The organism is Trinickia violacea (assembly GCF_005280735.1).
GTDB classification, from domain to species: domain Bacteria; phylum Pseudomonadota; class Gammaproteobacteria; order Burkholderiales; family Burkholderiaceae; genus Trinickia_A; species Trinickia_A violacea.
Map to the genome: position 1 here is coordinate 3,313,719 of NZ_CP040078.1, position 57,507 is coordinate 3,371,225.

General features: G+C 59.1%; 55 protein-coding genes and 5 pseudogenes (2 of these 60 running past the window's edge). 16 read left to right on the forward strand and 44 right to left on the reverse strand.

All coding sequences use genetic code 11. The annotated features are described in order from the left end of the window. From FAZ95_RS36960 to FAZ95_RS36975, 4 genes and pseudogenes are all read left to right on the forward strand, one after another. On the forward strand, positions 1–1,029 hold the 3' end of the coding sequence (locus FAZ95_RS36960) for an error-prone DNA polymerase (RefSeq protein ID WP_137337251.1). It extends 2,118 nt beyond the left edge of the window; 1,029 of the gene's 3,147 nt are visible here — the last part of the coding sequence; its start codon lies off the left edge, out of view; the stop codon is at positions 1,027–1,029. A gap of 28 nt (positions 1,030–1,057) precedes the next feature. Beyond that, positions 1,058–1,969, forward strand: a complete 912-nt coding sequence (locus FAZ95_RS36965; RefSeq protein WP_137337252.1) for a DUF72 domain-containing protein — start codon at positions 1,058–1,060, stop codon at positions 1,967–1,969. Then, a pseudogene (dinB, locus tag FAZ95_RS36970) lies at positions 1,969–3,133 on the forward strand (DNA polymerase IV). Before FAZ95_RS36965 ends, dinB begins: the two are co-directional and overlap by 1 nt. 177 nt (positions 3,134–3,310) lie before the next feature. Further along, complete coding sequence (locus FAZ95_RS36975; protein WP_254700186.1) at positions 3,311–3,604, forward strand: hypothetical protein; 294 nt, start codon at positions 3,311–3,313, stop codon at positions 3,602–3,604. 232 nt (positions 3,605–3,836) lie between these two features. Here the strand turns inward: FAZ95_RS36975 and FAZ95_RS36980 are convergent, their stop codons facing one another. The 20 genes and pseudogenes from FAZ95_RS36980 to FAZ95_RS37080 all read right to left on the reverse strand — a co-directional run bounded on the left by FAZ95_RS36980 (position 3,837) and on the right by FAZ95_RS37080 (position 20,611). After that, positions 3,837–4,370 carry a hypothetical protein gene (locus tag FAZ95_RS36980; RefSeq protein ID WP_137337254.1) on the reverse strand — a complete coding sequence of 178 codons (534 nt, stop codon included), beginning with the start codon at positions 4,368–4,370 and terminating at the stop codon, positions 3,837–3,839. Positions 4,371–4,443: 73 nt separating this feature from the next. Continuing rightward, positions 4,444–4,746: a hypothetical protein gene (locus FAZ95_RS36985; RefSeq protein WP_217497458.1), complete on the reverse strand. Its 303-nt coding sequence runs from the start codon at positions 4,744–4,746 to the stop codon at positions 4,444–4,446. A 38-nt stretch (positions 4,747–4,784) separates the two neighbouring features. Beyond that, entirely contained in the window at positions 4,785–7,190 is a 2,406-nt protein-coding gene (locus FAZ95_RS36990; RefSeq protein ID WP_175425868.1) for a S8 family peptidase, read from the reverse strand. Positions 7,191–7,404: 214 nt separating this feature from the next. Beyond that, complete coding sequence (locus tag FAZ95_RS36995; protein WP_137337256.1) at positions 7,405–8,379, reverse strand: AAA family ATPase; 975 nt, start codon at positions 8,377–8,379, stop codon at positions 7,405–7,407. 48 nt (positions 8,380–8,427) lie between these two features. Next, positions 8,428–8,748 carry a helix-turn-helix domain-containing protein gene (locus FAZ95_RS37000; RefSeq protein WP_137337257.1) on the reverse strand — a complete coding sequence of 107 codons (321 nt, stop codon included), beginning with the start codon at positions 8,746–8,748 and terminating at the stop codon, positions 8,428–8,430. Between the two features lie 623 nt (positions 8,749–9,371). Beyond that, entirely contained in the window at positions 9,372–9,812 is a 441-nt protein-coding gene (locus FAZ95_RS37005; RefSeq protein WP_137337258.1) for a hypothetical protein, read from the reverse strand. Between the two features lie 379 nt (positions 9,813–10,191). Further along, a complete protein-coding gene (locus FAZ95_RS37010; RefSeq protein ID WP_137337259.1) occupies positions 10,192–10,758 on the reverse strand; it encodes a hypothetical protein in 567 nt (188 codons plus the stop codon). 80 nt (positions 10,759–10,838) lie between these two features. Further along, entirely contained in the window at positions 10,839–11,318 is a 480-nt protein-coding gene (locus FAZ95_RS40420) for a hypothetical protein (protein WP_254700188.1), read from the reverse strand. A 457-nt stretch (positions 11,319–11,775) separates the two neighbouring features. Further along, on the reverse strand, positions 11,776–12,420 hold the full coding sequence (locus FAZ95_RS37020) for a hypothetical protein (RefSeq protein WP_137337261.1): 645 nt from the start codon (positions 12,418–12,420) through the stop codon (positions 11,776–11,778). 119 nt (positions 12,421–12,539) lie between these two features. Next, positions 12,540–13,253 (reverse strand): HNH endonuclease, encoded by a 714-nt coding sequence (locus FAZ95_RS37025; RefSeq protein ID WP_137337262.1) that lies wholly within the window; start codon positions 13,251–13,253, stop codon positions 12,540–12,542. A gap of 47 nt (positions 13,254–13,300) precedes the next feature. Then, complete coding sequence (locus tag FAZ95_RS37030) at positions 13,301–15,175, reverse strand: site-specific integrase (RefSeq protein WP_137337263.1); 1,875 nt, start codon at positions 15,173–15,175, stop codon at positions 13,301–13,303. A gap of 25 nt (positions 15,176–15,200) precedes the next feature. Continuing rightward, positions 15,201–15,647: a hypothetical protein gene (locus FAZ95_RS37035; protein ID WP_137337264.1), complete on the reverse strand. Its 447-nt coding sequence runs from the start codon at positions 15,645–15,647 to the stop codon at positions 15,201–15,203. Between the two features lie 213 nt (positions 15,648–15,860). Next, positions 15,861–16,715, reverse strand: coding sequence for a hypothetical protein (locus FAZ95_RS37040; RefSeq protein WP_254700190.1), 855 nt, complete (start codon positions 16,713–16,715; stop codon positions 15,861–15,863). Between the two features lie 20 nt (positions 16,716–16,735). Further along, the gene (locus tag FAZ95_RS37045; RefSeq protein ID WP_137337265.1) at positions 16,736–17,071 is read right to left on the reverse strand and encodes a hypothetical protein; all 336 of its coding nucleotides are present in this window, start codon (positions 17,069–17,071) and stop codon (positions 16,736–16,738) included. 549 nt (positions 17,072–17,620) lie between these two features. Then, positions 17,621–17,869: a hypothetical protein gene (locus FAZ95_RS37055; protein WP_137337266.1), complete on the reverse strand. Its 249-nt coding sequence runs from the start codon at positions 17,867–17,869 to the stop codon at positions 17,621–17,623. Positions 17,870–18,143: 274 nt separating this feature from the next. Then, a pseudogene (locus FAZ95_RS40425) lies at positions 18,144–18,424 on the reverse strand (N-acetyltransferase); the annotation flags it as partial. Positions 18,425–18,494: 70 nt separating this feature from the next. After that, complete coding sequence (locus tag FAZ95_RS37065; RefSeq protein ID WP_137337267.1) at positions 18,495–18,836, reverse strand: hypothetical protein; 342 nt, start codon at positions 18,834–18,836, stop codon at positions 18,495–18,497. Between the two features lie 44 nt (positions 18,837–18,880). Continuing rightward, complete coding sequence (locus FAZ95_RS37070) at positions 18,881–19,180, reverse strand: type II toxin-antitoxin system RelE/ParE family toxin (protein WP_137337268.1); 300 nt, start codon at positions 19,178–19,180, stop codon at positions 18,881–18,883. Then, on the reverse strand, positions 19,170–19,415 hold the full coding sequence (locus FAZ95_RS37075) for a type II toxin-antitoxin system ParD family antitoxin (RefSeq protein WP_137337269.1): 246 nt from the start codon (positions 19,413–19,415) through the stop codon (positions 19,170–19,172). Before FAZ95_RS37075 ends, FAZ95_RS37070 begins: the two co-directional genes overlap by 11 nt. A gap of 275 nt (positions 19,416–19,690) precedes the next feature. After that, a complete protein-coding gene (locus tag FAZ95_RS37080) occupies positions 19,691–20,611 on the reverse strand; it encodes a hypothetical protein (protein WP_137337270.1) in 921 nt (306 codons plus the stop codon). Between the two features lie 591 nt (positions 20,612–21,202). Between FAZ95_RS37080 and FAZ95_RS37085 the strand changes: the two genes are divergently transcribed. After that, positions 21,203–21,355: a PAAR domain-containing protein gene (locus tag FAZ95_RS37085; protein ID WP_254700191.1), complete on the forward strand. Its 153-nt coding sequence runs from the start codon at positions 21,203–21,205 to the stop codon at positions 21,353–21,355. A gap of 74 nt (positions 21,356–21,429) precedes the next feature. On the opposite strand, the gene FAZ95_RS37090 is transcribed toward FAZ95_RS37085, so the two are convergent. Then, positions 21,430–22,545, reverse strand: a complete 1,116-nt coding sequence (locus tag FAZ95_RS37090) for a terpene synthase family protein (protein ID WP_217497459.1) — start codon at positions 22,543–22,545, stop codon at positions 21,430–21,432. A 60-nt stretch (positions 22,546–22,605) separates the two neighbouring features. After that, the gene (locus FAZ95_RS37095; protein WP_137337795.1) at positions 22,606–23,505 is read right to left on the reverse strand and encodes an SAM-dependent methyltransferase; all 900 of its coding nucleotides are present in this window, start codon (positions 23,503–23,505) and stop codon (positions 22,606–22,608) included. 958 nt (positions 23,506–24,463) lie between these two features. Here FAZ95_RS37095 and FAZ95_RS37105 point away from each other — a divergent pair. The 6 genes and pseudogenes from FAZ95_RS37105 (at position 24,464) to FAZ95_RS37130 (ending at position 30,279) form a co-directional block, all read left to right on the forward strand. Beyond that, positions 24,464–25,787, forward strand: a pseudogene (locus tag FAZ95_RS37105) (IS5 family transposase). A 295-nt stretch (positions 25,788–26,082) separates the two neighbouring features. After that, on the forward strand, positions 26,083–26,529 hold the full coding sequence (locus FAZ95_RS40820) for a transposase (RefSeq protein ID WP_137337271.1): 447 nt from the start codon (positions 26,083–26,085) through the stop codon (positions 26,527–26,529). Positions 26,530–27,364: 835 nt separating this feature from the next. Beyond that, on the forward strand, positions 27,365–28,096 hold the full coding sequence (locus FAZ95_RS37115; RefSeq protein WP_137337272.1) for an IS6 family transposase: 732 nt from the start codon (positions 27,365–27,367) through the stop codon (positions 28,094–28,096). A 79-nt stretch (positions 28,097–28,175) separates the two neighbouring features. Continuing rightward, positions 28,176–28,355: a hypothetical protein gene (locus FAZ95_RS37120; protein WP_137337273.1), complete on the forward strand. Its 180-nt coding sequence runs from the start codon at positions 28,176–28,178 to the stop codon at positions 28,353–28,355. A gap of 1,086 nt (positions 28,356–29,441) precedes the next feature. Beyond that, positions 29,442–29,660, forward strand: a complete 219-nt coding sequence (locus FAZ95_RS37125; protein WP_137337274.1) for a zinc-ribbon domain-containing protein — start codon at positions 29,442–29,444, stop codon at positions 29,658–29,660. 79 nt (positions 29,661–29,739) lie between these two features. Continuing rightward, a complete protein-coding gene (locus tag FAZ95_RS37130) occupies positions 29,740–30,279 on the forward strand; it encodes an outer membrane protein assembly factor BamE (protein WP_137337796.1) in 540 nt (179 codons plus the stop codon). A 254-nt stretch (positions 30,280–30,533) separates the two neighbouring features. On the opposite strand, the gene FAZ95_RS37135 is transcribed toward FAZ95_RS37130, so the two are convergent. The 18 genes from FAZ95_RS37135 to FAZ95_RS40435 form a co-directional block, all read right to left on the reverse strand. After that, positions 30,534–31,265, reverse strand: a complete 732-nt coding sequence (locus FAZ95_RS37135; protein WP_137337272.1) for an IS6 family transposase — start codon at positions 31,263–31,265, stop codon at positions 30,534–30,536. 1,344 nt (positions 31,266–32,609) lie between these two features. After that, positions 32,610–33,128 carry a lipocalin-like domain-containing protein gene (locus FAZ95_RS37140; protein ID WP_137337275.1) on the reverse strand — a complete coding sequence of 173 codons (519 nt, stop codon included), beginning with the start codon at positions 33,126–33,128 and terminating at the stop codon, positions 32,610–32,612. An 82-nt stretch (positions 33,129–33,210) separates the two neighbouring features. After that, positions 33,211–34,359 (reverse strand): alpha/beta fold hydrolase, encoded by a 1,149-nt coding sequence (locus tag FAZ95_RS37145; protein ID WP_175425869.1) that lies wholly within the window; start codon positions 34,357–34,359, stop codon positions 33,211–33,213. 65 nt (positions 34,360–34,424) lie between these two features. Continuing rightward, complete coding sequence (locus FAZ95_RS37150; RefSeq protein WP_137337277.1) at positions 34,425–35,144, reverse strand: LuxR family transcriptional regulator; 720 nt, start codon at positions 35,142–35,144, stop codon at positions 34,425–34,427. Positions 35,145–36,159: 1,015 nt separating this feature from the next. Next, positions 36,160–37,401, reverse strand: a complete 1,242-nt coding sequence (locus FAZ95_RS37160; RefSeq protein ID WP_175425870.1) for an MFS transporter — start codon at positions 37,399–37,401, stop codon at positions 36,160–36,162. Further along, the gene (locus tag FAZ95_RS37165; protein ID WP_137337280.1) at positions 37,382–38,464 is read right to left on the reverse strand and encodes an LLM class flavin-dependent oxidoreductase; all 1,083 of its coding nucleotides are present in this window, start codon (positions 38,462–38,464) and stop codon (positions 37,382–37,384) included. The genes FAZ95_RS37160 and FAZ95_RS37165 overlap by 20 nt, the downstream gene beginning before the upstream one ends. Positions 38,465–38,478: 14 nt before the next feature. Next, a complete protein-coding gene (ssuE, locus tag FAZ95_RS37170) occupies positions 38,479–39,087 on the reverse strand; it encodes an NADPH-dependent FMN reductase (protein ID WP_137337281.1) in 609 nt (202 codons plus the stop codon). A 93-nt stretch (positions 39,088–39,180) separates the two neighbouring features. Continuing rightward, complete coding sequence (locus FAZ95_RS37175; RefSeq protein WP_137337282.1) at positions 39,181–39,462, reverse strand: 2Fe-2S iron-sulfur cluster-binding protein; 282 nt, start codon at positions 39,460–39,462, stop codon at positions 39,181–39,183. A gap of 68 nt (positions 39,463–39,530) precedes the next feature. Beyond that, a complete protein-coding gene (locus tag FAZ95_RS40825) occupies positions 39,531–41,648 on the reverse strand; it encodes an ATP-grasp domain-containing protein (RefSeq protein ID WP_367873052.1) in 2,118 nt (705 codons plus the stop codon). Between the two features lie 12 nt (positions 41,649–41,660). After that, positions 41,661–42,905 (reverse strand): ATP-grasp domain-containing protein, encoded by a 1,245-nt coding sequence (locus tag FAZ95_RS37190; protein ID WP_137337283.1) that lies wholly within the window; start codon positions 42,903–42,905, stop codon positions 41,661–41,663. Continuing rightward, on the reverse strand, positions 42,902–44,026 hold the full coding sequence (locus FAZ95_RS37195) for a pyridoxal phosphate-dependent aminotransferase (RefSeq protein ID WP_137337284.1): 1,125 nt from the start codon (positions 44,024–44,026) through the stop codon (positions 42,902–42,904). Before FAZ95_RS37195 ends, FAZ95_RS37190 begins: the two co-directional genes overlap by 4 nt. 28 nt (positions 44,027–44,054) lie before the next feature. Continuing rightward, the gene (locus FAZ95_RS37200; protein ID WP_137337285.1) at positions 44,055–44,915 is read right to left on the reverse strand and encodes a phytanoyl-CoA dioxygenase family protein; all 861 of its coding nucleotides are present in this window, start codon (positions 44,913–44,915) and stop codon (positions 44,055–44,057) included. Positions 44,916–45,079: 164 nt separating this feature from the next. After that, the gene (aroA, locus tag FAZ95_RS37205) at positions 45,080–46,456 is read right to left on the reverse strand and encodes a 3-phosphoshikimate 1-carboxyvinyltransferase (RefSeq protein WP_137337286.1); all 1,377 of its coding nucleotides are present in this window, start codon (positions 46,454–46,456) and stop codon (positions 45,080–45,082) included. Positions 46,457–46,528: 72 nt separating this feature from the next. Then, complete coding sequence (locus FAZ95_RS37210) at positions 46,529–47,641, reverse strand: N-acetyltransferase DgcN family protein (RefSeq protein WP_137337287.1); 1,113 nt, start codon at positions 47,639–47,641, stop codon at positions 46,529–46,531. Between the two features lie 685 nt (positions 47,642–48,326). Continuing rightward, positions 48,327–48,470: a hypothetical protein gene (locus FAZ95_RS39685; RefSeq protein WP_175425871.1), complete on the reverse strand. Its 144-nt coding sequence runs from the start codon at positions 48,468–48,470 to the stop codon at positions 48,327–48,329. Positions 48,471–48,631: 161 nt separating this feature from the next. Further along, positions 48,632–49,060 carry a hypothetical protein gene (locus tag FAZ95_RS37215; protein WP_137337288.1) on the reverse strand — a complete coding sequence of 143 codons (429 nt, stop codon included), beginning with the start codon at positions 49,058–49,060 and terminating at the stop codon, positions 48,632–48,634. Between the two features lie 87 nt (positions 49,061–49,147). Then, on the reverse strand, positions 49,148–49,426 hold the full coding sequence (locus FAZ95_RS37220; RefSeq protein ID WP_137337289.1) for a hypothetical protein: 279 nt from the start codon (positions 49,424–49,426) through the stop codon (positions 49,148–49,150). Between the two features lie 54 nt (positions 49,427–49,480). Beyond that, positions 49,481–50,110 (reverse strand): hypothetical protein, encoded by a 630-nt coding sequence (locus tag FAZ95_RS40435; RefSeq protein WP_254700193.1) that lies wholly within the window; start codon positions 50,108–50,110, stop codon positions 49,481–49,483. Positions 50,111–50,312: 202 nt separating this feature from the next. On the opposite strand from FAZ95_RS40435, the gene FAZ95_RS40440 reads away from it, so the two are divergent. Then, a complete protein-coding gene (locus FAZ95_RS40440; RefSeq protein ID WP_137337290.1) occupies positions 50,313–50,615 on the forward strand; it encodes a CppA family protein in 303 nt (100 codons plus the stop codon). Positions 50,616–51,104: 489 nt separating this feature from the next. Here FAZ95_RS40440 and FAZ95_RS37235 read toward each other — a convergent pair whose 3' ends face one another. Then, the gene (locus FAZ95_RS37235) at positions 51,105–51,824 is read right to left on the reverse strand and encodes a hypothetical protein (RefSeq protein ID WP_137337291.1); all 720 of its coding nucleotides are present in this window, start codon (positions 51,822–51,824) and stop codon (positions 51,105–51,107) included. Between the two features lie 225 nt (positions 51,825–52,049). Between FAZ95_RS37235 and FAZ95_RS37240 the strand changes: the two genes are divergently transcribed. Continuing rightward, positions 52,050–53,170 (forward strand): IS3 family transposase gene (locus FAZ95_RS37240; RefSeq protein WP_437437768.1). Its coding sequence is split into 2 segments (ribosomal slippage): positions 52,050–52,302 and positions 52,302–53,170, totalling 1,122 coding nucleotides; the frame shifts between segments, so codons are not numbered across the junction. Positions 53,171–53,472: 302 nt separating this feature from the next. Here FAZ95_RS37240 and FAZ95_RS37245 read toward each other — a convergent pair. After that, a pseudogene (locus tag FAZ95_RS37245) lies at positions 53,473–53,942 on the reverse strand (YjjA family protein). A 233-nt stretch (positions 53,943–54,175) separates the two neighbouring features. After that, entirely contained in the window at positions 54,176–54,442 is a 267-nt protein-coding gene (locus FAZ95_RS37250; protein WP_254700195.1) for a hypothetical protein, read from the reverse strand. Between the two features lie 693 nt (positions 54,443–55,135). On the opposite strand from FAZ95_RS37250, the gene FAZ95_RS37260 reads away from it, so the two are divergent. Further along, positions 55,136–55,360 (forward strand): hypothetical protein, encoded by a 225-nt coding sequence (locus FAZ95_RS37260; protein WP_137337294.1) that lies wholly within the window; start codon positions 55,136–55,138, stop codon positions 55,358–55,360. A 479-nt stretch (positions 55,361–55,839) separates the two neighbouring features. Beyond that, positions 55,840–56,463, forward strand: coding sequence for a LysE family translocator (locus tag FAZ95_RS37265; protein ID WP_137337295.1), 624 nt, complete (start codon positions 55,840–55,842; stop codon positions 56,461–56,463). Between the two features lie 56 nt (positions 56,464–56,519). On the opposite strand, the pseudogene tnpC reads toward FAZ95_RS37265, so the two are convergent. Next, a pseudogene (gene tnpC / locus FAZ95_RS37270) lies at positions 56,520–57,243 on the reverse strand (IS66 family transposase); the annotation flags it as partial. Here tnpC and FAZ95_RS40985 point away from each other — a divergent pair. Then, positions 57,219–57,507, forward strand: partial view of an IS66 family transposase gene (locus FAZ95_RS40985; protein WP_437437769.1) — the 5' portion only. 20 nt of this gene lie beyond the right edge of the window; the window shows 289 of its 309 coding nt (coding positions 1–289); the start codon lies at positions 57,219–57,221; the stop codon falls past the right edge of the window. The pseudogene tnpC and the gene FAZ95_RS40985 sit on opposite strands and share 25 nt — an antisense overlap.

Sequence of the window (57,507 nt, forward strand, 5' to 3'; positions counted from 1 at the left end):
CACGAGCGTATCGTCTCCGGAATGCTTGAGCGTGGGTACGACCGCGCGTTCGCCGAGGCGATCTTCGCGCAGATCCAGGGATTTGGTGAGTACGGCTTTCCAGAGAGTCACGCAGCGAGTTTCGCCCTGCTGGTGTATGCGAGCGCATGGCTTAAGCGCCACGAGCCCACGGCGTTTGCGTGCGCGATGCTGAACAGCCAGCCGATGGGTTTCTACTCGCCTTCGCAACTCGTGCAGGATGCAAAACGGCACGGCGTGCGGATTCTGCCGGTCGACGTCACCGTTAGCAATTGGGATACGACGATCGAGGGCGACGGTACGGATTCCCCTCTCCGGCTGGGTCTATCGCTTATTCGTGGGCTGAAGGAGGACGCGGCCGCGCGTATCGAATGCGCGCGGGCCGTGCGAGCCTTTCGCGACGTACACGATTTGGCGCGCCGCGCGCAGCTCGATCGCAAGGATCTGCAGGCGCTGGCTGCGGCGAACGCGTTGCGCCAGCTCGCCGGCGAACGGCGCGCGGCATTGTGGCAGGCGGTTGCCGCCGTGCCTGATCGCGACTTACTACGCGGTGCCGTCGATGATGACGCAACGCCGGATCTCCCGGCCATGACAGAGGGCCAGGAGATCGTGAGCGATTATCGCTCGCTAGGTCTCACGCTCGGCCGCCATCCTCTCGCGCTACTGCGCCCTCGCCTCGAGAAAATGCGACTCATCTCATCGGAGGCGCTCATGCGCTATCGTAACGGGCAGCTGGCAAGGGCGTGTGGGATCGTCACCGTGAGGCAACGACCCGGGACCGCGAAGGGGGTGATGTTTATGACCCTCGAGGACGAAACAGGCGTGATCAATATCATCGTCTGGGAGTCGGTACTGGAAAAGTTTCGGCGCGAAGCATTGGGCTCGTCGCTGCTCGCCGTGTACGGCGTGTGGCAACGAGAAGGCGAGGTTCGTCACCTGGTTGCTCGTCGGCTCGTTGATGTCACTCGCCTGCTGGGTGACTTGCCCACAGTCGGACGGAACTTCCGCTGATCCATAACGAACGCATCGGAGGCGCAACATGAACATTCGTGTAGGCACGGCGTCGTGGACGGACCCGACACTGATCGCCAGCAAGCGCTTTTATCCGCCGGGCTGCACGAGCGCGGAGGCGCGCCTGCGCTTCTATGCGACCCAGTTTCCGATTGTCGAGGTCGACTCCAGCTACTACGCGATGCCGAGCGGACAAAACTCCGTGTTGTGGGCTCAGCGTACGCCCTCCGACTTTGTGTTCAACATCAAGGCGTTTCGGCTATTTACGGGACATCAGACCGAACGCGCGAAGCTGCCAAAAGACATTCAGGCTGCGCTACCGCCCAGCGACAAGAAGAACCTGTACTACAAAGACACGCCGGACGAGGTTGTCGAAGAACTATGGCGTCGATATCGGGAAGCGATCGAGCCGCTACACGAGGCGGGAAAGCTCGGCGCCGTGCATTTTCAGTTCGCACCTTGGATCGTGAACAATCCCGACGGCCGTGCTCATGTGGAGCGCTGTGCCGACGCGATGGCAGGCTTTACGCTGGCCACGGAGTTTCGGCATCGCTCGTGGTTCACGGAAAAATCTACGGCGTCGACGCTCGCGTTAGAGCGCGAGCATGGCTTAATCAACGTGATCGTCGACGAGCCGCAGGGGCCGACAAACAGCATTCCCGCGGTGTGGGAAGTCACGAACGAGGCGCTCGCTGTGATTCGTCTGCACGGGCGAAATCACGCGACCTGGAACGTGAAAGATGCGAAATCAGCGAGCGACCGGTTCAATTACGATTACGGTGACGACGAACTTGGCGAGCTGGCCGAGAGGATTCGCGCGATCGCCGCGCACGTTGCGCGAACGCACGTGATTTTCAACAACAACTATGAGGACCAGGGACAACGCAACGCGCGCACGCTGATTGGGCTCCTCGGTGGTTCGGTTGTAAAGACGACGTGATGAGTGATCGGCCGCGGCGGATTGCCCACCTCGATATGGACGCGTTTTACGCATCCGTCGAGTTGTTGCGCTATCCCGAGCTGCGCGGACAGCCTATCGTGATCGGCGGCGGCCGCAACGCGATGCCGGAGACCTTGCCTGACGGGACGCGCCGGTTTGCGCGACTTCGCGACTATGTCGGCCGCGGTGTCGTCACAACCTCCACCTATGAAGCACGCGCGCTTGGCGTTTTCTCCGCGATGGGCATGATGAAGGCCGCGCAACTCGCGCCGGACGCCATCCTGCTACCCACAGACTTCGATTCCTACCGACACTATTCCCGGCTGTTCAAGGACGCGGTGCGCACGTTCACAGACCAGATCGAGGACCGCGGCATCGACGAGATCTACATCGATCTCACAGACGTCGGTGGCGAATCCCGCGAGATTGGCAGCCAGATCAAGGCGGCAGTGCGGGCGGCGACAGGACTTACCTGCTCCATCGCGGTCGCGCCGAACAAGTTGCTGGCGAAGATCGGGTCCGAACTCGACAAACCAGACGGACTGACGATTCTGACGATGGACGACCTGGCATCACGTATCTGGCCACTGGCCGCGAAAAAGGTGAACGGCATCGGGCCACGGGCCACGGGCCAGCGAGCGCTTGGCCGGCATCGGCATCCACACGGTCGGTGAGCTCGCAGCGGCGGACCTGGGACTGTTGCAGGAGCACTTCGGGCGCACGTACGCAGCGTGGCTAACAAGGATTGCCAGAGGCCTCGACGAGCGCACAGTCGTGGTCTCGTCCGAGCCGAAGTCGATGAGCCGCGAAACCACCTTCGAGCGCGACATGCATGTGCGCACGGACCGCGCTATCCTCACGCCAACACTGACGTCGCTTTGCGAGCGCGTCGCGGGTGACCTTATGCGCAAGGGCTATAGTGGACGCACGGTCGGAGTGAAGATCAAGTTTGCGGACTTCAAGGTCGTGACGCGTGACCTATCGTTACCGGAAGCAGTGATGGACTCCGCGGCAATTCGGCGTGCCGTGGGCGAATGCTTGAAGCGCGTGCTTCTCGACCGTCGAATCCGGCTGATCGGTGTGCGCGTCAGCGCCCTCGAACGTCGCGACGTAACAGAATCATCCAGGACGCCGATTCAGGGTATGTTGCCGTTCGAGTGCTAACTTAGCGAGTATATTGGGTTCAGACAATCACGCGGTGGTTGATGAAGACCAGGGGCAACGAAACACTCGCCCTCCAGCATCGATGCTGAACGCTCACGCACCTCGTGGCATGAACGTGTAAGACGAAGCGCGATGCACCTAGCCAAGCCCGCAGCTCCACGGAACACGGAGGTCAACGTGACGCCTCTCGACTTTCAATCAAACCTCGCCATGCTGTTGCGCGACCTTCCGCGTGGCATGACGGCAGACTTGGACGACGGCGTCGTCGCCTATTGGGATGGCCACAAACTCGTGTTTGCCTTCCTACGCGATAACGGAAGTGGTTTGATCGAAGAGGAGTTCGACCTCGCTGACTTTCTGTGGTCGGAATGGGCAGCGTCATGCGCGGCATGGCTGGCCGCGCCGCATTTCAGCGTCCGCGATGAAGTCTCATTGTGGCTGAAGGATGCACCACCGCACGATGCGGGCTGATGCAATCTCCGTCTATTTCGATAGCGAGCGGTTATAACTTGCCATTTGGTGTGCGCGGCCTGAGTTTCTGAATCAGCGTCGACGTCAGCCACACCGCGATCAGCGCAACGACAAAGCTCAGGAACAGCATTGTGCTGGTCACAATGCGTCCCTGGCCGCGGATACCGATCGCACTGAGCGCCGTCGTTACTGGTCCGGGGTAGTGACAGAATTAATGCGGTCTACGCGTTTGCTAGCCATCGAAGGTGTCCTTCCACGCGATGCCAGTTCCAATCAAGTGCAATCGCTGCCAAAAATCCGCTATCGCTTCGACCTGCGTGCTGACATCAAAGCTGTCGAAACCGTCAAAGGGATTACCTTTGTTATCGGACGGGTACCGGAATCTTTGATCATGCGTTCTATGAAACTGCTCAACTGTCTCAGGAAACATATCGTCCGTTAGAAACACCTGTTCCGGAAAGGGAAACGCAAAATGATAGTCGCGAGACGGATACAAGGACTTATATTGTTGAAATAACGTCGCTAGCCGATGTGTACCCCGTGGGACGCTGCCCGTGCTTCGACCGATCGCCCCCTTCAGGAACAGCTCAAGAGCGTGTCGACAAAGATGAAGAATCACTCGCACGTTTGCGTGATGCTGGCCGAAGCCGTCCGCGGCCATCGATTCCGCCAGAACTTTGGCGGCGTCAGCGTAGGCCGACGCTAGCCACAGCATTTGGCTTGCCTCAGACTTACCGGGTAGGTCAGGTTCAATGTTCACGCTCATATCAGATCGCCTTGCCCGTAGTCCAGGCCCTTCGGTCACCAACGATATCTGTGGTCACGGCCGCAAGGACACGTCAACGTATCGGCTTGCCAACTGACGCGACCGAGACTTCCACCTCCTTTGCCTCAACATGCGTTGCAATCTCCGAGTACAGATCGACCGCGTGCCCGGGAGCCGACGGCGAGATAGCGAGTGCATATCGCGCTTTGTCGGTGATGCGCTTTTGTCCCGCGCGCGACTTCCACCATCCATCTATTGGATAGACAGCGATGGAGTCGTGACCAGCAAGGTCGATCGCTCTTCCGCGCCATAGGTCGCAATGCAGAGAGCCCGCTTGGATCGCCTTGGGGGCGTTCGAGAGTGTCACGGACGCCATGCAATTGCTCCTTGGTGGCAGTTCAACAGGCAATCCCACTACACGGGCTGGATGCCAATAGCCGGCATTATGCGAGCACGGATTTCCTGATAGACAGCGATTCCTGAGCCCACGCCAACCTCGAGCGAGACGCACAGGGCAAACTTCACCTTGCCGGCCAGCTCGCCAGCGTCTGCAGCACAGTTCACCTTGCAGACGAACCGGTCGCCATCGACAAATGCCACGGCGTCTTCGCCTTCCAGAATCTCGTGCTGTACCGTGCCGCGCATAACTGTCTGTTCGTGGGCGCTATTGAGGCGTTTGATGCGCAACTGCTCCTGCGGCGGTGTTACCCATAGCTTGGCACGGCGATAGCTTTGATGCGCAAAGTTGATCGGAGACATCCAGGCCAGAGTGAGCGTCAACCGCCGCCATGCCCTTTTCCCAGCAAGGCTGGGTGGCAGCGGCGCAGAGAAGACAAACGCTTCGTCGGCGCCCAATTCACCGACACCAAGCAGCGTCGCTCGTTCAGCCGTGCAGGTCACGGCTCGATCCACATCGACCACGCCATACCCGAGCCAACGGGTGACGAAGTCTTTCTCGGCTATCCGCCTCGCACTTGCATTCTGATTTTGCTGGAAGTCCGGGCGTTGGGCGAGGAGGCGGTTTGACCATTCGCCCCATTGCGCACCATGTACCAGCAAGGCCTTGAGTAAGACCGCATCGTACTTGGCGGCTGGCGCATCGGTGACTTGCACGCGCAGCGATTCGATCACGTCGTACGCGTGCGCCGCAGCGCGGCTGGCCAGCGCCGCGGCGTTGCTGGTACCGCGACTATAGGCTGTCTCGTTGAGAGTTTGCCCGGGTAGTGGCGGTACGGCTGCACGATGACCAGGTGCGGTGCTAGCCGTAATCGCATCGAGCACGCTTACAGGCGCACCCGCCACCATACGTTCTCGATGAAGCACGCGGCCGCCGGGCATCAGGATGTCGGGTTTGACCGAACGTCGATAGCCGTGACCCACACGAGACAGCGGGCTAATCCCTCCGAGGGCGAACAAATCGAAGCGGCCTGGGACCACAGGAGGCTGCGCGTGATCTGCATGCAGGGCGCCGACAGTCAGCACATTCATGGCCTCCGCCGGCGCGATGAGTCGGCGGTCCATACTCTCGGCGGTCAGCGCCGTGAAGGCCAAGCCCGCACGGTCATCCGGCGTCATGCCGGGCAAGGTGTTGCTAGGAGTTTGCAGTGCAAGTGGGCGCACGTCATTGCCGGCGCTGACAATGAACAGTAGGGAATACCGAAAAGCGAGCCAATCGAGCAGGCGCGCCCAAGGAGATATCTCGCGCACAAACAATCGAGTGTCGTCGCCGACGGAAAGATTGACGATCCTTACCGTCGGTGCCACTGCTTCCTGGCCAGCTTCCCCTTCGCAAATCCGTCTGACCGCACGATGGATCAGATCGATCAGCAGTTCATCGTCCGGCGTGTGCTCGCGACGGCGCGGGTTGAAGGTGTCCAGAGGGTCCGGCCGCAGAATAGGACGGACATACAGTTTCCGATCCAGCGGCGCGAGAGCTCCATCCAGCTCACCGTGCAGGATCAATGATGCCATCGACGTGCCATGCACGCGGTCCTTGGCTTCGTATTCGGCCTCCCAGCCATCCGGATCATCGACCATAAGGCGGCCTGCCAACAAGGCGTGATTGCTGAGTGGCAAGCCATCCAACAGAGCGATCAACGGAGCCTTGTCTGCCCCGGCCGGGATCTCTGCCTGCTTGATGAGTTGAGCCTCGCTCACACCGTCGGTGACCGACTGCGCCTTAGGCCGGAAGAACATGATGCGGTCCGATAGCACAAGTTCCGGTGTCTCTCCCGCCAGGATGGTCGAAACAGCTGCCGCAGGCAGCTCAACCAGAAACCCGTGGTAAGCAATTTCGGGGATCAACGCACGGCTTAGAACACGACCATTCAGCCGCTGGACCAGCGCCTCTACCTCGACGCTCGCTGTCTCATTTTTCTGCGGTACGCTGAAGTGCCAGGCTTCAATCTCGAACCGTATTGCAGCCATGCCATTGTCGATGCCATCCTGCCAGTAACGTCGCATATCGGCATCGACGCGATCGGCGACGCTCCAATGACGAATGGTGCGCAACTGCTCAAAGGCGTGCTTGAATGGTGCCAAGCCTCGCGCGAACGGCTCATCGGGATTCTGCTGGTAGCGATTCCACAGCGCCAACAGTTGGGTCAGCGCTTCCTGATTGGTTCCGAGCAGGAAAAGACGTCCGGCGTAAGGCTTATGTTGTTGCTCCCTGCTTTCGGCATAGAAATCTTCGTCGGCTTCGATCTGCTCCTCGGCCCATTCGAGCAGCCAATCGAGGCCAGGTATCTTGCTGACGGCATTGGCAAAGTTCTGTACCGTGCCTGCAACTTCCAGCACGAGGACCAGCTCGGGGTTCTCCATCGGCGCGGCGTGCTGCAGCCTGAGGCGCTTCGCGTCGAAGGCTTGTTGCAGTACTGCCAGTTGTGGCGCTATCCGCACTCTCTGACGTCCAATTCCAGGGAAGTGAACTGAACTACCACCCCCACCTAGCGAGTTCCGACCAGCTTCAGTTGGCGCGGAGAAAAAAAGAAGTGGATAATTTTCATTCGCCATAAGTGAGCGTTGCCCGTTCTTGTTATTGGTCGATCGTGAATCGCGTCTGCCACTGTTTGAGGCGTTCAACAATGATGCGTTTAAGATTGGCAGCAGGAAGCGCCAGAACGTAGCGGCGCTGTATGTCTTCGCAGAACTGCTCCAGGTCGGAGAAGCTTGACGCCTTGAGCTTCGAGGCCAAGGTCTTCGGCGTTATGCCGAGCGGGGCGTCCAGTCGCTTTTGCAGACGCACGAACCATTCTTCTTTTTGCGCCACGGTGGGCTCCGGCAGCGCGAGGCGCAACTGGAAACGGCGCCACACCGCACGATCCAGCAGTTCAGCGTGGTTCGTTGCGGTCACCACGACGACATGGCTGGGCAGTGCATCGATCTGGAGCAGTAGAGAGCTGACAACGCGCTTGATCTCGCCGGTTTCGTGCGTATCCCCTCGCTCCTTGCCAAGGGTATCGAACTCGTCGAAGAACAGCACACACTGGTGCGTGCGCACGAAGTCAAAGAGCCGCTTCAAGCGGCCGCTAGTCTCGCCAAGGAAGCTGCCGATCACTGCCTCGTAGCGCACGACGAACAACGGCACCATCAGTTCGGCGGCAAGCGCTTCAGCCAACGAAGTCTTGCCGTTACCCGGCGCGCCAGACAACAGTACTCGATGCCGAGGCTCTACTCCGTAGGAGCGCAGCAAGTCCTTGCGATGCTGCTCCTCGACCAGCTCGCGACATGCAGTGAGTACGGTTTCATTGAGCAATAGCGAATCCAAGGTTCTCCTTGGGTCAACTTCGTACAGCAGGCCGCCGTGTCCGCCATCGAAGGAGCGCACAACCTCGACCGAGCGTGGGCTCGACTTGGCCGATCCCAGGTTCTGGACCAGCCTGTCGGCCAGTTGATGGTGATGCTTGGCGCGCTCTTCAGCCGCCATGGCTTCGACGGTCGTGCGCAGCAGTTGCTGGTCGCCCTGGCTTCCTGCCTTGACTAGGCTTACGAGTAGGTCTGCTCGCGACATATGCTTACCTTGCCCAATATCAGTTTCATGTGTGTACTACGGGTCCGTCTAAGCTGCAACAGTGATGGAAGCGCGGCTGGTCTTCCTTGCAGGCCTGACGACAATCTCAACATGCTGACCGAGCGATACCAGCGCTTGCATCAGGCGTTCGAGCGAAATGTTCTGCAGCTTATAACGACGAACCTGCGATATCTTCGGTTGCGTCATCCCAGTAATTTCGGCGACTTGCATCTGGCTGAGGCCGCGTTCTTCAATCAACGCGTTCAACTTAATAGCAAGGATGGTCTTTGCCGACAGATCCCCCGCATCGTTAAAACCGGGGGTAGTTAGCACATTGTCTGTGCCGCCGTGCGTCTCTATGCGTTGCATCGTCATCTCCCGCCTAGTCGTACCGCGCCGTCAACGACATTTTTTGCTCCCGTGTTTCGGGGGAGAGCTAGCGGCATTTGCCCGGATTATATCCGTTCATATATAAAAGGCAACCGACAACAGGAGCAGCGCCCGTGGTCTAACGTCACAAGGGGCCTGGTAAGGGAGCACTGCTTTGCAAAACCACGCGCTCTTGTCTGGCCTATGACACGCCCGCTCCAGTGGGTTGTGCGCCTGTTTGTCGATAGTCGGGGCTCCAGAAGCACGCGCGGCGGTGGATTCGAACGCGCGAACACGGCATCCGCCTAGATAGTCGGCTGTCCGGCGGTGCCGCTCATCACGAGCCGCCATAGTTCGCAAACCGCCAGATCGTCCGTGAACGTGCGTTCGAATCCACCGCCGCGCGATCGGCAAAGGTGCCGGCACCGAGGCTCTCGTCGAGGCGCGCGCCCCAGCCTTGATTTGCAAAGAGCGTTTCGAAGGTGGCCGCCACATACCGGAGAAGGCAGCGGATCCGCTACCGCGCGCGCGACGCGGTACGCCCTTGCCTTCCGGCAGTTTCGCATGCGAAAAATCCGCCTTTCCGTCCACCGCCCAATCGCTACACCTGATAACTGCCCTAATCACGAGCGGTGATTTGGATTGCCCGATCGCTTGTCGCTCTGTGAAGCGGCGAGCGAGCGCAGGTACTGGTCGTTGTCGATCTGAAGATGCCGGTTTTGCTCGCGCAATTGCTCGACCTTGCGGCGCAGGCTGTCGGCTTCGGCTGTCGCCTGCTGGCGTATGGCATCGTTCTGCGCATCGAGGAATCGCTCGGTACCCTCCAGGCGCTTCGCCGTCTGGGCGAGAGCCTCGGCGCCGGCAGCCGAGGCTGCGATCGTGCGCTGGAGTTCGTCAACCAGCGTCGTAACTCGTGTCTCGGCCATCACCGCACGCGCCTCGGTCTGGCCCAACTCGCGCCGAAGCCGCCCGTTCTCTTTCTCGAGGCGCCGTACGCGCGTACGCGCCTCGTCGAGCGAGGTCTGCACGCGCTGTAGATGAAGTTCGTGTTCGGTAGCGGGCAAGCTTGTCCTGGCCGGAGTTCTTTCCGGCATTGACTGGCGCAGCTGCGCCAGTCTGCAGCAGCGCCACCGCTTCACGCACCGCGGGCTCGACCGCGCGACGCAGGGTGCGCGCATCGAGCGCAAGCCCATACGCACCGGCCGCACCGGCGACGAGGATTGTTGTCCCGCGGAAAATCGCGATCGCCCTGCTCGATGCCGGTCATGATGAGCCGCAGCTCGGCATCCGGCCATTCCAGTTTCTTGCGCCCCACGGCCTACTCCAGATCGGCGCCACTGGCATCGAAGGTCGGGGGCGCGTAGGCCGCCTCGAGCAGTCCTTCATAGATCAGCGAAGTCATATGCATGTTTCGTTCCTCTAAGAACTGGCGATGGTCACACGTCAGTGAGAATGAAAAGTCGCCGACGCGTCGAGAGTGGTCGATTCTCCCAGTAGCTCACGCAACTCGCGCTCAAGCGCCTCCAGCGGCTTGTGGACTTCGCCGACCCGGTCGAAATGAAGCGCGGCGCGCTCCGCCAGCGGCGTATTGAGCACTTCAATGTGGTACTGCCATGAGCCGGCGATTGACGCGAGTTCGCCGAGTAGTGCGTCGCAGCGCCGTACCAGCTCAGCGGGCAGGTCCATCCGGTGCTTCTCGAGGGCGTCCTTGCAGACCCCTGCACATGTCCTAAGTTCGTCGAGGTCCCGATGCACGGCGGTCGGACTCGTGTCCGCAAATGACGTTGTCGCGTCGAGCGCAGCGATATAGAGGGCGCGCAGCGCAATGTAACAGGTCGACACGGCATCGAAACGGCGCTGCATACGCAACGCCGCAGCCGTTTGATGCTCGGCGACCTCGCGCGCCAGCCCCGCCTTGACGCGCTCGAGTGCGGCGTCGCTGTCACGCTTGAGGTTGCTTTTCCACGTCTCGAGTTCGCGCTCGTACTCGGCGCGAATCGACGCGCGCATGCGCTCGCTAATCCAGGTGCGTAACGCAAAGGTGACTAGGCCGGATGCGCCGACCGAGGTACCGATGATGACCAATATGTTCATTCTGGCTCGCCTGCGTCGGAGAGTTGGCCGGTCTTCAGGAGCGTGGCCGAGCGGCGATCGAGGTCGTTCGGAAACAGCCGCATGCGGCACCAATGCCATACGTTCGGCCACCGACTGAAGATCAGTCTGTCGAGAAAATATGCGCCGAATTCGGCGTGCGCCGCACAATACGCCCAGCCGTGCAGCGCGCGTCCCGCATAGTAGTCGAGCATCGCGAACAGATGCGGGTGTTCCTCGTCAAAGGCCTGGCCAGGCTTCTCCCCCGTGCGCAATGCTTGCGCGCGACGCTTTTCGCGCTCGCGAAACACACGGTCATGCTGCTCGAAAGAGGCCAGTGCCTGCTCGAACGCGCGATGTGTCATTTGACACTGGAACAAGTGGCTATAAAGGCGCGGGTCGATGTCGGCTAGCTGCCCGATCATTGGCGTATAGAGCGCTGTCACCTCGGGCCGCTGCTCGACCAGTTGCCGACACATCGCAAGGTTTCGCTCCGTCCCCTCTGTGAGAGCCCACTTGTCGAGGTATCTCGATAGGCCTAATTGGGCGGCCGTGAGCTGCTGCACTTCCGGCAATACCATCGATGCCGCTATACGCCGCTCGCGTCTCGCGGCCATCCAGGCAACGATTAATGCCGCTAACACAGCAAAGAGGCCACCGAACATAGCGCCGACCAACGTCTGCCAGTGATCGATCACATCAAGCAGACTTTCGGGTGCTGCGGTCGCCACTACGGGTGAGCAAACCTGTGCCGCTGTCGCGGTTAGCTGGTACACGAGGCTGCTCATTGGTGCTCCGCTCGGCCGACCGCTTCGCGTGGGCGCTGCGTCGCAAGATCCGCCAGCAACTCGACCCACCCGTGCGTCAGTGTCGGATCAACGGTCAGGAAAAGCGGCTGCTCGGCCCATCTGCTCACCGTGTTCACGTTGCCCCCGTTCAAAGACCGGTCTTCAATTCTTCGATCGTGTTTTGCAAGCCCATGATCGCAAACCGCTCCCGACAAATGAGCCAGAAGCATTCGAGCGTGCACACACCTGTCTGCGCGGCGGTCTTGAGCGTGGCGATCACGGGCAACAGATCGTCATTCAGATACTTCGTGCGCAGCTCAAGTCGACCGTCTTCCCGTTTCGCCAGCTCGAGGCGCCCGAAGATGCCGGTTTCGTTCGGATGCGCGCCCATATCGATCGATAACTCGTACAGGTGCTCGGCCCGCGCACCGATTGCCTGGTTCAAGGCACGTACGCCGGTGAGCAGATCTCGGGTCTGGAAGGCATTGCGCACGGCGCGCCGCTGCTTTAGCCCCTCGCCGCGACGTGCCCATACCTCGAACAGTTCTGGCTTGCGATGGAAATGCACCGCGTAGAGTGCACCCTCCAGGCACCGGCGCAGCAAGGGATAGGCCTCGCAGGTGCGCGTCTGCAACGCGAGTTCCGCGGCGGCACGAAAGGCCGCATGGGCGTTCACCAGCATCAGCGGCTCGCCAAAGTGCTCGGGCGTGGCGTTCATCAGGCCAATCGCATCGAGAAACGCTCGGTCGATGGCGCGCAGCTTTTCGAACCACGGCCGCGTCGCCTGCTGCACAAAGCTCCCGTAACCGTTGTGCGCGGCCTGGCGGAAAAAGTCCGTCAGGGCATCGGCGCCCCAGCCTAGCGGCGCAGCCGGTAACGCGGCGGGAGCGATGGGATTAGCCATGAGCACAATCAGGGCGCTGGATCGACCGGCGCGGGATTCGATAGCCCAAACACGGCATCGGCTCTCACGTGTGGCTGACCGGGTACGCCGCCCAAGATCGCACCGTAGATAGAAAACCGCCAAATCGTGCGCGACGGTGCGTTTGGATCCTGAGCGGCGCGGTAAGTGACGGTGCCCGCGCCAAGTGTGACGTCGAGCCGCCGACCCCAGCGCGGATTCGCAAACAGCGTCTCGAAGCTCGCCGCGCCGGCGGGACTGAAGAACTCGGCGCGTACTTGATTCGGCGGCGCAAGATCGGCCTGCCAGTGATGCCAGGCGAGTCCGATCATGATGTATTCGCACAGCCGTGTCATGAGCGCGCTGTCGAGCGGCAGCATGATGTTCTGCGCCCAGCGCGGCGCATAGTCGCCGCGCCGCTGGCGAGCCCATGCCTCGCTGAGCTGGCGGTGCAGTGGCGGGTTCTTTTCGAGCCGGGGCGGCACAAGTTCAACGAGCGTGCGGCTAGCTGCGGCGTGCCGTGCGCCGAAAGGCAAGACCGTGAGCAGGTGATGCTCCAGCCGCGACTTTTCGTTATTGCACTTCGTGCAGGCCGGAACCTTTGGCAGGTCCGCGCGCTCGGAAGGCAGATAGAACCCTCGCGCGATCACATGATCTCCCGTCTCGGACGCGCCGTCTCGCCCGCAGTAAACACACCGCTTGCCCTTGAAACGCTTGCTGGCCATGTTTTTGGCTCCGTTCCGGTGGAAGCAAAATTTTCGGGAGACTTGCCTCAACTCGCCTCGCTCAACCGGCGGCCCAAGCGCGCGTGATATTTGGCGACTTCACGTCGCATGCGCCGCAGCTCCGCGGTGACGTAGGTGGAGGTGGTTTGCAGCGAGGCGTGCCCGAGCAGCTGCTGCACCACATCGAGCGGCACGTCGGCCGCCACCGACTGCGTGCCGAACGTGTGCCGAAACGCGTGCGGCGAGGTCCGGGCGAGCTGCCGACGCTCGGACTCGCTCAAATCGGGCAAGTGCTCGAGCAGCTGTCGGATGGCCCAGCCGGTCAGCCCGCGTGCGCCCCGCACCGAATAGCCGCCGGCCGTCTGCGCCACCTCGCCAGCCCCTTCATCCAGTCCGAACTTCTTTCTAGCGTGAGGCGTGAGCGGGATCACGAGCGGCGCCACCAGTGGCAGGTCTTCGGTTGCGGTGTCAAAGTCCAGCCCGCGATCGGCCCAGTGTGCCCGAAGTGCGTCGATCCCCTCCTCGCTCAAGGTCACAAAGCGCTCCTTGTCGCCCTTGCCCACCACCTCGAGCTGCCACGTGGCAGGCGTATCGTGCTTAGTGTCGTACTCGGCCGGATGCCATTGCAGCGCCGTGCGCGCACTGGCCGCCGCCTCGGCGACTCGCAGCCCCGCGTCGCCCATCAGGAGCAGCAGCGCGCGTGCGGCGCGCCAACGCGCCCCATCCGGGCCCGCGCTCTCGCTACGGTCGGCCAGAAACGCCCGCACCCGGGTCCACAGGCCGATCGGCAAGGCGCGCTCGATCTTCATCTTCTTCACGCGCTTGACGGTCTTGGGGTCTTTCACGGCACGCCACGGATTGCCGGCCAGGTACCGCACATCGACCAGCCAGTCGAACGCCGCGCGAATCGCGCGCACCGCGTAGCGCTGGCTGTCGGGCGAGAGGCCGCCGGGCGCGAACGGGCGCCAGCGGCCCGATTTGCGCGGCGCCGGGGGCCCGGTAAAGGCCTCCGCGGGTACGGCGAGAAACGCCTTGTACGCCTCGCAATCCTCGACCGTCAGCGACGACAGCGCCACGCCCCGCTGAGTGATCGACCACAGCAGCAGGCGCTCGAGCTCGCGGGTGTACGCGCGCTGCGTAGCCTCCTGGCCGGTGTAGCCATTCAGATAGGCCCGGATCGCATCGAGGTCGTGCCGCGCACGGACATACGGAAACGCCAGCGAGCGGTTCGTCCCGCGCTCGCCGGACAGGGCGTGCGGCACCGCGACCCGTTCGAGCGGCGCGAGGTGCCGGCCCGCGGGCTCGATCACGACGGTGTCGGTAGCGTCACTCCGCGCCGCGAGCGGATCGGCGAGCTCGACGTCCGCGGCGACCGTGGCCCCCAGCGTGTCGGCGTGCCGGCGAAGCCAGGCGACGATCACGCGCGCGCGATGCGCGCCGATGCGCGGCACAGAGCGCCACCAGCTGCCACCGCGCCGGTTGCAGAACGTGAGGAGCTCGCCCAGCGTGGCGAGGTGCGCGTGCGCAAGCCGCTCGGCGATCAGCGGCCGGAACCAGCGGCTCACCGAATGATTGGCCTCGGGCCTGGCCATCGCCCACTTCCCTGCCGACTCCTCGATCAGCTGCAGGGACACCGGCGTCAAGCGCGGCTCGCCGGTTTTCTCGATCGACTGTTTCAGGTAGCCGATAAGCACCGGCGAGCCTTCGCGAAGCGCGAGCGAGACCAGGTCGTCGCGCATCGTGCGCAGAAAACGCTCGAGCTCAGACGGAGCGTCCGCGTAGGGGCTCGTATCCGGATCGAAATACAGGCGCGCGATGGTCGCGATGGACACGCCCTTGACGCGGGCACGCAGCGCCGTGAACTCGGTCCGGCTGTAGGTCCTCGGCGCAGGCAATTCGAGCTGCTGTGGATGGTTCGCCATCAGGATTCCTCATTAGGATTCCGCATTAGGATGCCTCAGCTGCCGGGATCGGCGAGCGGCCACCGCTGCGGGTGACCTGGTCGACGCGCGCCCACGCGTCGAGCAAGCGGTGCCGCGGCACGCTGGCCAGCTGCGCATCATGGAGATTCACCAGTTGCTCGAGCACTGGACGTTCGTCCTCGGTCAGTGTGAACTTCCCGCCCTGCTCGCCGCGCATGACGCAGGCCTCGAGCGCCGCCTCCGCGCGCTGGAACAGCGCCAGCTCGGCCAGCTCAATGGCAGCGGCATCGCGCAGGAAGTATGCGAAATACAGCACGTTCATCAGCGGGGTCAGCATCGCGTCATCCGCCTGCCCGGCTCGCAGCGCGGCCAGCGCGAGGTGGTTCTTGAGCGAGAGGCGCGACACGTCGGCGGGCGGCAGCGGCAGCAGCTCGCTTTTCGTGAGCGGACGACGGGGCTTTCCGTTACGCATCCGGGCCGTCCGGTAGTTGAAACTGCAAGCCCGACAACGGCGAGGCAATCCGCGTGATGGTCTTCGCCGGACCCACAATCATGCGCGCTCGCGACGCGGTCAATTCCGTCCGGCTATAGGTATGCGGTGGAGGCAGCTCAAGCTGCCGTGGGTGGTTCGCCATGGCAATTAGATCAGTCCGATAGAGGCTTTTCGCATAACGGCGTGGATTCATCAGGCAGGTTGCTCGGTGTAACGAGGCTGATCCAGTTGTGCGCGCAACCAATCGTCGTCGGCGAGCGCACCGATCAGCGTTGGCGACACCGGCTGCCAGGCCAGGCCGACGTCGACGCGGGCCGGGCGACCGGCGCGGCGGCGGAGCGCATCAAGCCAGCCACCGGGCACCATGACGGGCTCCACCGTGTCACCGTCGACACGCCAATACCGTGTATCGCGCTCCGTGTGCACACGGATCAGCACGGTCTGGCAATCCTTGTTGTATGCGGCGTCGACGCGCTCACCGCGGCGCATCGCGTCTGCCATCACGGCCACAGCGCTACGCTTGATCGCGTAATTCTGAAGCTCCACCTTTTTCAGCACCGCGCACGGGCCCTGCTGCGCGGCCAGCCAACACACCCCGGCGACGAGCCGGTGCATGCCGTTCACACAGACAACCGCCCCGCCGTAGGCCCGCAGGATCAGCGGGTACGCCGCGCTTGGCGCCGGGAAATGCGTGTCGCCGATCTCGGACTCGAAGTAAGCAAGGGTGTCCATGCCCCAACCGGCGCCATGCACGCCGTCGAGGAGCGTTCGCCAGGTCAAAGCGTCGGGTGCGAATGCCTTGTGGAACAGGCCGACGATCGCGGTCACGGGCACATCGGCATAGAAGGTTGGCCGCACCGCCTGCCGCAAGCCGAACGTCCCAGCCAATAGTTCGCGGTCGAGCGCGACCGGCCGGTCGACGATCGATGTTGGCGCCCGCGCGAGCGCGGCGCGTATCGCCGGCAGCGCCGGCGCGTTTAGCATGCGGCGCGCACGCGCCTCACCATAGAGAAAAGTCAACTGCTGCAGGGTGGGCTGGTCGGTCATGAGCGGGTCCGATGGGCCATCTAGCGGGTCGCGGTCGCGAACGCGATCAGTCGCACCGCGAACGACAGCGCCGCATTGACCGCCGCGACCCCGGCCGGATCCAACCCGAGCGCGGCGCCGTCCGCGGCGCGCAGCGGCTGCAGGCCGTGCGCGCGCACGCGTTCACCGACCGCCGTCCAGGTGCCACCGGCGTCGAACGCCTCAGGGGCGACGTCGTATAGCACCGCGGCGGCCGCGCCGAGCGCGTGGCTCTCCTGGTCGCGGGTGGTGGCGGTCGCCAGCGCCGGCGCGAGCCGCAGCTCAAAGCCGTGGCGTTTGAGGCGCAGCAGCGCGCGCTGGGCGAGTTCGTCTTGCATCGGAGCTCCGGGTTCGACAGGCAGGGGGCGGGGGTCAGGCGGCTCGGCAAACCTAGGGTAAACACCTAATTCGCCCCCACCCCACCCTCACTTAAAGCAGATTATTAGCGATTTGGGGCATTAAACGCAAAGCCGCTAAATAGGACTTAGCGGCATTGACGACGGTCACACACCACCCGGCCGAGGTCGGCTCAGGACCGCCGCGCGGCCGGCGTGGCGGGCGCGAACATGGCTTACGAGCCCGTGCGACCGATACCCCAGAGTCGCACATTACGTGTGACGCTCGAGAGACTAGCCAATCTGTTGCTGTTAGTGATGGGCGATAACGTCAAGTTCGCGCTCGATCCAATGCGTCTGCCGCGCGAAAATCGCGACACCACCCAGCGCGAACAAAGGTGTAGCTCGATCGCTTGGCGACCCCGACCCGTCCAGATACGGCAAACACATGCGCTACCGCGGCGCCGAAACAAGAACGGGCCGCACTGGGTGCGACCCGCGAAACTTGGGTAAGCCAGGTGGGACAATCGCCCTACGCGCTATATGGCCAGGTCAGCACTCGCCCTTTTTGGCATGTCCTGGCGGACAGTGAACGTCGTGATGGCGGTCGTGTTCCTCCCAGTCGCGGCGCGCCCAGTACCGGTGGCCATCCCAGTACTGGTCGCCGTGCCACCCGACCACAGGTGCGACGACCACAGGAGCCGGCGTGCCAATATTGACGTTCAGCTCGACTGCGTTTGCGACGCTGGCGAAGCCGGTTCCAAGGCCCGCCGCCAGCGATATAAGAAGAAGAGGCTTCATGTCGTATTCCGAAACAGGATCAGATAGAGGCATGTAGCCCGTCGCTACAGAGGCCATGCCTGGGTTCGCCGGGACCGGTATTGCCCACTGGATGCAACGTGTCCGGCAGCGCAAGAATATGCGTTGCGCGACACTCAGACTGTCAACAATGTTCAATCCGTTCTTTCTAGCGAAGCCCAGCACAAGCCGGGACGCAGCCCACGGCGGTGCCGTTCTCCCTTGGTTGTCTTGACGCGCTTCGAGGCGTCGGGCGCCGATCGGAACCAGCGTTCGCCTACTTCACGACAGCCAATGGCAAGAACAGCGACAACGGAGTGCCCGCGAACTGCACGGAATGCCGGTAGAACTCGGCGGCGGATTCGCTTTTCGCATCTACCGTCAAGGCCGCCGCTGGAATCTTCGACTTCGCTGCCCGTTGAAGGGTGCTGACGAGCAACGCAGCGCCCAGCCCCGGTATTTCAGGTCGACCGCCAATCGGCCCATGCGAATCGCCGGAATCGACGGATACCGGGGCAGCTTGCGCGCCACGTCGTGTGGCAGATCCGCGAGCGCCACACGAGTGCGCAGCATTGACAATGGGTACAAACAACCCGGCCGGAGCCGGGTTTCGATTCCGCCTGGGGCCCTATTCCGCCTCCGGCTCGCTGAATCGAACGCGCTCCGGCGCCGGCAGCAGCAGGTCCGTGCGCTTCACGGGAGAGACGTCGACCCGCATGCTGGCCGGGTTCCAGAAGCCGGCGCTGCCTGCCTCGCGCGTGCCCGGTACGGCATTGAAGCGGATCGTACCGTTCGGGTGCAGGCTCACGCTCTGCAGCAAGGATGTGCTCACCAGCGCCGCGCGATTGCCGGACGAAACGCCGACCGACGGTATTTCGTAAAGCATGATGGCCCGATCCGGGTGCTCGGTTTGCAACTGTTCGATCTGCGCGCGCAGCGCGTCATAGGTCCATTTGGCGTCGTATGGCATGCCGATCTCCATCGGTTGGGAGTCCCCGGCCGCCGCGCGACGCCTTACAGGTGACGGTCGACGTCCATTCGCTGGTGCAGGATCCGGATGATGTCGAGCGTCCGATCCGTCTCCCGATAAAACACCACGTGCGAGCCGACCGCATACCGACAATACCCATCGCGCACGGTGCAGACGCAACCAATCTTGTCACCCCGCGCCAGCGCCTCGAGCGTCGCAATCAGGTCGCGGTGATAGCGATTGGCCTGATCCAGCGACCAGTGCTCAAACGTAAAGCGCCAGATATCCTCGAGGTCGCGCTCGGCCAGCGGCGTCAGCCGGAGCTGCCGCCCCTTAGCCGCCATGCGTCGCCCGCATCCGAGCCAGGAAAGCCTCGCTGTCGAACGGCGCGGGCGCGCCCGACGCCTCGCCGGCCTTCAGCGCCTCCTGCAAGGCACGCACTTGAGTTTCCTGCGATTCAAGAAGACGCAGGCCGGCCCGCACGACGTCGCTCGCCGAACCATACCGTCCGGTTTGGACCTGCGCATCAATGAATTCGGTGAAATGCTCGCCGAGCGAAACGGATGTGTTGCGTGACATGAGTGGCCTCCGGCTCCAGCGCCCACAATATACCAAATTTTGGTATCGTGTCGACTTACGGACGACGCGAGGAGTGAGCGGCATTGCCGACGGTCACACTCAACTCATTTGGGCCGCGTACAGGCCGATGCGCGGCCGCGTCCTGGGCCGCTAGAAACAAGTCCCCTCGTCGACCACCTGCAGGCGCCGTCGAAAGGCGGTCTGAATTGCGCTAATGGCAGCCGCAATATCAAAATCCGCCATTTCGGGCAAGTGCAGGAAAATCAAAGGCGCCCCTACCCGATCTCCCATGAAATCCCGGGAACAGACAGATTGATAGATGCGAGAGCTCCGCTTCCGGAAAGGGTGCCCCAGCCGGAAGCGGATATATCGGCCGCAGCCCATACGCACAAGAGATATTGGTGGTCGTTGTCGACCTCAAATGGTGCCGGCGAGAGCACGAAGCCGCTGTTTGCCCCCTCTGTAGCGCCGCCACCAAGCGAGGTGGACTCCGAGCAGAGGTTGATCTGCTGATTGACCACCAGGTCCTGATAGCTCCCGCTCCGATCAAAAATCAGGGTAGCCGTGCCTATCCAAACGTCGTAATGACACTCCGCAAACGTCGCGAAGCCAGACCAAAGGTATGTGTATCCGGGGTTGGCCCAGAACCGCAAAGTGGCAGTGTTCTGATCGAACGGATAAAAGTAGATGCCGAGGATCACGTTTGCGCTGATGCTCGTACTGGTAGCACCGGAACAGATAAAGATGCCCATGTCCCCCGACGACTTGTCGGCGGTTTCATCGTCACCCCCTGGGTTCCCGGATACCGCGTGCCAAGTCCCTGCATAGTCGTAAGGCGGTCCCCACGTAGCACCAAATGATCCTAGCCAGATTCGCTCTTTTTCTTTTACGGGGCGCGGTCGCGGCAGCTTGCGCTTTGCCCGGTCTGACAGGAGTTTGCGCATGTCCCTGAGCGCTTTGGCCGAATTCTGATCGTGGCTGATCAGTTCCAGAAGCGGCGAAATATAGCGTCGCATAGGTTCGGAGAACTGCTGTCGGGCGGTTTCCCGCGCATCGAACTCCGCCTTAAGCCGCCCGCTGAGTGCCTCCGAGACCGCTTTTTCGACGATCTTGGCATCGAGCCCTTGGCCCTGAAAAAGGCTCCGCACATCGATACCTCTTCCGACAGCGACACCGTGATTTTTCTTCTTTGGCATTGCCATCTCCTCGGGGAAAGGCACGCATTCAACCGTAGCAGACTCCCGCACAACTTCAAGCAAACCAACGCCCCCTGCGGTATCCCGCAGGAATGCCCAGAATTCAATTCCCCGTCAGATCAAGAAGGATCTCAAGATGGACCTGGGACGGATCGAACGTGAACTTCCGTAGCGCGACGACGAACAGCTGTTCGCCACCCTCCTCAGGAAATGCAATCAGGTCACCCTGACCGGGAAACGGCACGTGCTGTCGTACAGAAAGTTGGTGTTGTCCAGCCCGGCGCGCAACGCGAGCGCTCGCGGGGTGAAGGAAAGATTGATCTGCACGTTCTTTTAAAAAGAACGATCCTGCCGAGCAAACGCCTTCGCCATTGCTGGCGCTTTTGGTTTTTCACCGCCCGGGGACGGCTTAGCAAGATGGGGTATCCCGAAGCAACCGATTCCGGTTCTAACGCCTCTGGTCGAGGTCTTTTCAATTGGTTGTCCGTACCAGAGGTAATGTCAATCCGCTGTTTTTGGTGATGTGATGTTCACCCTCGGTGGATGAAAAATTGGGAGACTGGCAATGGAAAAGAATGACTGGCCCACCGGGTGACGTGTCCGCTTTGTGAACCACATGTCTTTGAAATTGCGGAAGGCTTGGACGGTTGCGTGGACTTTGGCCAACCCATGGCGGTAGAAGGGCATAAAACGACATGTGGAGCAGAACTTATTGCACAACCAGCAAGGGCTATCGATGACTGAGGACGGTGGACTTAGGTACGTATCGTCGCTGACTCCCCTGCCGCAACTCCCGGACACCCAGCAACAGTAGCTGTCTAAGAAAAGCCTTCCAACACTAGCTGCCAATAGGCAATAGTAGGGATGCTCGAAGGATCCGTGCTGGCGGTTGTTGGAGCATCTCTATATATAATGCGGTAACGCGCGTCCAGGACAGGAAGGTTGTGTTGATTGCGAGGACTAGCGTATCGAGGCGCCATACTCATCCAGCGTATTGATCCAGATATATAGTATTCCAAACTTTCCAAATACCGATCTAGCTCTGGGTTGGAGAGCTTCCCCAGTTGCTCTCTCAATTTTATGAACAAGATCATGGCATGATCACGTATCGCGACGGCTTCCTTCATCGCCTCCATGGGAAAGCATCTATTTCTATAGGAAATTATCTTAATGATGTTCGCTGCAATTTCGTTATTCTCCTTGGTATATGAAAACAGATCGTTGTCGCAGCTCACGATGAATCCTGCTATGTCAGTGATCACTTGCACGGGTTGAGAATAATGTATATCAGGATCTATATTTATGTTATTCGCGATTTCAGAAAACGTTAGTGAAAAACGCGTCCCATTGATAGAGGGCCGAATGCTTAGATATTCGTTCAGATTTGGTACAATGGCACGCTCCGCACAGCTTGCTTGCCATACCGCTCCAAGTAACCAGTCGCGCAAGCCCTCAGTGAAACGCCTTAGTTGAAATGGCGTAAGCATTGACCAGGTGCACGCAATCAGATCGTCGAAGGCAGCTTGCTGTGCGCCAAAATTAACATAGGCGCAGCCTGGCGATTCAAGACTCCGCACGACCTTGGCGCTCAAGTCCACTAAACGCGAGGTCGTGGACATGTCTTCACCTTGCATATCATGGGCGTCGTCGAGAGCGAAAGCCCATAGGTTCCATTTAATGAAAAGAAGAACAGCTTCGTCGCGACCGCATGGGGCGATGCGGCAACTGAAATCAGCACTATGAGTGGCGATTCCCCATGCTCGCTCGGTTTCGTTCGGGTATAGACCTACGGAATCCGCCCACAGAATTGCGGCTCGTTCAAGTTCCTCCATGTTTCCATGAATGGCGGAGTCGAGCGGGCAGTAAAATGCGGGCAGATCCGCTCCGATAACTGAATCGGGAACATTCATTTTCGTATCTGTTTGCTGGCTCATCAAGCGCACTTCCGCCACTCAAAAATTGATTGACAAATTACTCATCGCGGAAAGAATTATCTACCGCAAACGAAAACGCAGCATGCGCGTTTCAACCGCATGATCGCGCCAAATACGAAACAATTTTCCATGCGCGATTACCGACTCGATCAAGCGAGCCCGCTCAATTACCATTGGCTGAAGATGCTCACTATACGAATCCAATTTCATACTTGACCACGCCATGCTTTGCATCCAGAATTCGCTTACTCTGTCTGTAAGATCTTCATTCTGGTCTAATTCAAACCCTGCAGCATGCGCCGCATCAATGTATTCAGTTATAGTGCCAAGATGCGTCTTGTAATATTTATCGATGAAGCCTGCCCATTCATGGCGACAAAGAAAATGCTCCACGATACCGAACCATCCATTTGACTTCAAAGATCTCCCTACGATCTGAAAGAGTTTCACCCGATCCATATAGCCTGAGCTTTCAATGGCAACTGCGGCATCGTATTTCTGCTGTGGAATGAAATCGTGCACATCCGTGAGCAAAGTTTTAATTCGACGCTGTTCGTCAGCCTGTTTTGCAAAATCCGAAATGATCGGCACGTGTTCTGCCATATTCGTCAGCGCCGTTACGTTGGCGCCGTGCTCTTGCGCCCAATAAATTGCCCCTCCACCCAGTCCACAGCCGATATCGAGCAGTTCTGCCGCACGCAAGGATCTACCTATCCACGCACGCGCACAGTGAGTGATCAATGCCTCCTGAGATGTAACAAGCCGCTGCTGTATTATTTGCAAAGGAACTGTCGTATCTGTTGATTCGTTTGTGCTGAAATAGCCTACATGGAAATGTACTCGGGGCCCAGGGCCGTATTTGTGCAGAATATCGGAAGTCTTTTTCGAATAGTAATTTTTAACATCCGAAGACGATGAAATAAGGTCGTTTGCGCTGATATCATTCCACGAATGAGACATATTCAAGGCATCACTCCAAAATAGTTTGCAATATCAATAACCTGCCTTTCAATTACACGGCGCGCGCGTGGAACCGACCGTATTTTGGCAAGCAATGAGATCATTCTTACAAGCCAGGATTCCTTCTCGCTATGGCAGACTCGGTGGAGAGTCGGCTACGGAGTGGATACAAGCTTGAAACATCGCACCCACGGAAATGTCAATTTTTGTGAAATTGATGCATGAGGCATAGAAGACTGCACCAACTTTCAACTTTGTGAAAACTGGGGCACTAATCAGCGCTTTTTCCCAGATTGGCGATACTTTCAACGGCCTTCAGGTGGCGTCCTTTGACGCCAACCCTGGTAGCCTTGCCTTGTCACAACAGGTTCGTCGCAATGCGTCGAAGGTTCGCAAATTCGGTGCGGCGTTGTTCACGCGCACGCGACACTGATTCAATCTGAACAGGCTCCACGCGAATTTGATGTTCAGTTCACTGCCCGGTTTACGACAAGCGTTGAAGAAACTCAGCGGTTTCACTAGGATCGGGGGTGAGGAGTCCCATGTGGATACGATCCAGGAGGTGCTCCGTCGGACGGGCTTCAGTGGCCGTGCAGCTGAGGCATTCCTTGGGATGTCGCCAAAGAGTGACGGCCGGTCTGTCCGGAAGTGGATAAGCGGCGAGTCGTCGATTCCGTATTCAGCCTGGCCTTGCTATGTCAATCGGCCGGTCTGGGCGCTATCTAGGAAGATCGGAGCAACGCCAAACATGGCTGAGATATTCGATTTGCCTTCCCACGGAGGCATTAAGGGAAGAACAGCTGCCGTTGACCGATGTGTAGCGAGGCGACTCTGTAGTCGGGCCTGAACAATCCTTGAAGCCTTATAGGACAAGGCTTTGCGGGCTGATCCGTATTGAGGGAATTGCAGGAAGCAGGCATATTAATGGGTAAATCCTGCATTTTTTGACGAGGTGCGGATGGGCCCGAAGACGCCTGTGACGGAGGGAGATTTCTTCCGGCATCCATTGCGCGAACAGATCAACTTGAAGCACCCGCTGGTGGGTTTGGGCGATCTGATCAACTGGGATCGCTTAGGCGCGTCAATGAGTGAGGGCTTCGTTTCGCGCAAGGGTCGCCCGGCCACGTCCCCGAGGTTGCTCGCCGGCCTGCTGTATCTCCAACACGCATTCGACCTGTCCGACGAAGAGGTGGTCTGGCAATGGGTTGAGAACCCGTATTGGCAGGTTTTTACCGGCGAGACGTACTTGCAGACCGAGCCACCCGACCGACCCATCGAGCCTGACGCGCTGGCGAAAGCGCTTGGGCGAAGCGGGCGTTGAAGAATTGCTGGCCGAGACGATCGAGGTCGCCAAGCGCGCGGGTGTGATCAAAGCCTCAAGCGTGAAGCGCGTGATCGTCGATACGACGGTCATGCAAAAGGCGATTGCCCATCCCACCGATTCACGCCTGCTCGAACGATGCCGTGAACATCCGGTGAAGGCTGCCGCCCGCCACGGCCTGACGCTGCGGCAGAACTACAACCGCGAGGCCCCGAGCCTGGCCGGTCAGATCAGCCGCTATGCGCACGCCAAGCAATACAAGCGAATGAGAAAAGCGCTGCGCACGTTGCGCTCGCGCGTTGGCCGAGTGATGCGTAATGTGGAGCGGCAGCTCGATTCGGTCGCGCAAGGCAGCCGCGGTGCCTTGCAAGAGTTGATTGGACGCACGAAGCGGATTCTCTCGCAACGGCAGAAGGACAAGAACAAGCTCTACGCGCTGCACGCGCCGGAAGTTGAGTGCTTGGGCAAAGGTAAGGCGCGTACGCCGTACGAGTTCGGCGTCAAGGTGTCGATCACGACGACGCACAAGGAAGGGCTTGTGGTGGGGGCGCGCTCGATACCGGGCAAGCCGTACGACGGGCATACGCTGGCCGAAGCTCTGGAGCAAGCCGCGATCTTGAGCGACGTCCAACCCGAGATCGCTATTGTGGACCGCGGCTACAAGGGTATCGCCATCGATGGCGTGAAGATCTACCACCCGGGTTTGCGACGCGGCATCACTCGTGGACTGCGCGCGATGATCCGACGGCGCAGCGCCATCGAGCCCGCCCTCGGTCACATGAAGGCAGACGGCAAACTCGATCGAAACTGGCTCAAAGGCGCCCTTGGTGATGCGATCCACGCCGTGCTGTGCGGCGCCGGCCACAACCTGTGCATGATCCTTAGATAGCTGCGGCTTTTTTACGCCCTGATTCTCGTCGCCTTGCTCAATTGCGGCATGACTGCACTATCGGCAGCATGACGCTGTCGGCGACGAAAACGAATTGTTCAGGACGGACTAAAGAGCCGCGTCGCAAGATGCGAGTAGTCCGGTTTCATAGCGTGGATGTGATGATGCGGTTGAGTGCTCGCTGTCGATGGCGATTTACAATTGTCGATAATTGACAGTTTATAGGGGGCATCGCCAGTACCATCCACGGTGATGTTCAGGCGTGCAAATCCACTGTACCCCTCGACCTAACATCGGTTCATGTTTTACTGTCCACTCCGCGGGCCGGTCTATCGTTATCCGGCGCGCTTTTTTTCCGATCTGCGTTATGAAAGCTGAAACCCGGCATAAGCGGAGTGTCACCACGCTTAAGTGTTCGAAACTCGCCGCTGCCCAATCAGGTCGTGATGTCAGCGATGCGCAATGGTTCATTGTCCAACCGATGATTAAGGACTTTCACACCCGAGGAAGTCCGAATGGCCGGCCTCCGGTAAACCGGCGCGCGGTTCTGGACGGTATCCTGTGGAAGCTTGTCCACGTGGAAAAGGCCTGGTCCGCGTTGCCAAAGCGATATCCCAGTTATCAGACGTGCCACCGATATTTCATGCGCTGGCGTGATTCCGGCTTACTGCTTGCGATGCTGACAACGCTATTCGGCGAAACCGGCAAACCCCATGACTCCCCATTCACGATCGGCGCATGGGAAGCTGCGATGCCAAGTGCGGGTAGTCCGGCTTCATCGTGTTCACCTGACAGCGGACGGCAGCGCTTTTGAACCGAGGTCAAGCGCAGTGACAAACATTCAAAAACGTTCTTGTCCGAGCCAGCGAGACTTGCCTGCAAGTTGCTGCAATGCGTAGATGGGAACGCTAGGGGTGCTGCAGCCCAGAAAGCCTCGATCTCTCCCCGGAGTGAAGAGGCTTTCGTCTTTCTGGCTGCAACTTGGTTTGCCTCAAAAAGCATGAGTGGCCTTGTCTGTCCTCACTGTCATGCAAATATGCCGTGTGGCCTGAGTGTCTGCACAGGTTGTCTCGCAGCAGTGACATACGGTCCAGAGCCGGTATGGTTGGGGAGCTGCCTCTTTCCTGCTGCATTCTTAGGCTATGAAGCGCGCAAAATCCTGCCGGATTCCATGCCTTGGGACGCCTGGATTGTCGGCGCGCTGGTATTCGTCAATCTGGTTTGGCTGATCCATCAATTCTCGCGCGATCGGGTTAAATTCAAACCGATATCCAACACGCGACGCTAGGGCGGTTTTCTCCCTGCGGTGTTGGCGCTTCGGGCGGACTCGCAAGCGACGCCGCTGCCGCGCTGGCGGCGGGCATCGGCACCTTCGATCCGAGGTCAAGTGACGTGACAATTCTTCAGAAATCTCTTCCCCGGGGTCAGCTAGAGTTACGCGCAAGTTGCCGTTAACGAACGGCGCGCAACTGGAGTGCGGCAACCCAGAAAGCCTCGATCTCGCCCCCGAGTGAAGAGGCTTTCGTCTTTTTTGGCCGAATCGCGTGCAACCCGTGGACGCGCTTCTTTGTACGGACTCAGTTATGAGATGGGCCATCTTCGAATAGGGCGTTGTCAGGTTGACGATCACGGCGCGGTAAGACGAGGCGATGAAGAAAACGAAATCGCTTTTCCGTGGTCACCGCTTTCCCGCGAGCATCATCAGCTGCGCCGTTCGCTGGTATTTCCGCTTCAACCTGAGCCTGCGCGATATCGAGGAGTTGCTACTGGAGCGCGGCGTAGAGGTGACGTACGAGACAATCCGTTGCTGGTGCGACAAGTTTGGCGCCGCTTTCGCCCGGCGCGCAAAGGCGGTGCGGCGCAAGCCCTGCAGCACATGGCATCTGGACGAGGTGTTCGTGAGGCTACGCGGCGAGCCCTACGTGCTGTGGCGCGCTGTAGACGAGCACGGCGCCGAGCTCGACGTGCTGCTGCAAAAGCACCGGGACAAGGCGGCAGCCAAACGCTTCCTCAAGCGGCTGTTGCGCTCAGCGCCACAGCCACGCAAAATCGTTACAGACCAGCTGCGCAGCTATCCTGCAGCGAAGGCCGACATCACCGAACTTGCGGGCGTGAAGCATGTGTTTGTGAAGGCCGCCGCACGGGTGAACAACCGCGCGGAGAACAGCCACCAGCCCACGCGTCGCCGCGAGCGCGCGATGAACGGATTTCGCGAACCGGTTCGCACGCAGGCGTTTCTATCCAGCTTTGGTCCGATCCGGCGGGACTTCGCGTTGCCCCGTCACCAGATGAATGCGAACGCACACCGGAACGCTTTGAAGCAGCGTCTGGCGGCATGGCAGCGTTGGACCGCGGCCAAATCTGCCAGCCTCGCAATTTGATAAAGATTGCAATTCGTCGTTCGTCATACCCCGTCCAGCGCCGGCAAGTTGACAAAGCCCCCGAAAATGAGAGGAAACCATGAACATGGAAGAACCCGGCGCTCCTAGCGGTGACCTGAAGCGCATCGTGCGACACGCATCAACCTCGCGCCTGCTCGCACTGCGCTGGACGCCGCGCGTCGCGCTCGTGAGCCTAATCGGCGCAGTGATTTTTGCATGGACGTTCGTGCGCGTAATCATCTTCTTCGTATTCTGGTAGCACCTGCCCGCGATGAGTCACGCATTGAACCCTGTCGATCAAGCCTGAGGCAGAATGAATCGAAATAAGGCACCGTCCAGCGATGGTACGTAAGGCTGAGAAAGCGCTCGGGTATCTGACCCACCTGGCGGACGTCGCGAGCGCCTCGGGACTCGCGCTGCTCGCGACCGCGTGGGCCGGCGCCAATGCGAACTATTCATTTTGGTGCAGAAATGGGCATATGTTCGAGCGCCGCGCCAGTGTCCTCACGCGGGGCTCGACAAGCTGCCCGATGTGCCGGCGGGTGGCAGTGGGCCAGCGATTCCGTGATCTGCTGGCGCAGCGCGGTTTAATCTGTTTGGAAGGTGAGTACCTGGGTGCGACGGTCCGACAGCATTTCCAGTGTGAACACGGACATCGCAGGAATACCGAGGCGCGCAAGATCCTGGAAGGGCACGGGTGCCCGGCCTGCATGGTTGCCCAGTCTTCAGCGATGCAACTCGATGCAAATGGCCCGATTGCGCCAGGCGGCGGCAGCGCACGGTGGACAATGTCTGACTGGCACGTACCGGGGGCATCTTGCAGCTCTAAGATTGGGAGTGCGCAAAAGGGCATTGCTGGCAGGCATGCGGCCAACGTGTCGTGCACGGCCACTGGTGCCGGGTCTGTTCCAGGCTCCGACACAGCGAGCACCTGCTCGACCGGAGCGGTCTGGCGCGTCTGCACGAAGCCGCGCACGCGCGTGGCGGGAAGTGCCTCGATCACGAATACACAGGCGTCAACCGACAATATCGATTCCGCTGCGCGGCTGGTCACGAATGGCGCACGCCAGGAAGTCACGTTCTGCGTGGAGGCTGGTGTGGCCGCTGCGCGGCGCAGCGAACCGGGGAGACACGGCGAGCCGCGGACGGGATGAATCAACTGAAGAAGGTGGCGAAATCGTACGGCGGTGAAGTAGTGGATCCGGTGTATGCAGGTATCGCCGCGCGTTACACGTTCCGATGCGCACGCGGCCGCGAGTGGCAGACAAGAGGGGCTCGGATACTGAAGGACGGCACGTGGTGTTCGATCTGCTCGCACATGAGGCGGCGCCATACGATCGAAACCATGCAGCGCATCGCACACGACCGCGGCGGCCGCTGCCTGAGTGCCGAATACCTGGGCGTCAAGGTGCCGCTCGCGTGGGAATGCGATCGTGGACACGTTTGGCAGGCATCGCCCGACAGCATCATCAACGGCGGGCACTGGTGTCCGAACTGTGCGGTTCTCGATAAAACGAAAACGCCGCACCTGCGCCTGAAATACGATTACGACGGACGCCCGTGAGGCGGCCAGAGCTTTTCCAGATGCGACTCGAATCCACTCAGGCAAGACACGACAGATCAACAGGAACAGAAAGATGCAAATGAAAACACGGTTCGCGACGCTACTCGTCGCTGGCGCAATCAATGTGCTGGCAGCCGGATGCGACGAGCAGAAGGTCGCCGACGCGGTCAACTCAATCAAGCCGGATGAAATAGCGTTCGGAAATCTGCAACTAGGCGTGTCAACGATCGACGACGTGCGCCGCCAGGCAGGCAAGCCCGAGATTGTTTGGCAGAACGAAGACGGCTCGCAGCGCCTCGAGTATCCGCGCGGTCCCAACGGCACCAATACGTACATGCTGGACTTCGGACCGGATGGCAGACTAATCGCGATCACGCAAGCCTTGACTGCAGAAAACATTGCGAAGGTCGTGCCGGGGATGATGCAGGACGACGTGCGACGGTTGCTGGGCAAGCCCGCCACGGTCGCCAAGTACGCGCTAAGTCGTGAGACGGTCTGGAGCTGGCATTGGCAGGAAGGCGGTGTATCTGGCGATGCGATGTTCAACGCGCATTTTTCGCCGGATGGCGCGGTGATCCGGACGTCGCGTTCGGAAGCACCTGGACGGGAAAAGCCGTGAAGCAGCGAGTGCGTCGCTGGCCGATGCGTAAGCGCCCGGTTTCACCGTCTGAACACGCAGCTAGAAGGCGGCTGCCACGCTGAAGCGAACAGCTGCTGCCGTTGGCCGTCGCGAAGGTCAGGGCGACGTCGCTTGAATATCACCTTGCGCTGGCTGCGCTGCACGGCGGCCGCGGCAGCGTCGAGCAGATGAGCGGGCTTTGTCAACTTGCCGGCGCTGGACGGGGTATGACGAACGACGAATTGCAATCTTTATCAAATTGCGAGGCTGGCAGATTTGGCCGCGGTCCAACGCTGCCATGCCGCCAGACGCTGCTTCAAAGCGTTCCGGTGTGCGTTCGCATTCATCTGGTGACGGGGCAACGCGAAGTCCCGCCGGATCGGACCAAAGCTGGATAGAAACGCCTGCGTGCGAACCGGTTCGCGAAATCCGTTCATCGCGCGCTCGCGGCGACGCGTGGGCTGGTGGCTGTTCTCCGCGCGGTTGTTCACCCGTGCGGCGGCCTTCACAAACACATGCTTCACGCCCGCAAGTTCGGTGATGTCGGCCTTCGCTGCAGGATAGCTGCGCAGCTGGTCTGTAACGATTTTGCGTGGCTGTGGCGCTGAGCGCAACAGCCGCTTGAGGAAGCGTTTGGCTGCCGCCTTGTCCCGGTGCTTTTGCAGCAGCACGTCGAGCTCGGCGCCGTGCTCGTCTACAGCGCGCCACAGCACGTAGGGCTCGCCGCGTAGCCTCACGAACACCTCGTCCAGATGCCATGTGCTGCAGGGCTTGCGCCGCACCGCCTTTGCGCGCCGGGCGAAAGCGGCGCCAAACTTGTCGCACCAGCAACGGATTGTCTCGTACGTCACCTCTACGCCGCGCTCCAGTAGCAACTCCTCGATATCGCGCAGGCTCAGGTTGAAGCGGAAATACCAGCGAACGGCGCAGCTGATGATGCTCGCGGGAAAGCGGTGACCACGGAAAAGCGATTTCGTTTTCTTCATCGCCTCGTCTTACCGCGCCGTGATCGTCAACCTGACAACGCCTTGCTTACGATTAATCTTTTGTCATCCTGAACATTATCCATAAAGATAGGCTCCGCGGTGACGTTTCCAACCCTAGCGTTCGCCCAATGCTCTTAAGAAGCAGGTCCGATCTCTCGACTGGACCTGATTCGCTCCCCGTTTTCGTCCCCTTTTCGCGACTCGGATATAGCCGCGCAAAGCGCACCCGGGGCACTCGACATCGGCGACGTAACCCAGAGGATGTCGAGTCCAGGCATCCTAGCCCAACTGTTGAGAGGAAGTGGCACTCTTTACTTCGACCCAGCACTTGTGGTATCGGCGCCGAGCCTCCCTCCGCTAGGCGCGCAGAAGAATGGCGAAAAAACACCTTGCACTGCGGGAAAAATGAAATCTATCCGATCGCTTTGCTTTGTGTTCGGAGAGAATTGGGAAGAGAGGAAAAGCGCACTTCAGCCGAAGCGCGCGAGGACGAGCATGGTCGATGTAGGCATCTGATCGCATACCGCAAAGACACCTCTGGCTTGCACCCTACTCCCGTCGTAGCCACACGACGCGCTTTCGCGCCCGTCTCCAAAGCCAGACGACAAAAGCGACGCTCACGATTAGGATGCCCGCACTCTGAAGTGCTGCAACGAAATGGCGTTCTTGAAATTGGGAGACGAAGCCGACGAAACTGCCTAAAGCTATGCAAACGAAAACTAGCGCGAGGAACTGTTCGCTGCTGTTCATGCCTGTTTTGCGTGTTGCCCCGCAACCGACACAGACGCGCGCTCCCGGATTGATGACAGTTCGGCAGTGACCGCAGAGTTCTGACATATAATCCTCGCCCCAAAAAAAGTAGCCAGTTTTTTTACGATGCCAGCGTACACCGCCGCGATTGGACCGTCATCAATTGACAATTTTGTTAAGCGCAATTGATACATATCCCAGTCAAACATAAAACAGAGCCTTGCGAAACAGGGTTTAGCGCGTGGAGCCAAGGTGCGCGAATCAAACGTAATTTTTGCACGCCAGACAGAATGTGAACTTTCGTCGCGATCCATTCCGCTGACATCAAGCCAAAAGAATGACAGCAACCAACGGGGCCGTCAAAAACGTATCATTGGCGTGGGTCGGTGTCCTCGTCGACTCCACTTCCATGGAGAGAGTCATACAAGCGCCGGCCCCGCGGCGGATCACTACAATAGGATTACTTACGCTTATCGCGTTACTAAGCGCATGCGGCGACGGTTTGGTCGCACTATATGAGCAAGGCTGAAGCGGCGGCTGTATGAAGTGCCCCATGCGAGCCGCCATATCACCGCAGCAATAATGATTTCCCGCCTAGTTCATCCGCTGCCACACTGAAATAGGCACGTCTCCATTCGGCCGTGGCGCCACCCGGTAACTGAGCTGTCCGTTTTTAAGCTCGTAGCTTCGCTTGTCAGTGGCTCCTTCTAAATTTGGAAAGGAAGCGTTTTGAATGTGAAACGTCAACGTTCCGCCATCGGGGTCGACACTGACCGTGCCAAAGTGCGTACTGGAACCCAAGCTTGCGGCTTTGTATTCCTCTGGCGTACCTTTGCTCCTGTCGCCCGAAGCGAATTTAGGGCGCTCCGCCTTGAAGATTTGTACAGAATAGTGCCCCTGTGTGTCGATGATCAGTAGCCCCTTGGGCGCGGCACCGTAATCGCTCGTCCGAGAGCCGTCCGGGTGCTGGACATCTGCAGCTACCAAGGTCCACGTCCCGACAAGCGAAGGGAGAACGGTTTCTCCATCGGCATGAGCCAACGTCGCAAATAGCGTGCACACGGAAAAGGCACTGCCGACGATGCAGTGCTTAACAACCTTCTGGATATTCATACGGTCAATTGCTCCAAAAATTGGCTTGAGAGCCTACGGTTATCAAAGCCCAAACGAGGCAAGCGTGGTCAACCAGTAACCATCAACCACTGTTGCCAACGATGGTCAAAGAATTCGAGAGAAACAAAAAGTACGTAGATGTTTTTGATCGTCCACTATCCTTAGCGGCTCGTGCATCTATCGGTGCAAGCGGCTTCGTACCATCCACGCCGGCCGGGTGCATCACTGTCCCGACTTGAGCTGGAGTAGGTTGATCGTCTAGAAACGCTGACACGCGCGCAAAATAGGCATCGCTCTCCTCAACCCATGGGCGGTGTCCACTGTGCTCGAACATAGCGAGCTGCGCTAGCGAAGCCGGGATTGAGCGATATGTCTGAGCGACGATCTCGGGCGTCGCGACGCGGTCATAGCGGCCGCCGATGACTAACGTCCGAGCGGCAAGCCGGTGCATCATGGGCAGCGGGTCATAGCCCTTAAGCGTGCCACCCACCACAAAGTCCGCGTTCTCACCAAGCATGGCTCGATATACCGTCATATCGAGCCTTTCTCTCGGGTCGCTAGGCTGCTTCATCAAACTCGCCAGCCGCCCATCGTGCCAGTACATCATCTCCGCCAACTGAGCATATTCCTCTTCGCTGCGATGATCCGCGGAACGCACGCCTATGGCGCGCAGCGCTTGCACACGCGCCCATTCTGCTGGGTAGAACATCTGCATGGTCGCGTTGGCAGCGTCGATATTGGCCTGGAAACTCGCCGCACTGATCATGGCCGACGAGAGCACCAGATGCGAAACGTGCGCGGGATATTTGAGCGCGTAGGCCAACGCCGGGATACCGCCATAGCTCTGGCCGAGGAGCGAGATGCGTTGCACGCCTAGAGCCTGTCGTAGATTTTCTATATCGTCAACATCTCGCTCTACCGTGTAGAGTGCGGGATCGCCGAGGCGATCGGAGAGCCCACGGCCGATCGCGTCGTAATACACCACCTGATGATTGTTAGAGAGCCGAGAGAACCAAGGCTGAAAGCTGATTCGACATGCTCCTGGTCCACCCGGGACGAGAATCAAAGGTTCACCTTGACCTTCGGCTTCGTAATAGAGCATGCCGTCGCGCGTTATCAACTTGTGCGACGCGAGCGTTTCGGTGAGTACTGTCGAGCCGCTATTCGACGCTAGCGCGATAGCCGCACCGACGCACAAGCACATGCCTATGAACATCTTGACAAGCTTCATTTTCCTTCCCATGCCGTGAATACGTATATCCTCGTGTGTGGCCGAAAATCAGTGTTACGAAACGGTTAGTTTCCTGACAGCATGCCTAGCATGACCGCTTTGATGGCTGCCTGGATCTTATTGGTCGCACCTAGCTTGGCCATGACATTCGCAACGTGGAAGTTGATGGTGCGTTCAGTTAAGAAAAGGATGGTGCCAATATCGCTCGCCGTCTTGCCCTCTGCCGTCAAACGCATCACTTCCTTTTCACGCCTCGACAGCGATCGATTGTGCTCCGGTATGAGTTGCTCGAGACTCTGTTTACTAACGCTTGCAAGAACGGCATGTGCGTTCCACAGCATGCGCGGTTCCTTTTCGTCCAGTTCGCGCACGGATATCGAATTCTGCGAACGCGCAAAACTAAACGTGCCGATACAGCCGGACACCGGACGCATGGCCACAGTCCAACCATATCGAAGCCCATGCCTGGCCGCTTCGTCCCAGAACGGCTTCGTGTCGTTTGTCCACCTTTCCTCCCAGACCATAGGCAAGCTGCTGTTCAAACCATGTTGAAAGGTTGGGTCGTGGCTGACGAACCCTTTTTCGATATAGGTTTTGTGCCATGAATCCGGGAAGTTGCCAAACACCGCCATTGAGGGTTGGGGAACAGGCAGCACAACCCGCAATCCACACGAGACGTATTCGAACTCCAACTCATTGGCCATTGCCGCCATGCAGTCGAGAAGTCTGGCATTGTCGTTGCGACTTTGCTCGACACGGGAAATGTATTCACGACGCCAACTCATCGATTACCTCCGCTAACAAACGTTAATTTCCTGAACGTTTTTCGCTTGTTTGCAAGGCGATCGATTTAACAGACTGCTGTCCAAACGTTCTCTGTTTTCCAGCGATGAGGTAATGCCTACATGGGTCACACTGCCAAATGGTCTGGCAGTCAGCGAGCAGCACACCATATAGAACGCGATATTGCCGTGAGCCAAAGCAGACTCCGATAGTCAATCGATCTTGTTGTGGTGAGATTCTGGCTGATGTTCGCAGCACTAGCCAGAATCGCTTATATTTTTTGCCAGGCAACACGACAGTTGTTAACTTGGCCCGCAGGCTAAACACTGGCGACATAAGCGCCTTGAAGCCGATATCGGAGCAACAGCGGAGTCTTCTCCGCGATGTAATCCGGGTCGTTATCCAACGGGATTTCGATTTCCACCAGCGCCTTCGAAACGTTGCGAAGCGATGCTCAACAGCCGCCAGCAGGACGCCACGCACAACGTCGGCGCCGACCGCAGAGAGGCACCGTCATTCTTGAAAGAGAATGCACCAATGAAATGGCTGATTCGCATTTACAATGTGCTGGCACACCGCCATCGAGAGCGTTTTACCCTGCCCAAAGCTTTTCCGAGCCATTGTCAGCTTTTCATCTGGCAACCAGCGCCGCCGACGCCCGCGCCTCTACCTTCACCGCCTCTCACTTGTTACCAGTCCTGCAATGTTATGGCCCATCATCAATTTAACTGGAGACCGTGCCTGGTCTTTCAGGGAGTTTTTCCAGAGCTGTTGTCATGAAGATATCACGCTCGTAAGGGTTGCGCGATTAACTCAGCCAATAGTCACCACCTTTCTCACCCCCGTCGACTGCCCTTTTGGAAGGGTCCAGTCATTAACTCATATCGCATCGAAATGAATGTCAATTTTGGTGAATTTTGATTAGATTATTTGCTCCCAGATACGAAGAATTACTGCCTTTAGTGTTAGCAGCTTCACATTCAGGGGCAAGAGCGCACTTTAATTGCAAGAGTCCGGTTAATCGACCTGACACGGTTCAGCTGAAATGGTCGCAGTTCGATTAATCGATTGGCGAATCGTTGCCCAGAGAGTGGGGATACACACCAAAACGACCAAGCTGGAGATGGACAAGAGAACAGGCTGCACACCGAACCGGGCGCCCAAACTGGCCGTGACAATGCCACCAAGGGGGTAGGAGAAGCCGTTCACCAAATAAAATACGCCGCTGACCTTGCCCAGATGCTCCTTTCCGATGGCCTGCACGCGCTCGGTGCGATTGAAAACGTTAAATAGCGTGACGCCGGCCATACCGGCAAGATATGCCACCGCGTAGCTCCAGACGTTGGGTGCCAGACCCATGGCGATCAGGCCCGCGCCAAACAACGCAAAGCCGCCCGCGCCCAAGTGGTAAACGGTCCACGCCTTCAGCAACCTAGGCACGAGCATCATGTTGATCAGACCCAACGCGCCAGCGCCGCCGCTCATGAGCCCGACCACGAAATCCGGTGCCGAAAAGACGCCGGTGATCATGTATGCGTTGGCGCTGAGAGCGACGGCGAACACGAAGTTGATGGAAAAAACGACGCACGCCAGCAGAATGACAGCCCGCGTTTCGAACAGAATCCGCCATCCGAGACCCAGGTCGGCCAGCGCGCTGGTCCGTTGCGGAACACTTGGCGCGCCGCGCTGCTTTAGCCCACGCCAACAGATCACCGCCAACGCAAAGGCGCCTGCCGCGACTAGGAAAAGCGGCAGCTTGCCAACGATGCGCGCTACGCCGGCCGCGATGCCGGGGCCAGCCGCCATAGACAGCAGCTCTACGTTTTGCAATTGAGACTGTCGGTGCGCGAGCTGATCATCGGGCCCTGCTGTGGCGATGGTTTTCTGGATGGCCATGCGATTGGGTGCGATGAGCACCGACAGTAGTACCCCGTTGGCCATCAGCAGGGGGACGATGAAATGCGGCCAGATCGCGCAAGCCGCAGCCGCGATGAGCAGGCAGACCACGCGCGCCGTATTGGCGTAGCGATATAGCCGCGGGCCGCCAAAGCGATCGGCCATCAGACCGGCAAAGGGGTAAGCCACGAGTGCGGGAAGCCATTCGAGAGCGAAGGCCGCGCCGGACCAAGAAACGCTCCGGGATCGCTCATAGATGAGCAGAGGAACCGCGAACAACACTGTTTGTTCAGCAATCAGCGACAGCATCAGCCCCCAGACAATGCGGGTCATCGGCTCCCCGCTACGTAGATGCTTCAGCATGCGCCCTTTCCTCTTGAGCTTCCAGCGCACGGATGCGTGGATGAACGTGCTTGTAGAACTCGTGCATCTCGGCACGCGTGGGCCAGCCCGAGAAAATGAATTCATCTACGCCTGCGCGCTTGTATGCCATCAGGTACTGGGCCACTTCGTCGTAACTTCCGACGACGCAGAGGGCCGGCCCGCCGCGGTAGGCCACAGCACCCGACCATAACGTAGGTGACAGCCAATCGTTGTCTGCGCTTGCGGCCAGCCGAAATGATTCCTTGACCGAAACAGAGTCGCAGCGCGCCACGAATTCCTTCACCCCTAGGCGATGCTGCTCGTCGGGGTTGGCCATCATTGCTGTGATTTCCGCCAGCGCTGCTTCTCGTGTAGCCCTCGCCAGCACATGCATTCGTACGCCGATCCGACGGCCAGATGCGCGCACCGACGCGCTCGCTCGCGCGATGCCTTCAGGCGTATCGCCATATCGAAGCCAACAGTCGCCCCACTGCACTGCCGCCTGTTGAGCAATCTCGGAAGCGCCGCTGATGTAGATCTCCGGCCGCCCTCCCCCCTTGAACGGCAGGCTCAGTCGCGCGCCTTCGAGCTTATAGAAATCGCCGTCACAGCTGATCGGCGACTCGCCTTGCCAAAAGCGATGAAGCAGTGACATGAACTCGTCGGCCCGGCGGTAGCGGTCGTCGTGCGGTAGGAAATCGCCGTAGTAAGCCTGCTCCTCGGGCGAAATGCCGGCGACGATGTTCAAGCTGATGCGCTTGTCTGCGATCCAGGACACCGTATTCACCACTTGCGAGAACAAGGTCGGCGAAAGCAGGCCCGGACGGTAGGCAAGCAGAAACTTGACCCGAGTCGTTTCCCCTGCCAGCGCGCCCAAAAGTGGCAGTGGGTCGGGCAGATGGAATCCGATCCCCATGAGGAGCGAGTCAACACCTAACGTCTCGGCTTCCTGCGAAAACGCAATCATCCCTTCCAAGTCCAGTTCTGTGGCGATGTCCTTCTCTGAGGCTCTCGTGTTACCGCGACCGCGCGGCAGGCACCAATGGATGCGAAGTGGTTTCACGATGGCTCCCTCGCCTAAGCTGCGCAGGCGTTTGTTGAAGGTTCTTTAGAAACATGCACTGACGGCGGACGGCAACGTAACGCTCGCAGGTCCTGCTTATCCTCGATGATCTGCGCGAGACCGTCGACTGCTTCGGACAGACGGGTAGCCACGGAAGGGCTCAGTTCAAATGTGCCGGCCAGCTGGCGCATATCGGCTTCCGTTGCGAAGACCCCCCCGATGATGTGCTCTGCACCCAACGACGCGAGCACCGGGTTAAGCGCGTAATCGACCGCCAACAAGTGCGCCAGGCTTCCGCCCGTGGCGAGTGGCAGAACAGGCTTGCACCGCAGCGCGTCGCGCGGCAACAAGTCAAGAAACACCTTGAGTAGCCCGGAATAGGATGCTTTATAGAGCGGCGTAGCAACGACGACACCATCAGCCGACTCGATTGCTGCGATCGCTTCGGCAATCTGCGGATGAGCGACGTCACCGCCCAACAGAGCGTCCGGTGCGAGCTTGCGAATCTCCACGCGGACGCTCTCGATGCTTCGCTGGGCGAGTGGCAACTCGACCCGTTCAAGTAAATTAGCACTGCGCGAATGCGATGAGGCGCTGCCCAAAACTGTAACCACGTGAGGCATTTTCATTCTCCTGTACGCTCGTCTTCAGGTCCGTTACATGACTACGGGCTTTCGGACGAGGCACGGTCTTGTTTTTAAAATCGCCAATCGATCTTATAAATGACGTATCGTGATGTCGCCGAGCAATTGACATTGGCAGGCCAGTCGATGGGTATCGGCCACATGCCCAAGCGAAGCCAGAAAATGCGCTTCGAGTTCGTCGCGGGGCGACAGATTCCCGATACCGTCAATGACATCGATCGCACAGATCCCGCACCCTCCAGCGCGGCAACCGAAAATCAATCCAGCCAACTGCAACTCGGCTGCGTCGGAAAGATAAGCGTTCTTCGGCAAATTGAATTGTTCATTAGTCGTGCTTATCGTAACGGTTGGCATGGTTAGAAATCGTTCCTGTCAGGATATAAACTAGCCAGGGGCACGCCCCCCGGCCTAGCCTTCCGCGCTTAAGCCACGAGCTTTTCCTCGACGGTCGCCTCGTAAAGCTCTTTGAAATACATGGCCAGGATGTTCTGGATATCGTCGAAATACCGCAGCACCTTCTCCACGTCCGCTTCGCAAGTGATCAGATAACGCAGAATCCGCCACATCTCTCCGGCATGGTCGTCGCCGACGTCGGTGTTGATATGGGCCAATTGCCCCTTGATCTTCTCCTCGCCGAGCGACTCCTTCATAGAGTGGATCTGGCGCGGCGTGAGCTTCGAAGTCGTGTATTCGACGAGATAGCTCGATGCGACCACGCCGATGGGGTCCTCGTGTTCGCAGATGAAGTAGAAGAAGCCCTGCAAGAGGCGCGTCGCCAAGAACGGCTCAGTGTTCAACAACTCGTCCTCCGTCACGCCCAGCGCTTTGCAATCCTGCATAAATAGCACATCGTGGTTCATTTCTTCGGCCTGGTATTCGCCATAGAGCTGAGCCGCTTCAGGGGACACCTTTGCGATGGCTTGTAGAGCACGGCAATGAGCGACGCGGCTCAGGCGGATGCGCCAAACGTGTTCCATCGTGTGCCGACGGTACCACCTGCTATTCAGGTTCTTGCTTTCCAGGTGATTGGCATAGGGCACTGTGGCGGCCCATTCGGCCATCTTGCCGTCCAGGTAGCGGTCGAGTCTGCCGCGGACGGCGTCGCCGTCGGACAGCGAAAAGAACGGCTGTGGATGCTGAATACCACAATTCTTGACACGATTCATGATTCGCCTTCCATGGGATTGATTGACCTTTTTCAATTCGGGGGCATATTCGACGACAAGATGCTCGTCAAGCATGTTCGAAAGAGTATCGAGTTCTGCCGGGATATCGTTCACATCAACTTTCCACAATGCGTTCAGAATAAAAATTCCGCGCTCGGAGTCAGGAAGCAGCGTGCCTTCGCGCACCGGCGTTTCGCAGATGTCCGGCTGGCGCGAAAGTTTCTCGGTCGAGAGTTTGTTCAATACGCGATTGCGCTGGCCATAGCGGCTAAAAAATACCGTGCCGTGGCTGATGGTATTGAGCGCGCGGCGCGTACTCTCACGAAGGCCGGCGAGCTTTTCTCGCAAGACGGCTTTCTCGTCCACGCTGGTGCTGCACAACGACTGCACCCACAGATCCAAGATCGACACTCCACCGGTGAATACACCGATGCTTTGGTTGATCAGGGCGCCGCCCATGCGCGTATTGATTTCAATGATGTCCCAATGGCCATCGGCGGGGTTGTGGCGCGCTTCGATGTGGTAGCAGCCTTCCGTCAAGTCCAATGCAGCGAGGCAACGGTCGATGTAGCTTTCGCCGGCCAATTGCTGCGCGTCGCTCAATTTAGGAGCTGGACACGAGTTGCTGGTTTCCAGCGTGGTGCCGGAGGAGTCGTCCAGATACTTCGCGTGCACGCCGATGACATAGCTTTCGCCTGCGGAAACCAGCACCTCGAAGCTGTATTCATCACCAGGGATATAGTCTTCTGCGATGAAGTCAAACTGACCGGAGAAGATGGCTCGAAACGCGAGGTCGTCGCGCATCTGCTTTTGCAGCGTTTCGAGCTTGTTCTTCGAGAACTCGCTGTCCAGCTGAAAACAGGCGAACGAGCCAGCCCCCCGGCGGGGCTTGATGAACAGCTTGCGTCGGCTACGTCGCAAGGCGTCGATGTTGTCCGGCTCGACAACTTCGGCTTCCGCGTGGCTCAGACCGCTCGAAGAGAGCGTCTTGCGGCACAGGTATTTGTCCATCGCATGAACGATGGCGGTCGGGTTGGCGTCGGTCGCCCGCAGATACTTGTTCGTGGCGCACATCAGCACACGATAGCCTTCGAAGGTTGCGAGCGCTGCGGCTACCTCATAGTTCTGCGACTGCGCGCGTTTAATGGCTTCGGCGACGTGGCTGTCGTTGAGATATTCCTCATCAACGTGCCACACTGCATCCGCGCCACTGGCTCGCAGGTTGGCCAAATCGAGCGGGTCCCGCGGGCGAGAGCTCAACACGAGGCACGCCGTATTCAGCGGCGATAGGGCCTTCAACACCGCAGGCAGGTAAGACCGGCCTTGATGCGCGAACAGCAAAAGCGCTTTTCGTTTTGTATTTTCGTTGGTCATCGCGATATCCAATCAAGGGTGCGTAACTACGATGGCGAAATCGCGTAGGATTGCAGCCATATCCAACCGAACGCGCTCTGCTGATTCAGAGCAGAACAGGAAGCGGCCCGACTGCATGGAGCAATAGCCATCCTCGTGTAAAAGTATCTCCCCCGGTTCGGGAAGGAGCTGCCGGTAAAGGCTTTCGAGCCGGCCCGCGAAATCCGTGACCGACACCACGCGCTGCGGTAACGCGTCGGGTCGCGGGAACATCAGCCAGCCGCCGAAGCTCGTCGGTGCAGCGTGCGTCGGGTCACCCTCACCGACGATCATCTTGAGCCATTCGCCAAAGAGGTTGATGCCGCAGGTCTTGTGGATGACGTAGGGCACATCGGCCCCGCCGACGCGTGCGCCGACCTCGAGGAAGACCAACTCACCGTCCGACTTGCGGAACAGCTCAAGGTGGAACGGGCTGGCTTTCAACCCGAGCGCTTGGAGGCAACGTGTCGCGAACGAACAGACGTCTCGGTGAAGCTGCGTCGCGGGGTCCAGCATGGCCGCGCCAAGGGGGGCACCGGTCGTGAAATCGAGGCACGGGTTCACGTACTCCGAGGGAACTATGAATGTAACGTTTCCCCGCGGGTCAATCAGGCCATCAACGTGATACAGCGTGCCCGCAATGAACTCCTCGAGGTCACGCGTTACCCCCAGCGGGATCGCGGCCACGGCGGTCCGCAGTTGGGCCATATCGGCAATTATCTGGACACCCGCGCTCGATTGGCCGTCGGTCGGCTTAAGAACCAGCGGAAAGCCGGTCGCCTCGCCGAATCGGATCGCCTCTATTACTTTGTCGGCATCGACCGCCATGTATGCCGGCACACGCAACCCTTCGGCCGCGACCAGTTGCTTCATGACTAGCTTGTCACGACCGTGGCGATTGCTTTCCACACCGTTGCCAGGAATCCCGAACCGGTCGCGCAAGCACGCGGCGACATCCTGTAGCGCTTCGGAAAACACGACGAGGCGGTCTATCGACCCTACCTTGCGAACAATGGCTTCGAACACGGGGATAAGCGCCGATTCGTCAGCTAGCGTCTCAAGCGGGTACAAGTCGTAACTGCCCGCCGGCGCCGTAATACCCGTGCGGCCGCGCGTATTGGCGATGTAGCTTACGCGGTGGGCCTCGTGGTCGATGTAGTCCTGGTAGCTGACTAGTTCGAAGTCCCAGCGGGACGTGCCAGGAAAGCGTGGAATGTTGTTGACAATGACGATATTCACACCACTTTCTCCAAATCGCGGGCAACTTGCGTGCCAAGAAGTGCACGGACGGTCTCGAGCAGACGGGCGATTTCACCCGGACTCCCAACGGAAATCCGAATGTGTGAAGGTAGGCCGTATGCGTGTGCGGCACGAGTAATCAACCCGTGTGACAACAAGCCCTCGTAAACGTACGTGGCTCGTGCGCCGAAGTCTGCCAGAACGAAATTCCCATGGCCCTCGATCACGTCAATGCCACTCATGCGCAATCCGTCTACCAAGCTCCGGCGGCCGGTCACCGTCAACTGCAGGATTTGGTCGATATGCGGTTGATCGTTGAGCGCGGCCAGCGCAGCTGCAAGCGCAACACTGCCCACGGGAAATGGCGGTCGAATCCGCGCCAGCCAGTCGATCAATCCGGCGTCGGCCACTGCGTAGCCGACACGCAAGCCCGCAAGCCCATAGGCTTTCGAGAACGTGCGCGTGATCACCACGTTGGGGTAGGTGAACGGCAAGCGAGAATGGGCCTTCATTGCGGCCAGGTCAGCGTACTCGATATAGGCTTCGTCGAGCACCGCGATTACATGCGTCGGCAAGGCTTCCAGAAGGCGCCGGATCTCGTCGCTGGTAAGCGCAGCACCGGACAGGTTGGTGGGGCTGTCAATCAGGACCATGCGTGTGTCGGCGTCGACTTGCGAGAGCAGCTTATCAACGTGATGGCCAAATGATTCCCCATGCCCGGCGACACGGATCGCCGCTTGCTGCTCCTTGATCAAGGCCGGATACGCACAGTAGCCATGTGAAGTCAACACGACGTTGTGCTGCGCCCCCACGAAGAGTCGGACCAAGGCCGCGATCAGATCGATCGAACCGTTGCCGAGGGCAAGGCAACTGTGCGGCACGTCGAGCCGCTGCGACAGCGCTTCCAGCAAGGCGTAGATGTCGGGATAGCGGTTGGCCTGGCCGAGCGCCGCCTGCATCGCGTCGACGATGCGCGGTGACGGGCCGACAGGTGCTTCGTTGCTCGAGAACTTCCAGATGTCGGTAAGCCCTGTTTCCCGCCGCAGTTTTTCCTCTGTAATCCCTGGCTTGTAAGGCTGAAGGCCAGTGATCTGCGGCAGGACGTATCGCGACCAATCCATGGTAGCGGCTGCGCTTGCGCTCGATCGGTCAGACTGCGGCATAACCTGTCACCTTCATGTTATCGAGGTCGCGCGTGAGGTGCGAACCTTCCTGCACCTCGTAAAGCGAGCCGAATTCGCGCTCGGCGATCGGGAGCAGGTGCAGCCCCGCTTCGACGCGCGCATATTTGGAGCGCTCGCCGCGCACGAGTCGAATGCCTGGTTCGTTGTGCGCGGCATGCGGGCCGAAGTAAATCGGGAACGCGTCGGCTGCGCGATATGCCGGCAGAAACGTGCGACGCGGCTGCTCCGATTCGTTGCGCGCCGACGCATGCAGCGTAAGGCAATGAAGGAAAAGCACGCCACCAGCCGGAACCTCGATCGGCACCGCGTCTGCTTCGTTCACGGTGGAGACTTTGCCTCGGAAGAATCCATCTATTTCGTGAGAAAGCAGCCCCTTCTTGTGCGAGCCAGGAACTACGCGCAAGCAGCCATTCGACTCGTCCGCGGCGTCCAAAAAAATCAGCGCGGTCAGCAGGTCGCTATTGGTGTGCGGGTAGTAGGAAAAGTCCTGATGCCACTCCACGACGCTGCCGACTCGCGGGCCCTTCATGTTCAGCTTGCTGTAGTGGAACAAGACATCCTTGCCAAGCAGCTGTGCAACCTTGTCGACGAGTGACGGCGCGCAGGCCAACTCCTCGAAAACAGCGTGCTTTTGAGTGGGTGACCAGATGCGGCGAACCACGGAGCTGTCCTTGGGTTCGAATTCAAAGACCCTTTCCGGGGTTTCCGATCCGAGCAGTTCATCGATGGCTGACAACGCACGCTGTATCGTTTTGTGGTCGAAAACGTCATCGACTACTACGTAGCCGTTGTCCTGGTAAAACTGCAATTGCTGTGGAGTGAACATTGCGATCCCTAATATTTCCGACGGACAGCCAGGCGTTCAGCCGTCCTCGTTGTCAATCGTCACCAAGTCCGCTGGGGTCGTGCCGGCGCTTGGCGCCGGCACGACCTGCACTAAACAACCATGTCGGCTTATGACCTGTGCTCGACATCGGGGCGGTAACGCCGTCAGGCTTCCGCCGGCTCTTCCTGCGACGCGTCAACTTTCAGAACGTTGACTTCCCGGAACTGCACGCCCAGCCGGCTGAATTGCTCGAAGAAATCCGGGAAGGAGCAGTTGACGTCGCTGTAGCCATCGAGATGGTTAGGGTTGCGGCAACGCAAGGAGGCAATGAACAATGACATGAAGATTCGGTGATCCCCCCAGCTAGAGAGAACTTGGCCACCGGCGTAGCCTTCCCCATTGCCGTGAATCTCGAAGCCATCGTAGACACCGTCACGAAAGATCGGCTTGATGTCGACACCAAGCTTGGTCAGTTCTTCGACCATGGCCTTGATTCTCGGCGATTTGTGCAAACGTGTGATCGAACCGCCAACGACGCGAAAACGCCCCTTCACAAAGGAACCGATTGCAGCAAGCGTGGGAACAATGTTCGGGTAGTCGCTCGCGTCAAATTCGAAATCGCCTTCGAAGTAGGACTTTTCATTAACCACCGTCATCAGGTGCTTTTGATCGTCAAAGTCGATCTTGAGGCCCAGCGTACGGATGACGTCGACGATGGCTCGTTCGCCTTGCAGACTGACGCTGCTTACGTTGGAGAACGTCGTTGTGCCCTTGAACAGCGCCGCGGCGCCGACCAAATACGACGATGACGTATAGTCACCATAGACCTGATACTCGAACGGTTGGTACTCGCCCGGGTGAACCGTAATGGTGGCGAAATCATCACTGATATCCACTTCGATGCCAGCATGGCGCATCGCTTCGGCCGTCTGGCGAATATAGGAAATCGACAAAATCTCGCCATGAATGTGGATTTCCGTAGGCCGCTTGGCCAGCGGCGCCGCAAACATTATCGCGGTGATGAACTGCGAGCTGACGTTACCGGGTAAATCGCAGCGCCCGCCCTCAAACCCACCGCCCCAGTTGACGATGGGGGCTTTGCCATTCTCAGCAATACATTCGATGTTGGCGCCAAGCTTGCTGAGGGCCTCGAACAAGGGAGCCATGACGCGCCCGCGCAGGATGGCGTCGCCGGTGATGACAGCCGGTGTGGGCGAAAAGCAGGTCAGTGCGGTAAACACGCGGAAGACCAGGCCTGATCCAATGGCGTCGATCATCCGTTGACCGAGTGAGAATTCGCGCCCGACGCCATCGACGATTAGGTATCTGTCAGCTTCGGTAACCTTAGCGCCGACAGCGCGACAAGCATTTTTCATCGCAGTAGTTTCGACGCAGCGCAGGTCGTTGCGGATGATCGATCTGCCGCGCGCCAGCGTAGCGGCAAGAATCGCCCGCTGTGTCTCCGGCTTCGAGGACGGGATCGCCGCTTGGTCGGTTAGCCCGGCTAGCGGGCTCACCTGTATATATTTTCTCTTACTCATTTAGATATCCTAAACACAGTTATCTTGATATATCCGAGAATTTATCGAAGAGTCGCTAAATTCGGTCGTGGATTATGCGGCAGCGACCGGTTCCGAGGGCGTTTCCTCGTGTGGCGCGTCGAGACGTTGCGGCAGCATAGCGCGGTAGCGGACCAGTGCATCGACGAGTTTTTCGGTACCGAAATGAATCGCGTCAGTGGCAGGCAGACCGGTTTCGGACTCGATGCACGAAAGGTAGGTAGCAGCATCGGACTTGTCGAGGTCTCCGCAGTGAACGCTGATGCCGACAACCTTCGCTGGTCGCAGGAAGGAAGCTAGGTGCTCGTAGGTGGTGATGAGTTCCCGCAACGTCCGCAACGGCACGTTCGGCCAACCTTTGTGGTGCGTTAAGTTCGCTTCGTGACACAGGATCAGTGCGTGGGGCATGGCGCCGTGCAGCAGGCCGAGTGTGACACCGCTGTAGGCTGGGTGGCTAACCGCTCCTTGCCCCTCGACAACTACCCAGTCGTGGTGCTCTGCGGACTTGCGTACAAGCTCCTCGCTGACGCCGGCCACGAAGTCGGACGGCACGGCATCTACGGCGACGCCATTACCACTGATATAGATGCCACTTTGCCCGGTGGCAACAAAGCCAGTATTGATTCCGCGACGGTTCGCCGTCTGGGTGATTTCGATGGCCGTAGTCTTCTTGCCGACACGACAGTCGCTGCCCACCGTGTGGACGATAAAGCGATCCAACTCGTCGAGACGTGCGGTACTCGTCGCCAGTTGCTCGGGCGGCTCCTTCGTGTCCCATATCCTGCTCCCCGATCCTTGCGCGAGTTCTTTAAATTCTTCATCGACGGCGATGCGGAAATGCAATCCGCTGACAATGTCGAGACCGGCGACGATAGCCTGAGCGATCTGAGAGCGCCATTCCGTCGGCAGCTCGTTCGAATGGAGTCCCACGCCGATGATCAGAACATCAGGCTTGCGTGCGAGCGCAGACTTCACTGACTCGACTACGGGGATGCCGTGAGCGTAGCCTAGGATATCGCCGACGTCCTTACCGGCAAGCCGGTGGTCGATAACAGCCACGCAATCTTGATGGCAATAGCGCAGATAGGACGTTGCCACCTTGCTCGTGACCGGACCGAAGCGCCCATCCGCAAAAATCGCGACGCGGCGGCCTTTCAATTGAATCATGTCACCCAACTCCCGTCAGTATTCCTAGTTTGAGAATTCGACCACTCGGAAATAAGCTCTCTGGTGGTGGAAGAGTTACGAATCTATTTAATTCAATCCCAGCTATGCTCAACTGTGTACGCTTTGCATTTCATGCGTAGATTTTCGGATTTGTTCCAGTGCTGCATCATGCCATTTCAGCTCGGGGGCGGAAAAGCTGTAAGAGCTGACAGATTTTTCCCTGATTTCGATCGCAGCATGGCTGACGGGACTCCTTCTCTCGAAACCTGCGATGGGACTGTTGACACGATTCGGGGTGACACGTTTTGGTTAGCCGTATTGACGCGTCTGCACTGCAATAGCCATCATTCAGCCAGCCGTTGCCGGGTCGTCGCCAGTTCGAAGTGACTCGTCGCGAAACACCGACCGCGAAACGTCAAATAGCCTTCAGCCTGGGTAACATCCATAGCGCGCTTGGGTATCTGTAGCGACGCTTCCTCCCTACACGGGCACGATAACCCAGTCGTTTACATTATTTATTGTTCGCTATGCGAATTAACATAGATTTAAAGCTCAACCAGGAATATGAACTTGTGTCAATTGTTGAGCCGCGGAGAATGCCCATAGACTGAGCTCCCAACGGGTAAGGCCAACGCGAACGCATCACCCATCGGCCGATGAGATCAATGATTGAGACGGCTGAACGTTAGCGGTGGGCAGCCGCTGCGAAGGCCAGGCCCAATACGGTCGTGGAGTCTATCGGCGTGGCGACGTCCGGCACGGCGATCGGGGCTCCTTGCTCAGCACTTAACAGGGTTGCCGCGCCGTACTTGTTGAGCGGATCGTTCAAGGAGATGCTTTCTCGGTGGCAACGGCGATTCGTACGCCGCGCCGAAGGGAAAATATGCTGCATGTTAAGGGTTGGGGTCCGAGTCGCTGCATGGTCGTCCGCTGAGCCCCGCAGACGCGCTCTTAGCTTTTGTTGTCTTCGGGTAACTTCGAGGCGCCGAATTAGCTGCCTTGTGTCGGTGATTCAATGCCGTTGAGTTGGACCCAAAGCACGCGAGCTAGCGCTTCGTTCAGTTCGCGATCTGCCGCATCGAGGATTTGGTTCTGCTTGATTTGAGGGACTTCCAGCGCCGTACCCGGTTCTATCCGATCGTCCTTAAGGGCTTTCTTCGCTGCCTCGATATCTCGAAGCCTTTCTGCAAATGTCGTGAAGCTGGTGGCTGCTTCCGGGGAAAGCTTCAGATTTCGAAGTGCGTCCCTTTCTAAGTCCAAGATTCGTCCAAGGGAGTCTCGCCACTTCCCCGATATCCAATGCCGGCCACTCTGTTTCGGCCGTGCACGCACTTCGGCGGCTTCCGCCAAGGATGCAGACGCAACGCGCTTGTTGAAGAATTCACCGGCGTACTTCATAAACTGTTCGACTTGATACATATGGAACAGTTTTCCCGCAATATCGAATATTTCCTGCCTTAGTTGGGGCAGCTTCAGAATTCGGAAAAAATCGTACGCTAAGGCGGATCACCCCTTGGCGCATTGGGCTCCGCGCGCGGCCGGCGTTCTTTGCAGTCCGTCGACGAGTCGTCGTGTGACCTCCGCCTCGGCTTCGGCGCGCTCGGCCCGCCGCAGTGCTTCCTGCAGGCTTGTTCGGGCTGCGGCCAGGTCGTTCACCGTGGCCTGCTGCTGACTGGCGACGGCTTCGGCGCGTTGTGACACGAGATCCAGTTCCGTGCGCAGCGCGGAGATCGAGCCAGCGTGCTGAACAGCAGCGTCCTTGAGTTCGCTCTTTGCCGCAGCCAAGTGCGCCCGCAGGGTCTCGAGCTGCTGCTCGCTTTTCTTACGCGCCGTACGCTCCTAGTCGATTTCGCGTAGCGCGCGTTTTTCGTGCGCCTGAGCGCGTGTGTCGGCAGCTTCGGCCCGTTCTCTTACACGCTCGATCTCGGCGCCGAGATCGGTTTTGACGAGGGCGAGTTGGTTTGACGCCTCGTCCAACCAACGGCGCACTTCCTGCAGCCGTGCTTCGGTTGCGGCGTGAGCCTGACGCTCAGCGGCCGGAACGTCACCACTTTCCGCAAGCTGGGTGCGAACCGCCTCGAGTTGAGCCTGCGTGGACTCGACCGCCTGCCGTGCAGCGACAGCTTCCGCCATTGCCTGGTCCCGCGCGACTTCGGCTTCGTGCGCTTGATGACGCGCCTCGGCACGCGGAGTCGAGAGTTCGGCAGCGGACGCCTCGGAGGCGGAATGCCAGATGCTGAGGACAGCTTCGGCCGCGACTTGCTTGACGGCTCCGGGCAGATCCGGATGGTCGATCTTCACGCGCGTGCGCTCGCGCAGGTCTGAGGGTTGGCGCCCCTTGGTCCTCACCGCTTCGGTCCCGAGCCATGCGAGCAAGAGCCGCGGGATGGATCCGTAAGGATAGCCCATGCTCTCGAACTCGCCTGTGGACGTCTCGAGGTAATGGCCAGGCTTGATGATGAGGCTCATCTCGCCCGATGTGCGGCCCCAGCCCGCCAAATTCCGGTCGGGCTCGCGACATGGCAAAGTCGCCTGCACAAGCGCGCGCCCCATGAAGCCCTCTCGCCTTTTAATGCCACGCGCGGGTCCGTCAAACGGTCAGGATGTGGCCTTGCTCTTCACGAAAACACTGTATATATTAACAACTGTACAAATATACAGTTCTAGCGGTATGGAACACCTGATCCGGATTCTCAACGACGACGATCGGCAAACCCTCGCTTGGTTGCGCAAGCATGTTGGTGACAGCTGCGTGGCTGACGCCGCTTGCAGGTTGGCCGCGCAGCGCGGGACCTCCGCTGGCGCGTTGACCAAACCTTACGTGTCGGCCATCTGCCGCTACCTTGGCGTCTGGCCCCCTACCCCGCACTGGCAATGTAGCGCCAATGCCAATCACGCGATCGCTGACCAGCATCTCGCGCAGATGCGTCAGCTGCTCGCACGGTGCACGACCCCAGCTCGACGCACGGGCTAAGACCCCCTCGAAGATTCGCTCAGGGTCGGAAATCCCCTGCCCGCGCCGCGCACATGAGCCCGGAGATCGGCTAGATGCACCGAGACGGCGGTGTCACGGTGCGTGCCCTGATAGGTAGAGCGGGAGATATAACGGAGTGCTGGCGACTGGCTTGTGCGAACGCCTCGATATCGGCTGCGGTAGCAGGCCGCAGTTGCCCACTCCGCACGGCCCGCAGGAAACGAAGCGGCCAGTTTCCGGCCTCGTGGCGCGAGACGCCCTCAGCTGCTAAGCGGACGGTAGCGCTCTGCCCGTCAGCATCGATGTCGATGCGTCGCTCAGCCGTAGGATCGATGTACGTGCTGCCGGCGGCCTGGTGGACAAGGCGCGCCGCAGCTTCTTGTTCGTCCTCGGCGTCGCGGCGTGCGGCATCCTCAGCCTGCCTAGCGCGCAGCTGGGAACTGAAGTCCAGTAGGGAAGCGACTGCCGTATCCCACCCCTCGCCTCTTATTAACGCTGTTTCATGCAATTTCCCTGGGATGATGGATCACCATTTCCATTACCGGTCCCCTGACAGTTACCAGCGCTGCCCTGAAACTGAAGCGACCCGCCAAAAACCACACCTGCCGGATTGCAACTGTAGGGTCCCGACCCACAACCATAATTGCCGTTGGCTGCGCGGATCGTAATAACGTTAGTGCCGTGGACAAGGAATTTATAAATGTCGAAAGTGTGTAGATATTGTTGAGACTGCACTGCAGCGTTGAAATTTCCTGTTAGGGATCCAATTGTTCCAACTGATTGACCGTTAACGAGTATTTCTGCGAAGTCATCCGCAGCAATTGAAATCGTTCCCGACACTGGAGTCCCGCGAAGGTCAAACGACTTCGAGAAGCGGAATTCCGCAGGATACGCTGGAGCCGTAGCGCCAGTGATTCCCGGTGCCCAAATCCATGTCGCACCTGGAATGCTGGACAAGTCGGCTTCCCATCCTCCTGGATAGCCATACAACGTCGCATTTGCCGGACAGTTTGATGGTGACTGAGCGTTGAGACAGACATTTTGGGCGAAGTTTAAAAAAATCCCCGCAGAATTTGAGACTGCCCAAGTCGTGTCCGAGACAAAATTGACGGTCGCCGTCTGAGCCTGAACACCTGAAGGCGAGGCTAAGAAAGCCAACAAAATACCTAGGAGAATGGCTAATTGACGTAGTGCAGGAAATTTTGACATTTATCTACCCCAGCGTGTGTACGCAACGAACAGTTTCGGAATCGCGGATGATAGCCACGCACAAATGCGACAGCATTACTAACCATACATGCTGCGCACGACACGCAAGTCAATTTTTGTCAACGGTATTATCAGGTTGCAACTGGTGGGGGCCATTGAGTGTGACCTGCCCCCCGTAATAGTCCGCCGTTGATGTAGAGTCCGTTCCAAGGAAGGGGAACGGAAGTGAAGAAGCGATTCAGCGAAGAGCAAATCATTGGGGTGTTGAAGGAAGGCGAGGCGGGCCTCAAGCCGGCCGAGTTGTGTCGCAAGTACGGCATCTCGGAAGCGACGTACTACAACTGGAAAGCGAAGTTCGGCGGCATGACCGTGTCGGACGCGCAACGCCTGAAGGAACTGGAGCAGGAAAACAGCAGGCTGAAGCGTCTGCTGGCCGATTCGATGCTGGACAATGCCGCCCTGAAGGACCTGCTTGCCCGAAAGTAGCAAGCCCGCAGGCGAAGCGCGAGGCGGTTCAGATATTGATGATCGAACGCGCGATGGGCGTGACCCGTGCCTGCGGGCTGGTTGGGATATCGCGTTCGCTGTTCCGCTACGAATCCCGACGAACCGACGACATTGAATTGACGGATAGGATGGTGGCCATTGCAGCGCAGAAGCGGCGGTATGGCTATCGACGCATTCACGTGATGTTGCGTCGAGAGGGCTGGCTGGCGAACCACAAGCGCATATGGCGGCTGTACAGTAACGCGGGGCTGAGCGTGCGCAGACGAAAGCGCAACCGCATTGCTGGGGTCGAACGGATACCACGGCCGTTGCCGACGGGGCCGAACCAGAGTTGGTCGATGGACTTCGTCTCTGACGGACTCGCGCATGGCCGGCGGTTCCGGTGTCTGAATGTGGTCGACGATTACACGCGAGAGTGCCTGGCCATCGAGGTTGATACGTCGCTACCCGGTTTGCGCGTGATGCAGGTACTGGAACGTCTTCGGGAGATGCGCGGGCTGCCTTCGTCCATCACCGTAGACAACGGCCCGGAATTTGCGGGCAAGGTGCTGGACGCGTGGGCGTACGACGCCGGTGTCACGCTATCGTTCATCCGGCCAGGCAAGCCGGTCGAGAATGCGTACGTCGAAAGCTTCAACGGGCGCTTCAGGGACGAATGCCTGAATGAGCACTGGTTCGTCTCGCTGCGTCACGCCCGGTGTCTGATTGAACGAGGGCGTATCGAGTACAACACCGAACGGCCTCACAGCTCGGTCGGTTATCTGACGCCCGAGCAGTTCGCCCAGGCGCATGAGGTGCAACGGTTTTTAACTGCGGACTTTAAAAGTACTTCGGCCTAAACCCGGGGGCAGGTCAATGTCAAGATCGGCAATCGGCATGTTCGTGAGATCCCGAGCTTCGAACATACGCTGTGCTGTGTCCGTAAATGTTGCGACTGGGGCGGGAGCCACTGGGTTCGCTTCGTCAAAGAAGATGGAAGCAGTCTTCTACTGAAATGACTGCAACTCTCTGGGTGTTTTAGTGAGCGAACAAAAAAAGACGATGCGACTTTTCCACTGCATCGGTCGATCAGAACCCCTCGTCCTTGTACAAACTAGCGCGCTCGCACGGGGTTTTCTGCGCAGCTTGCGCTTAATCCTTGCTACAGCATCGATTTGCCCTGGTCGAGGATCTTATTACAGATCTGCCTGGTGAGTTGTTGCTTGACGCCGTCGAGGCTCAGCTTCTGCCCGTTTCCTGTGTCGATGATGCCGTTGGCCCCGTCAGTGTAGCTGCTGTCGGAATTCGATGCTCCGCCAGGCAGTTTGCTCATCAGCGCATTCTTGACCGACGACGCGCTGTTGCCGCCGAGGTAGTTATTCTTGATGCAGAACTGCAGCACGCCAGCGATGTTGCTGCTGTTGCTGGACGTTACCGCGCCATCGGACAGCGCGTTACCAAGGCCGCCCAGCCCCCCGACAAGCCTGCGCCGGAGAGGTTGCCGAGGCCCGTCGACGGACTGTTGCTGCCCTGGTTGAGCAGGTTGCCGAGTTGGGCGTGAGCCGCGGAAAACGGGATCGACAGTCCGATAAGGGTTGTCGCGGCCACGATGCAGTGCAGGTGTACTTTCATGGATTCCTTCAGTCGGTGTCGCGTCCGGTTGCTGGATCGGACATTGATGGAGCGAGAAGGGTCGGGGCGGGCGAGCGCAGGAAGGCAAACCTAACTCTGTGCGCGGAATTGACGCCGCGGTGTATGTCCGAGCTCGATGGCTGATCGCCGCGACGCTCGAATGGGGGCGCACTGCTCAACGTGTCTGATTCCTTGCTGGGACGGGCCTGCGCACTCCAGCGCCAAGGCGGCCGTCAGTGATCGTCCTGGGGATGATCCTCGTTGCGATGATCGTTGTCGTGGTGATCATCATGTTGACCATGCCAGCCTCGATCATCAGGGTGACTACGCACCCAGTCGTCGTGAGCCCAGTAACGATGACCATCGTAGTACTGGTCGCCATGCCACCCAACCGAAATTCCGACAGGTGCAGGCGCAACGGCCACCGGGGCCGGGACGATGCAACCGCTGAGGCCGATCCCGAGGCTCGCAAACAATGCAGTCGCGATGAGAGTTTTCATACCCGCTCCTTGATAGGTTTCGAAACAGACGGTGGATATCTGCCTCACTGAACGTGTCCGCGGGCGTCATGGTTGACCACTTTCAAAATCGTTAACGATAGTTAACGGTTTGCGTTGTCCAAGGGCTGATTAACCACGGCAGGCGAGTTCAGGTAAGCGTCCGGTTCATCGTCCATCGGACAGCGCTCAGCAGAAGGTTAACGATTATCAAATGCGGGTGCCCTCGTTGGTGTTACGTCAACCGTGCCACAGTTCAGACCGTTTTGGCAGCGTGGGCGAAACGCTCCCACATGACTCCACCTTCAAGGTTCCTTATGCAAAAGAAAATCGCGGTTGCTGCGCTTGCTGGCCTGTTTTCGCTCGCTGTGTTCGCGCAGGCGTCGAATCCCCAAGCCGCGCCCTCGCAAGATGCAACGATGGATTCAACACCAATGGCTTCGCCGGCACCGGCACCGGTGAAGCACAAGCATCACCATCGTCACCACCATCATCACAAGGCTGCAGCCTCTGACGCCAGCCCGTCGTGATTTTCGGATAGCCGAAGTGCCGTTGATTGAGGTGCTTCGGTACCGCTCGCGCGGCGTGTAATCTCCGCGCCGCGGTGCTCGGGAAGCGGAGAATGATGAGGTCAGTTTGACATTTGGTGATGTGGAATCGAGGTGATGCCACTCACTTTTTCTTGCGGAGGGCTAAATGGGATTTTTGGATGAAGCAGGCAAGATCGCTGGGGCGGTTGCAGCGGTGGAGGCGGCGGAGAAGGTCGATCCCGAGGCGGGTCTGCTAACGAAAGGGGGTGCGGCGATTGCCGGTTTTGAAGGCGCTGGTGCATTGGAATCGTTGGTCGAGAAGAAAGATGGCGAAAAGCAGGACACCGCCGACGATTCGCAGGCTACAGACGGCACGAATTCTCAGACCTGAGTTCGCACTGTTATCGGACCGTCCCAAGCAGGGCGACCTCACGGCTGAGTTCGATGATCGTACATGGTGTGATGGGCTACCTAGACACGAAGACCCGATCGGCCGTTTTGAGCAGCACGGCCATCAGTAATCCTTTCCGTCGCGGCTCGGTCGCTTTGTCCAGCAATGCGCTCGGAAGGCTGGATCGACGGAGCCCGATGACCGGCAATACGATCCCAAACTAGAAAAGGGAATGAAGCGACTCCCTCCGGCGGATATGTGTAATGTACTTTCCGATGATTCGAAAGACCCAGATCAACCATAAGCACTGTATCGATACCGTCTTGACCAATGCCGGCCTCGCGACTACGAGGCTACAATTTTGACGGCACGGCGACCGTCGCGAATTTCATGGTAGTTTTCAAGGCACGCGAAGATAGTCATCACGCTGTCTGTCAGGGACCGGATCATCAGGGATTGTTCACAGGGCGGACTAGAGAATGAGTTGGCATACGTACATGCTTTTTATCGGTGCGAGTCTTGTGCTCTGCCTAGTGCCCGGCCCGGACATGCTATTTCTGTTGGGCCGCCCGATCGCGCAGGGGCGTGCTGCAGGCTTGTGTGCAGCCTTTGGCATCAACCTTGGTGCTTACATTCACTTGCTGGCAGCAGTGACAGGATTGTCCGCCCTGGTCCTCGCGTCGGCGACGGTATTTACTGTCGTGAAGTTCGCCGGAGCGGCTTATCTCGTCTATCTGGGTTGGGGCGCATTGCGCGCAAAAGGCGGGTTCGCGCTCCAGGAGAGCAGTGGCAAGAGCACGCTACGGCATGTCTTCTGGCAGGGATTTCTCAGCGACGTGCTAAACCCGAAGGTCGCTCTGTTTTACACGGCACTACTGCCTCAATTCACGAGCACGCATGATCCTCGACCGGTCGCACACCTCTTCGAGCTCGGCGTGATCGGCAACACCGTTGGGATCAGCACAAGTGTCGCCTATGTATTTCTTGCATCCCGAATGACGCAAGCGCTTCGGCGAAGCAAGACCCTCTCGGCCGGGCTGACGAAGGCAATGGGCGCTTTGTTCATCGGGTTAGGTGCAAAACTCGCGACAGAGAAGCTGTAAGCAAGCATTCGATCGGCGCCGTCCCGATGAATGCTGACGTGTGAGGGGCTCGACTGCTAACGGATGGGATCGACGTGCGCGGAGGCAGGCAGCAAGGGAGCAACGTTCCAAGGTAATAGTTCGTCAATCCGGCTCATTGGGTGTTCGGCGATGCGTTCGATGACGTAGTGCAGGTAGGTTTCGGGGTCAATGCCATTCAGGCGCGCGGTACCAATCAGGCTGTACATGGCGGCTGCGCGCTCCCCGCCTGAGTCTGCGCCGGCAATTAAAAAATTCCGCCTCCCGATTGCCACACCCCCTCAATGCCCGCTCGGCGATCAGATTGTCGATTTCGGCCTGACCATTGCTGCAGTAGTAGACCAGCGCGGGCCAGCGATTCAACGAGTACTGGATCGCTTTGGTGGTGTCCGACTTCTCGGATAGTGTGAGAAGCGTCGCCTCGAACCACCGCTTCATTTCATCAAGCAGCGGAACGGCCTGAGCCTGGCGGATGCGCCGTCGTTCTTCAGCTAGCTTCCCACGAATGTGCTCCTCGATGCGATAGAGTGCGCCGAAGCGCTTCAGTGCTTCGCTGGTAATTGGCGATGGCCGCACCGCGTGCAAATCGTGCAGCTTTCGTCGTGCATGCGCCATGGACGCTGCCTCCCGTATCTCACCGCCCCCATACAGCTCCGCATAACCGGCGAATGCGTCTGCCTGGAGTACGCCCTTGAAGTTGGCAAGATGACGCTGGGGATGCTCGCAGCGACGATCCGGTGTATAGGCAAACCAGACCGCAGGAGCATCTGAAGCACTTCAAGGGCTTGTTGCAGGCCGATGCGTTTGCGGGCTACTCCAAGCTGTATCGGGACGGACGCATCCAGGAAGTTGCCTGCTGGGCTCGTGCGCATCGTCAAATATATGAACTGCATGAACGGCGTCCCAATGCGATTACTGAAGAAGCCCTGCGGCGTATTGGGACAATCTACGCGGTAGAGGAGCAGATCCGCGGCAAGCCGCCTGATGAGCGTCTGCGTGCGCGCCAGACACAGGCGTTACCGCTAC

Coding starts and splice junctions, on each gene's coding strand:
- FAZ95_RS36965 (WP_137337252.1), top strand. CDS start 1,058: ATGAACATTCGTGTAGGCACGGCGTCGTGGACGGACCCGACACTGATC.
- FAZ95_RS36980 (WP_137337254.1), bottom strand. CDS start 4,370: ATGAGCGTGAACATTGAACCTGACCTACCCGGTAAGTCTGAGGCAAGC.
- FAZ95_RS36985 (WP_217497458.1), bottom strand. CDS start 4,746: ATGGCGTCCGTGACACTCTCGAACGCCCCCAAGGCGATCCAAGCGGGC.
- FAZ95_RS36990 (WP_175425868.1), bottom strand. CDS start 7,190: ATGGAGAACCCCGAGCTGGTCCTCGTGCTGGAAGTTGCAGGCACGGTA.
- FAZ95_RS36995 (WP_137337256.1), bottom strand. CDS start 8,379: ATGTCGCGAGCAGACCTACTCGTAAGCCTAGTCAAGGCAGGAAGCCAG.
- FAZ95_RS37000 (WP_137337257.1), bottom strand. CDS start 8,748: ATGCAACGCATAGAGACGCACGGCGGCACAGACAATGTGCTAACTACC.
- FAZ95_RS37010 (WP_137337259.1), bottom strand. CDS start 10,758: ATGCGCGCGTCGATTCGCGCCGAGTACGAGCGCGAACTCGAGACGTGG.
- FAZ95_RS40420 (WP_254700188.1), bottom strand. CDS start 11,318: ATGTGTCGGCAACTGGTCGAGCAGCGGCCCGAGGTGACAGCGCTCTAT.
- FAZ95_RS37025 (WP_137337262.1), bottom strand. CDS start 13,253: ATGGCCAGCAAGCGTTTCAAGGGCAAGCGGTGTGTTTACTGCGGGCGA.
- FAZ95_RS37030 (WP_137337263.1), bottom strand. CDS start 15,175: ATGGCGAACCATCCACAGCAGCTCGAATTGCCTGCGCCGAGGACCTAC.
- FAZ95_RS37035 (WP_137337264.1), bottom strand. CDS start 15,647: ATGCGTAACGGAAAGCCCCGTCGTCCGCTCACGAAAAGCGAGCTGCTG.
- FAZ95_RS37040 (WP_254700190.1), bottom strand. CDS start 16,715: ATGACCGACCAGCCCACCCTGCAGCAGTTGACTTTTCTCTATGGTGAG.
- FAZ95_RS37045 (WP_137337265.1), bottom strand. CDS start 17,071: ATGCAAGACGAACTCGCCCAGCGCGCGCTGCTGCGCCTCAAACGCCAC.
- FAZ95_RS37055 (WP_137337266.1), bottom strand. CDS start 17,869: ATGAAGCCTCTTCTTCTTATATCGCTGGCGGCGGGCCTTGGAACCGGC.
- FAZ95_RS37065 (WP_137337267.1), bottom strand. CDS start 18,836: ATGCCATACGACGCCAAATGGACCTATGACGCGCTGCGCGCGCAGATC.
- FAZ95_RS37070 (WP_137337268.1), bottom strand. CDS start 19,180: ATGGCGGCTAAGGGGCGGCAGCTCCGGCTGACGCCGCTGGCCGAGCGC.
- FAZ95_RS37075 (WP_137337269.1), bottom strand. CDS start 19,415: ATGTCACGCAACACATCCGTTTCGCTCGGCGAGCATTTCACCGAATTC.
- FAZ95_RS37080 (WP_137337270.1), bottom strand. CDS start 20,611: ATGCCAAAGAAGAAAAATCACGGTGTCGCTGTCGGAAGAGGTATCGAT.
- FAZ95_RS37090 (WP_217497459.1), bottom strand. CDS start 22,545: ATGAGCCAGCAAACAGATACGAAAATGAATGTTCCCGATTCAGTTATC.
- FAZ95_RS37095 (WP_137337795.1), bottom strand. CDS start 23,505: ATGTCTCATTCGTGGAATGATATCAGCGCAAACGACCTTATTTCATCG.
- FAZ95_RS40820 (WP_137337271.1), top strand. CDS start 26,083: ATGAAAGCTGAAACCCGGCATAAGCGGAGTGTCACCACGCTTAAGTGT.
- FAZ95_RS37115 (WP_137337272.1), top strand. CDS start 27,365: ATGAAGAAAACGAAATCGCTTTTCCGTGGTCACCGCTTTCCCGCGAGC.
- FAZ95_RS37120 (WP_137337273.1), top strand. CDS start 28,176: ATGAACATGGAAGAACCCGGCGCTCCTAGCGGTGACCTGAAGCGCATC.
- FAZ95_RS37125 (WP_137337274.1), top strand. CDS start 29,442: ATGCAGCGCATCGCACACGACCGCGGCGGCCGCTGCCTGAGTGCCGAA.
- FAZ95_RS37130 (WP_137337796.1), top strand. CDS start 29,740: ATGAAAACACGGTTCGCGACGCTACTCGTCGCTGGCGCAATCAATGTG.
- FAZ95_RS37135 (WP_137337272.1), bottom strand. CDS start 31,265: ATGAAGAAAACGAAATCGCTTTTCCGTGGTCACCGCTTTCCCGCGAGC.
- FAZ95_RS37140 (WP_137337275.1), bottom strand. CDS start 33,128: ATGAATATCCAGAAGGTTGTTAAGCACTGCATCGTCGGCAGTGCCTTT.
- FAZ95_RS37145 (WP_175425869.1), bottom strand. CDS start 34,359: ATGAAGCTTGTCAAGATGTTCATAGGCATGTGCTTGTGCGTCGGTGCG.
- FAZ95_RS37150 (WP_137337277.1), bottom strand. CDS start 35,144: ATGAGTTGGCGTCGTGAATACATTTCCCGTGTCGAGCAAAGTCGCAAC.
- FAZ95_RS37160 (WP_175425870.1), bottom strand. CDS start 37,401: ATGCTGAAGCATCTACGTAGCGGGGAGCCGATGACCCGCATTGTCTGG.
- ssuE (WP_137337281.1), bottom strand. CDS start 39,087: ATGCCTCACGTGGTTACAGTTTTGGGCAGCGCCTCATCGCATTCGCGC.
- FAZ95_RS37175 (WP_137337282.1), bottom strand. CDS start 39,462: ATGCCAACCGTTACGATAAGCACGACTAATGAACAATTCAATTTGCCG.
- FAZ95_RS40825 (WP_367873052.1), bottom strand. CDS start 41,648: ATGACCAACGAAAATACAAAACGAAAAGCGCTTTTGCTGTTCGCGCAT.
- FAZ95_RS37195 (WP_137337284.1), bottom strand. CDS start 44,026: ATGGATTGGTCGCGATACGTCCTGCCGCAGATCACTGGCCTTCAGCCT.
- FAZ95_RS37200 (WP_137337285.1), bottom strand. CDS start 44,915: ATGTTCACTCCACAGCAATTGCAGTTTTACCAGGACAACGGCTACGTA.
- aroA (WP_137337286.1), bottom strand. CDS start 46,456: ATGAGTAAGAGAAAATATATACAGGTGAGCCCGCTAGCCGGGCTAACC.
- FAZ95_RS37210 (WP_137337287.1), bottom strand. CDS start 47,641: ATGATTCAATTGAAAGGCCGCCGCGTCGCGATTTTTGCGGATGGGCGC.
- FAZ95_RS37215 (WP_137337288.1), bottom strand. CDS start 49,060: ATGTATCAAGTCGAACAGTTTATGAAGTACGCCGGTGAATTCTTCAAC.
- FAZ95_RS40435 (WP_254700193.1), bottom strand. CDS start 50,110: ATGAGCCTCATCATCAAGCCTGGCCATTACCTCGAGACGTCCACAGGC.
- FAZ95_RS40440 (WP_137337290.1), top strand. CDS start 50,313: ATGGAACACCTGATCCGGATTCTCAACGACGACGATCGGCAAACCCTC.
- FAZ95_RS37235 (WP_137337291.1), bottom strand. CDS start 51,824: ATGTCAAAATTTCCTGCACTACGTCAATTAGCCATTCTCCTAGGTATT.
- FAZ95_RS37250 (WP_254700195.1), bottom strand. CDS start 54,442: ATGAAAACTCTCATCGCGACTGCATTGTTTGCGAGCCTCGGGATCGGC.
- FAZ95_RS37260 (WP_137337294.1), top strand. CDS start 55,136: ATGGGATTTTTGGATGAAGCAGGCAAGATCGCTGGGGCGGTTGCAGCG.
- FAZ95_RS37265 (WP_137337295.1), top strand. CDS start 55,840: ATGAGTTGGCATACGTACATGCTTTTTATCGGTGCGAGTCTTGTGCTC.